The following is a 54,742-nucleotide window of genomic DNA, read 5'->3' as shown; positions in this document are numbered from 1 at the left end:
CGCTCCAGCAGCAGCAGCGCCGCCATCGACACCGAGTCGGCCAGCTCCGCCGAGCGCTCGGGGTCCTGGTAGGGGTCGGCCAGCAGGGGCTCGGGGAACCACGGCCCGGCGTACTCCTCCCGCCGGACCCGGGCCGAGCGCAGCACGTCGATGGAGATCCGGGTCACCACCGCCGACAGGTACGACTTGGCCGATACCGGAGCCGTGGGGGACGCCGCGTACCGCAGCCAGCTCTCCTGGACCGCGTCCTCGGCCTCCCCCACGCTGCCGAGGATGCGGTAGGCGATGGAGAACAGCAGCGGCCGCAGCTCCTGGAACTCCTCGGCGCGGGTCACGCCAGCTCCTCCTTGAACCCCTCCCGCCACGACGGGTACCGCGGCCGCCAGCCGAGCTCCCGCTTGGCCTTGGCGTTGGAGAACCCGCGGCCCTGCGTCATCATCGCCACCGCGGCCTCCCCCGCCAGCGGCCGCGCCAGCCACGCCGGAAGCCGCATCGGCCGCTTGGCGCCCGCGCACTCCGCCAGGTAGGGCAGCCACTGCGCGGCCGGGGCCGGCTCGTCGTCGACGATGTTGAACACCCCGGAGGCCCGCTGCTCCACCGCCAGGACGGTCGCGCTCGCCGCGTCGTCCAGGTGCACCCACGAGCAGTACCCCGCGCCGCCGCCCACGACCGGGAACTGCCGCTTGCGCACCGGTTCGACCAGGTCGTCGGTGGCGCCGGGCCCGTAGAACCAGCCGTAGCGCAGGACCGCGCCGCCGGCCCCGCCGACCGCGTCCTCCACGTGGGCGAGCGCCGCCATCCCCGGCTCGGCCGGGGTCCCCGCCATGGGGTCCACCCCGTCCTGCTCGGTCTTCACCCAGCCGCCCGAGCGGATCCCGTTCCAGGCGCCGTAGCTCTGCGCGACGAAGCCGCCCACGCCGGTCGCCTCGGCCGCGGCCAGCAGGTGGTCGGTGCCCTCGGTGCGCAGCCGGTTGGTGCCGGCGAACCACCGGTCCATGTGCTTCATGTCGGGCTTGCCGGCGTGCCCGACCGAGATCGCGGTCATCTGGTGCACGATCACGTCCGGCCGCGCCTTGGCCACCGCCTCGCCGACCGACTGCGCGTCCAGCCCGTCCATCACGACGCCCTCGGCGCCCAGCCGGGCCAGCGCCTCCAGCTTCGCCGCGCTCGTCGTCGTCGCCGTCACCTCGTGCCCCCGCGCCACCAGCTGCGGCACCAGCCGCCGCCCGAGGACACCGCTGCCGCCCGCAACGAACACCCGCATGACGTCACCTCCCGTCCGGAAACCTTCCCTTCACCACCCGAGACGAGACGGCGGGCCCGCCTGTGACATGAGCGCGCAAAGATCGGAAGGACGACGGGCCCCCCGGGGGGCCGGGGGCGGGTCACTCCAGGGACGTGTCGCCCAAGGACTCCAGCAGGGTGCGCAGGGCGCCGGCGACGTGCTCGCGGGCGGCCGGGTCCAGCGCGGCCAGCAGCCGGTCCTCGTTGGCGGAGTGCTCGCCGACCAGCTCGTCCACCAGGGCGAGCCCCCGGCCGGTCAGCCGGATCCGGACCGACCGCCGGTCCCCGGTGTCGCGGACCCGCTCCACCAGCCCCTTGGCCTCCAGCCGGTCGATCCGGTTGGTGATCGCCCCCGAGGTGACCATCGACGCCTTCAGCAGCGCCCCCGCCGTCAGCTCGTAGGGGGCGCCGTGCCGCCGCAGCGTCGCCAGGACGTCGAACTCCCACGTCTCCAGGCCCCGCTCGGCGAAGAACGACTTCAACTCCCGGCCCAGGAGCTGCTGCGCCCGGGAGATCCGCCCGACGACGCCCATCGGGGAGGCGTCCATGTCGGGACGCTCGCGCGCCCACTGCGCCAGGATCGCGTCCACCGCGTCGGCCATCGCCCGCCCCTCCCGGATAATCTCAACGTTGAGATTATCAATCGGGGAACGGTCGCGGCGCGAAACGCCCGAACGGCAGCGCGACCGACCGAGGGCGGGAACCGCGGTCAGCGGGTCACCGTGTCCAGGAACGCGTCCAGGTTGACCCGGATGCGGGCGGCCTTGTCCTCCACCGAGAGGGTCTCCTCCAACTCCCCGCCCGCGACCGACTGCTTCCTGCCCCGCACGTACAGCGAGCAGTCCAGGTCGCCGCAGAGGTACCGCCCGACCGAGTCGCCCTGGCGGCCGGCCCCACCCGTCCGGCGGGCCGTCATCAGCGACACCGCGCCGCCGGTGCGGGTGGTCAGGCACAGCGAGCACATGCTGCGCGCGGTGAAGCCGCGGGACGCGCCCGACGCCGCCCGCAGCGCGATCCCGGTGGGGCGCCCGCCGCGGTCGGCGACCAGGTAGGCGCGTTCGGGCGCGCGGGGGTCCCGCCAGCCCAGGAAGTCCAGGTCGTCCCAGGGCAGGTCGGCGAAGTCCCTGGGCAGGGCCAGCCGCCGCGCCTCACCCCGGGAGCAGTTGACGAAGGACGCGCGCAGGTCACGTTCGGTGACGGGTTCCATGTGCGGCGAGGCTAGCTTTCCTAATAGGATTAGGCAAATACATAATCTTTCTAGGTGGATCCGGAGGGACCCATGGCGCGCGCGGGCGTGACCGCCGAACGCCTCACCCTGGCGGCGGCGGAACTGGCCGACGAGGTCGGCTTCGGCGAGGTGACCGTCGCGGCGCTGGCGCGGCGCTTCGGCGTCCGGGAGGCCAGCCTGTACTCCCACATCAGGAACGCCCGCGACCTGCGGACGCGGGTCGCGCTGCTGGCCCTGGCCGAACTCGCCGACACCGTCGCCGACGCGATCGCCGGCCGCGCCGGAAAGGACGCGCTGGTCGCCTTCGCCGGCGCCTACCGCGACTACGCCAAGCGCCACCCCGGCCGGTACACCGCCGCGCGGCTGGAACTCGACCCCGAGACGGCCGCCCGCAGCGCGGGCAGGCGGCACTCCGACATGACCCGGGCGATCCTGCGCGGCTACGCGCTGGAGGAACCCGACCAGACCGACGCGGTGCGGATGCTCGGCAGCGTGTTCCACGGCTTCGTGAGCCTGGAGACCTCCGGGGCGTTCGCCCACCACCCCAGAGAGGCCGACGCCTCCTGGTCCAGGACCCTGGACGCCCTCGACAGCGCGCTGCGGAACTGGCCGGCGCCCTGACGCCCGCTCCCCCGGCCCCCGGGCCCGGTCTTCCTGCCCGGCGCCCTCCGGACCGATCAGAATCCGAGAAGCGGCGGCCCGGGCGCCGCCGATAACGTGATCATCATGTACCGCCCCTTCCCGCCGGGCCGCCGTCCCGGTCCCGTCCCCGCGCCCGTCCCCACGCCCGGCCGCGGCGCGCCGGTCCGGGCCCGATGAGCGCCGGACCCCGCTCCCGCGCCCGGCGCCGCCGCGACACCGAGCACCGCCTCGCCCACGACGTCGACCTCTGGACGGCCACCGCCTCGCCGGACGGGACGCCGCACCTGGTGCCGCTGTCGTTCGACTGGGACGGCGAGGCGCTGCTGCTGGCCACCCTCGCGGCGAGCCCCACCGGCCGGAACCTGGCCGCCGCCCGCACCGTCCGCCTCGGCCTGGGCCCCACCCGCGACGTCACCGTGATCGACGGCGCGGTCGAAATCCTGGAGATCGGCGACCTGCCGCGGCCCGCCGCCGACCGGTTCGCCGCCCGCACCGGCTTCGACCCCCGCGCCGAGGACGCCCCGTACCTGTGGTTCCGCGTCCGCCCGCGCCGCGTCCAGGCCTGGCGCGAGGCCGACGAACTGCCCGGCCGCGACCTCATGCGCGACGGCCGCTGGCTGCCCTGACACCCGGCCCGCGGGCCGCGGCGAGCGCGGCGGACGCACCCGCCGGAGCTGGTTGAATCGAACCCGGCGACGCCGACGAGACGGGGAGGCGGCGCCGCAACAGATGGAGACGAATGAGCATGGCCCTCAAGACCGACGACACACCCCCGGCCGCGGCGCACGCCGCCGACAGCCATGACCTGATCCGCGTCCACGGGGCACGCGAGAACAACCTCAAGGACGTCAGCATCGCGATCCCCAAGCGGCGGCTGACGGTGTTCACCGGCGTGTCCGGCTCGGGCAAGAGCTCACTGGTGTTCAACACGATCGCCGCCGAGTCGCAGCGGCTGATCAACGAGACCTACAGCACCTTCGTCCAGGGGTTCATGCCGACGCTGGCGCGGCCCGACGTCGACGTCCTCGACGGCCTCACCACCGCGATCATCGTCGACCAGCAGCGGATGGGCAGCGACCCCCGCTCCACGGTCGGCACCGCCACCGACGCCAACGCCATGCTGCGCATCCTGTTCAGCCGGCTCGGACGGCCGCACATCGGCACCGCCAAGGCGTTCTCCTTCAACGTCGCCTCGATCAGCGGCGCCGGCGCCGTCACCTACGAGCGCGGCGGCAAGACCGTCAAGGAGCGGCGCGACTTCAACATCACCGGCGGCATGTGCTCCCGCTGCGAGGGCCGCGGCTCGGTCACCGACTTCGACCTGACCGCCCTCTACGACGACTCCAAGTCGCTGCGCGAGGGCGCCCTCACCATCCCCGGCTACACCATGGACGGCTGGTACGGCCGCATCTTCATGGGCTCGGGCTTCTTCGACCCCGACAAGCCGATCCGCGACTACACCGGCACCGAGCTGCACGACCTCCTCCACAAGGAGGTCACCAAGATCAAGGTCGACGGCATCAACGTCACCTACGAGGGCCTGATCCCGCGGATCCAGAAGTCGTTCCTGTCCAAGGACCGCGAGGCGATGCAGCCGCACATCCGCGCGTTCGTGGACCGGGCGATCACCTTCACCGCCTGCCCCGAATGCGACGGCACCCGCCTCAACGAGGCCGCCCGCTCCTCCAAGATCAAGGGCATCAGCATCGCCGACGCCTGCGCGATGCAGATCAGCGACCTCGCCGACTGGGTCCGCGGCCTCGACGAGCCGTCGGTCGCGCCGCTGCTGGAGTCCCTGCGGCAGACCCTGGACTCCTTCGTGGAGATCGGCCTGGGCTACCTGTCCCTGGACCGCTCGTCCGGCTCCCTGTCGGGCGGCGAGGCCCAGCGGACCAAGATGATCCGCCACCTGGGGTCCTCCCTCACCGACGTCACCTACGTCTTCGACGAACCCACCATCGGGCTGCACCCCCACGACATCCAGCGGATGAACAACCTGCTGCTGCGGCTGCGCGACAAGGGCAACACCGTCCTGGTCGTGGAGCACAAGCCCGAGGCCATCGCCGTCGCCGACCACGTCGTGGACCTCGGCCCCGGCGCCGGCACCGCGGGCGGAACCGTCTGCTTCGAGGGCACCGTCGAGGGCCTGCGGACCAGCGGCACCGTCACCGGCCGCCACCTCGACGACCGCGCCGCCGTCAAGAAGACGGTCCGCGAACCCACCGGCGCCCTGGAGATCCGCGGCGCGAACAAGCACAACCTGCGCGACGTCGACGTCGACATCCCCCTCGGCGTCCTCACCGTCGTCACCGGCGTCGCCGGCTCCGGCAAGAGCTCCCTCATCCACGGCTCGATCCCCGCCGGCGCCGGGGTCGTGTCGGTCGACCAGGCCGCCATCCGCGGCTCGCGGCGCAGCAACCCCGCCACCTACACCGGCCTGCTGGACCCCATCCGCAAGGCGTTCGCCAAGGCCAGCGGCGTCAAGCCCGGGCTGTTCAGCGCCAACTCCGAGGGCGCCTGCCCCAACTGCAACGGCGCCGGCGTCATCTACACCGACCTGGCCATGATGGCCGGCGTCGCCACCACCTGCGAGGAGTGCGAGGGCAAGCGGTTCCAGTCCTCGGTGCTGGAGTACACCTTCGGCGGACGCGACATCGCCCAGGTCCTCGCGATGCCGGTCGCCGAGGCCGAGGAGTTCTTCGGCTCCGGCGACGCCCGCACGCCCGCCGCGCACAAGATCCTCGCGCGGCTCTCCGACGTCGGCCTCGGCTACCTCACCCTCGGCCAGCCGCTCACCACCCTGTCCGGCGGCGAGCGCCAGCGCCTCAAGCTGGCCACCCACATGGCCGACAAGGGTGGCGTCTACATCCTGGACGAGCCGACCACCGGCCTGCACCTCGCCGACGTCGAGCAGCTGCTCGCCCTGCTGGACCGCCTCGTCGACTCCGGCAAGTCGGTCATCGTCATCGAGCACCACCAGGCCGTCATGGCCCACGCCGACTGGATCATCGACCTCGGCCCCGGCGCCGGCCACGACGGCGGCCAGATCGTCTTCGAGGGCACGCCGGCCGAGCTCATCTCCGCCCGCTCCACCCTCACCGGCGAGCACCTCGCGTCCTACACCGGCGCCTGACCCCACCCCACCGACGCGGCGCCGGTGCCGCGCCCCCGCCGAAGGGGGATTGCGGCACCGGCCCGCTCAAGCTCCGCGGGTCTCCCCCACTGCCCGCGGGGCCGCCGGCGTCCCCGGCTCCGGGCGTGACGGCGCCCCGGTCCCGGTGGGACGAGGCCGGGCGCCTAGCGCCGGTCGGCGATCGTCTGCTCGATGCCGATCAGGACGTCGAGCTGCTCCGGGGTCAGCAGGCCGGTGAGGTGCCGCTCCACGGACGCCGCGTGCGCGGGAGCGGCCCTCTCGTAGGCGTCGCGGCCCGCATCGGTGAGGAGCACGTCGTCGCCGCGGCCGTCGAGCTCGCAGGGCTCGCGGGCGATGAGGCCGCGGCGCTCCATCCGGCCGAGCTGGCGGGACAGGCGGGCATGGGCCCAGCCCATCCGGGCGGTCAGCCGGCCGACGCGGATGCAGTGCTCCCCGCCGGCCATCTCCACCACGGCGGCCAGCACCTCGTGGTCGGGCAGCGACAGGCCGGACGCGCGCTCCAGGTCGCGCGCGACCTCGGCGTCCACGAGCAGCTGCAGCCGGCGGTAGGCCCGCCAGGCCTCCTGCGCGGCGATCTCCGGGCGGCGCGTCGGCGACATGCGCAGAAGTCTACCGGGATTCTCTTTACATGTAACGAGTCGCCGGTCTAGGTTCTTCGTTACATGTAACGAACTGGAGGAGGCGCGATGCCGACCGGTGAGCGGATCATCAAGGCCAACGGCGTGGAACTGTGCGCGGAGTCGTTCGGCGACCCCGCCGATCCGGCACTGCTCCTGATCCACGGCGCGGGCCATTCGATGCTGGCCTGGGACGCGGAGTTCGCGGGCCGGCTCGCGGCGGGCGGCCTGCGGGTGATCCGGTACGACGGCAGGGACGCGGGCCGCTCGACCGCCTCCCCGCCGGGCGCACCCGCCTACGGGCTCGCCGACCTGGTCGCTGACGCCGCCGCACTGCTCGACGCGCTCGGCATCCCCGCCGCCCACGTGCTCGGCATGTCGCAGGGCGCGGCGGTCGCCCAGCTCCTCGCCCTGGACCACCCCGACCGGGTGGCCTCGCTGACGCTCGCCTCCGCCACGCCCGGCGGCCCCGGCCACCACCACCCCGACCTGCCGGAGACGACGCCGGAGCTCGCGGACCTGCTCGCCGGCGGGCCCGCCGAGCCCGACTGGTCCGACCGGGACGCGGCCGCCGACTACCTGGTCGAGGCCGAGCGGCCCTTCGCCGCCCGCTCCCGCCCGTTCGACCGGGCCGGGATGCGCGCCGCCGCAGGGCGCGTCGTGGACCGGGCCGCCGACATCGCCGCGCAGCTGACCAACCCCTTCATGATCGACGCGGGCGAGCCCTGGCGCGGGCGGCTCGGCCGGATCACCGCCCCGACACTGGTCCTCCACGGCACCGAGGACCCGCTGTTCCCGCCCGGCCACGGCCGCGCGCTCGCCGCGGAGATCCCCGGCGCCCGCTTCGTCCCCCTGGACGGGACGGGCCACGAGGTCTTCCCCCGGCACTGCTGGGACGCCGTCGTCCCGGCGATCCTGCGGCACACCCGGCCGTGATCGCCATCGCGCTGGCGCTGGGCGCGAGCCTCGGCTGGGGGGCCTCCGACTTCCTCGGCGGGCTGAAGAGCCGCACCGCGCCGCTGCTCACGGTCCTGCTGGTCTCGCAGTCGGCCGCCCTGCTCCTGGTCACGGCCCTGGTGGCCGTCCGCGGCGCGGGCCCGCCGGGCGCCGGGCCGCTCGGCCAGGCCGCCGCCGCGGGCGCCTTCGAGGCGGTGGCCGTCGCCGCGCTCTACCGCGGCCTCGCGGCCGGCCGGATGAGCATCGTCGCCCCCGTCGCCGCGACCGCGCCGGCCGTCCCGCTCCTGGCGGGCCTGGCGGCCGGCGAGGTCCCCGGGACGCTCCAGTGCGGCGGCCTGGGCCTGGCGCTGCTGGGCCTCGTCGTCACCTCATGGCGGTCCCGAGCCGACGACGGCGCGGCCTCGCGCGCCCTGCCGAGCGTTCTGTACGGGCTGCTGGCGGCCCTCGGCTTCGGCGCGTTCTTCATCGCCATGGGCGGCGCGAGCGAGGGCGACGTCGGCTGGGCCCTGCTGACCGCCCGGCTCACCGCGTGCACGGCCGTCGCGGCGGCCGTCGCGGCAGCCGTCGTGCTCAGGCGCCACCGCGTCGCCCTCTCCCGCACCGATCTGCCCGCGATCGCGGCGATCGGCGCCCTCATCGTCACCGCCGACGCCCTCTACGCGACCGCCTCGACCCACGGCCTGGTGAGCATCGCCGCCGTCCTCGGCTCCCTGCACACCGTCGTCACGATGATCCTGGCCAGGGTCTTCCTGCGCGAGCGGCTGGCACGTCCGCAGCGCGCCGGGATCGCCACCTCCCTTCTCGGCGTCCTGGCCATCTCCGCGGGATGACCGCTCGTGCTCATTCCCCGGGCATCACGGTGAAGGCGAACCCGGCGCTCCTCGCGCGGCGCAGCGGAACGTCGCACTTGATCCTGCGCAGCGTCTCCCTCCTGCTGAGGCCGAGCCCCTGCGCGATGAGGCGGTCCGGGCGCACCGGCACCGGATCCTCGAAGACGACCTCCACCGTGACCGGCCACGGCTCGTCGAGCGGCACGGTCGAGGAGGCGAGCCGCCAGGCCCCCGTCCAGTCGAGGGTGAAGCGGTTGCGCCGGGCGAGCAGCGGATCCAGCAGCCTGGACGCCACCAGCTCCGGGTCGTTGGCGTGGTAGCCGCCGAGCTCGGCCGGATCGAGGGAGCCGACCGGGACCCGCTCGTGCACGGTGAGCTTGCTCGTCCGCTCGCAGGACGCGCAGCGGACCAGCAGCCACACGTCCAGCAGGCGGCGGTTGGCGTTGACGCGGAACCTGCCGTCGCCGGTGGTGGCCGTCTCCGACGGGCAGTCCGCGCACCGCAGCGACAGCAGGGGCAGCCGGGTCCGGTGAACGACCCAGGGCAGCACGATATGAGGTTGTGAAGACATGAGCCCTCTGACCTGACACGAGGCCGATTGCGCGCGGCCTCAGACGCCGTAGGGCCGGGCGCGCACGGGCAGCCCGGCGGAGCCGGCCGGGAGGGGCCGGCTTACAGGAAGCGGGAAGGTGTCAGGTCTGGCGAGCAGGCGGGGTCACGCGGTCTGTCCTCTGTCCTCACTACGGCGATCCGCGCGCAACCTACGGGAAGGCGGAAGCCGGGCTCAAACGGTTTTCCGGCGCGGTCACCTCCGCGCCGGACGGCGCCTTCACCGGCCCCTGCGCCTGTAGGTGCGGACGGACAGGGGGACGAACACCGCCGGCAGCGCCGCAGACCAGAGCAGGACGGCGGCCACCGGATGCGCGAGCGGCCAGGCCACCTCGCCGGACGGGACGCCCGGGTTGCCGAACAGCTCGCGGGTCGCGGCGGTGAGCGCGCTCACCGGGTTCCAGTCGGCCAGGAACCGCAGCCACGCGGGCATGCCGCCGGTCGGGACGAACGCGTTCGACAGCATCGTGAGCGGCAGGAACAGCGGCACCAGCTGGTCGGCGGCCTGGTCGTTCCGCACCACGAGGCCCACGTAGACGCCGACCCAGCTCAGCGCGTACCGCAGCACCACGATGAGCAGGAACGCCCCGGCCGCCGGGAGCGCCCCGCGATGCGGCTGCCAGCCCGCCAGCAGGCCCGCCCCCGCCATGATGCCCAGGGCCGGCAGCCCCGTCAGCAGGTCGGCGCCGGCGTGCCCGAACGGCACCGCCGCCCGCGACATCGGCAGGGAGCGGAACCGGTCCATCACACCGCGGGACGCGTCGGCGGCCACCCGCACCATCACGCCCGTCACCGCCGCGAACGTCACCATCGAGAACAGCCCCGGCATGAGGAACTCGCGGTAGTCGCCGCCGCCCGGCACCCCGATCGCGCTGCCGAACACGTACCCGAACAGCACCACCATGACGGCCGGGAAGACCAGCGCGGCGACGAGCTCCCCCGGCTCCCGGCGCACCCGCCCGAGCTCGCGGCCGACGAGGGTCAGCCCGTCGGCGACCGTCCAGCGAAGGCGGTGGCAGGCGCGCGCGGTGGGGGCGGTCAACGGACGGGCTCCTCACGGCCGGTGAGGCGCAGGAACACCTCGTCGAGGGTGGGACGGCGCAGGCTCACGTCGGCGGCGGCGACCCCCGCGCGGTCGAGTTCGCGGACGACCCCGGCGAGCCGCGGCCCGCCGGCGGGCAGGGCGACGCTGAGCCGCCCGGCGCCCGTCGCCGCGGGGGCGTTCCCGGCCAGGGCGTGCAGGACGGCCGCGGCCGGACGCAGCGCGGCGGGGTCTTCGAGGACGACGTCGAGGCGGTCCCCGATCGCGGCCTTCAGCCCGTCGGGAGTGCCCGTGGCGATCACCTTCCCGCGGTCGACGACGGCGATGTCGTCGGCCAGCCGGTCGGCCTCCTCCAGGTACTGCGTGGTCAGCAGCACCGTGGTGCCGTCCGCCACCAGTTCGCGGACGGCGTCCCAGATCTCGCCGCGCCCGCGCGGATCGAGGCCGGTGGTCGGCTCGTCCAGGAACAGCACCTCGGGACGCAGGATGAGGCTGGTGACCAGGTCGAGGCGGCGCCGCATGCCGCCGGAGTACCCGGCGACCCGGCGGTCGGCGGCGTCCCGCAGCCCGAAGCGCTCGAGCAGCTCGTCCGCCCGCCGGTGCGCCGCGCGCCGGGACAGGTGCGACAGCCGCCCGAACATCCGCAGGTTGCCGCGGCCGGTGAGCTTCTCGTCGACGGCGGCGTACTGCCCCGCGAGCCCGATCCTGGCCCGCACCTCGTCGGCCTCGCGGACGACGTCGTACCCGGCGACGCGAGCGAGCCCCGCATCCGGGTCGGCCAGGGTCGCCAGGATGCGCACCGCGGTCGTCTTGCCCGCGCCGTTCGGCCCGAGCACGCCGCAGACCGTCCCCCTCGGGACGCTCAGGTCCAGACCGCGCAGCGCGCGGACGCCGCCGAAGGACTTGTGCAGCCCCTCGGCGACCACGACCGGATCCGCCATGACCCCTCCACTGGGTACTTTGTACGCGGTCATCCGTCGAGAGTAGAACACTGGGTACCATGTACGCAACCGAGGAGGCGGGATGGCCGGCACCGACCACGTGAACATCTGGATGCGGCCCGAGCGCCCGGCCCGCGGGCCGCGGCCGGCCTACAGCCGCGCCCAGATCACCGAGGCCGCGATCCGCGTCGCCGACGCCGAGGGGCTGGAGGCCGCCACCATGCGGCGGATCGCCGCCGAGATCGGCGCGGGCGCGATGTCGCTCTACCGGTACGTCCCCGGGCGCGGCGACCTCGTGGAGCTCATGGCCGACCGCGTGATGGGCGAGATCGACCTGGAGGGCGTGCCGTCCGGCGACTGGCGCGCCGACCTGACGCGCTACGCCGAGGGGCTGCGCGCGATGTGGCTGCGGCACCCGTGGATCGCCGCCGTGCACCGGTCGCTGCCCGGCCTGGGCCCCAACCAGCTGCGGCTGATCGAGCGGGTCGCGGCGGTCCTGGACCTGTACGTCTCGGTCGACGAGGGCCTCAGCCTCATGTCCATCCTGACCGGGTACGTGGAGAGCGCCGCGCGCGATGAGGTCGGCCAGGCCGAGGAGGCCCGCCGCAGCGGGCTCACCGCCGCGGAGTGGATGACGCGCAACTCCCCCTACGTCCGGCGGCTGGTGGACAGCGGGGAGTACCCGATGTTCACCAAGATCGTGCTGGAGGCGCGCCAGCCGCACCTGGACCCCGGCGACCGTTTCCGCTACGGGCTGGAACGCGTCCTGGACTGCCTGGCCACCCCCCTTTCGTCACCGCATGAGCCTCGCCCACGTGACGAAACTTTCGTCACAGGATCCACCCATAGCGGAACCACGAACGACGCCGCCCCGGCCACCCCCTGCCCCGTGTGCGGCGGCGACGTCCCCGAGACCCCGACCGGACGCCCCCGCAGATACTGCTCCCCCGGATGCCGCCAGCGCGCCTACCGCACCCGCAAAACCCCCGGCCCGTAATGCCGCCCCCGGCCGGCGACGCCACGGCCGACCGGGAGGCGCCGGCTCAGCTCCTGGCGCGCAGCACCGCCCAGGTGCCCCAGCCGGCCTCGGCCTCGGTGGCGTCCCAGCGTCCGGGCAGGGCGGCCGCGACGGCATCGGCGGGCAGGTGGAGAGGGCCGTCGGCGCCGAGCTGGTTGATCCACAGAAGGACGCCACCGGGAGCCAGGACGCGGGCGATCTGCTCGGGGAACAGCAGCATGTCGACCGCGACCACGGCGGCCACCCCGGCGTGGGTGACGGGGAGCGCGGCGGCGTCGGCGCGGACCCTGGCCGGAGAGCGTCCGGCCGCCCTGCGCAGCATCTGCTCGGAGATGTCGAGGCTGATCACGGCGGGGAAGGCGGCGGTCAGCAGGGGCGTGTGGGCGCCGGTGCCGGACCCGATCTCCAGGCAGGGCCCGGCGGGCATCGGGCCGCCGCGGGTCAGGGCGTCGCGCAGGGGCTCGTCGCGGCCGGTGGCCAGGCCGGTGTCCCAGGTGGCGGCGAGCTCATCGAACAGGTCGGTGAAGAACCGCGCCGCCTCACCCGTCCAGGGCCGTCCGGCCGCGCGGTCGCGGGCGAAGGCGCGCAGCATGGCGGTCGTCTCGGGCGGTGGAAGCGGTTTGCCGGGCGGGCCGGGCAGCACCCGCCGCAGCGTGCGCGTACGCATCACCGGCCGGCGTGATGGAGGCGGCCGAGGCCGGGCAGGAACCGGCCGACCCGAACGGCATAGTCGGCATAGGCCGCGCCGTGGGTGCGCAGCAGGTAGGGCTCTTCGACGGCGCGGACCTGCATCTCGATCGCCGCCACGGTCACCACCAGGCCCACCAGCGCGACCACGTTGGGGACCATGGCGGCCAGGCCGGCGGCGGAAGCGATCATCGCGGTGAAGATCGGGTTGCGGGCCAGCGCGAACGGCCCGCCGGTGACCAGGTCGGTGCGCTCGTCCTCGGCCACGCCGATCCGCCAGGAGTCGCCCATCGAGGCCTGCGCGGCCAGCGTGGCCGCCGCCCCGGCCAGGGCCACCACCACCCCGATCGTGTGGACGGCGAGGTGGTCGAGCACGCCGGTGGCGGGCAGGCCGGCCAGCGCGGCGACCGGACCGGCGGCGCCGACGAGCAGCGCGGCGCTGAACAAGGCTCGCACCCACCGCTGAGCACTTCCCTTGGCCAGGCCGCCGCCGCGGAATCCGGTGTCACCCGTGCGGCGCCACTGCAGGAAGGTGCGCAGCCCGAACGCCAGCGCGGCCCAGATCAGATAGATGACCAGTGCGGCGACCGCCACGATGTCCTCCCAGTTCGGCGCCCCAACGAGATCGCGGTCATGCCCGAACCTGCGCTTCGGGCGCGCAGGCGCCCACCGGCTGATCGGCGGCGCTGCCGTAGGTCGGGCACAGCGCCACGGCGCGGTCGGTCGCGGAAAGGAGGTGCTCGGCCGAGCGCAGCAGGTCCAGCAGCTCGGGCGCGGCGATGAAGTAGAACGACTGGCGGCCCTCGGCGCGGTAGTCCACCAGCCTGCAGCCGCGCAGGCACGCCAGGTGCTTGGACACCGTGGACTGCGCCAGCTCCAGCTCCCGGGTCAGGTCCACCACCCGCGCCTCCTGACGAGCCAGCCGCTGCACGATCGACAACCGCACCGGATCGGCCAGCGAGTGGAACAACGCCGCCGCCGGCACCAGCCCGTCCAACGAAGTAATCCCACAATCACGATCAATCGCCATATCGTGATGATATGCCCACCACGGGATCCGTCAACGGTGCGGTGGCGTCCTGGGCTCCAGCAGCCGCAGCGCCGGGAGGAGAGCGACCGCGTGTATGAGTGACAGCGTGATCTTCGTCCCGGCGAGGGCTCTCAAGCGTCGCCGCCGTAGTCACTCGTGAGCGGGCCATTCCTCGGCCAGGAGCGCGTATGAGAGACCGTCGAGCCATCCTCTGGTGCGGTGGAGTGAGTCTCTGACCGTGTGCTGTTCGCGGCGCATCCCGACCCGCTCCATCAGCCGCCACGAGGATTCGTTGTCGTAGAAGCAGTCCGCGTGCAGGCGGCGCAGGCCAAGTCCCTCGAAGGAGATGTCGATGAGGGCGCGTACCGCTTCGGTGGCGTAGCCCTTGCCGCCGTAGGAGGGATCGAGCGTCCACCCGAGCTCTCCTTGGACGCCTTTCGCCTGGTCAGCGACCTCTTCCTGGGCCCAACCGTCCTGGACCCTCAGTGTCAGGTCGCCGATCACCCGGCCGTCCAGTTCGACGATGAGCAGGTCTGCGAGCCGCTCCTCGCGGAGGAAGCGCTCACGGTAGTCGTCGTAGGTGTCTGTGGCGGCCGCGACCCATTCGTGGGTCTCCGGCAGCTTCCGGTAGGCCCAGGTCGCGTCCACGTCGTGGGGGGAGGCCCGGCGCAACAGCAGCCGCTCAGTGGAAATCGGCCAGTCCAGCGTGTCAAGAGGGTGACGCATGGCCTCAGCCTGACAGCGGGCTGTGGTTGTACACAAAACGGACTACTGCGGGCGACGTCTCCGCCAACGACGCGGCGATCGCCCGACAAGAACCGACAGGCCACCGAAGCGACCAGGGCTCCCGGGAACCCGCGTCCGAGAACTCGAGTGGGCCCGGGGCCGGGGCGGGATTGGTCGGGTGTCACAGGACGGGCGCGGTCGTCGGCTCCGTCTGGTGGGCGTCGCGGAGGGGCGCCGCGCTGCGTCACACGGCCGAGTCGCTGCCGGCCGTTCGATCCTCCTCGCGGGCCGGTCCATTGTTCAGCGGTCAACCTGGCTCTCGTTTGCGGCTGGTGGCACGCTCGTTGACGACGCCTGGTCGGGGGACGCGGTGGTGTGTTCGGCGCGCAGGGCCCGTTCCAGGTTCGCGTCTGCTTCGGCTCGGGCGGCGTCGCGTTCGGCGACGGCGGTCTCCAGTCGGACCTGCAGGCGGGTGGTCTGGGTGAGCTCGGCCTCGCGGGCGGCGTCGCGTTCCCGGTGCGCGGCGGTGACCGCATCTGCGGCGGCGGTGCGTTCGTGCTCGGCGCGACGCTCGGCGTCCTCGGCGCGGGCAGTGGCGGCCTGAGCGGCCTGCTCGGCCGTCGTCAGCGCGGTGCGCGCGGCGGCCAGCTCCGCCCGGACCGTGGTCAGTTCCTCCTCGGTGGACGACAGCCGGGCACGGGTCTCGGTGAGCCGGCCGGTGCACTGGTCCAGCTCGGTGCGGGTCCGTTCGTGGGCGTGGCGGGCCTCGTCCAGGGCCCGTTGCATGTCCTCGCGGGTCTGGGCCAGGGCCTGCTCCGCGGAGGTGAGGCGTTCGTGAGCAGCGTCCAGTTGCTGCCGGGCGCGTTCGGCTTCGGCCTGCGCGGCGGCCTCGGCGGCCTGCCTGGCCTCGGCCTGGACTTGTGCGGTGTCGCGGGCGGCGCGGGCGATCTCCTCGGCGGCCAGGGTGCGTTCCTCGGCCCGGCGCTGCGCGTCGGCGGCCGCGTCGGCGGCGACCCGGGCGGCGTCATGGCCCTGCTCGGCGCGGCGGCGGGCCGCCTCGGCCTCGCGGGCTTCGGCGTGCGCCTGCGCGGCCTGCTGCTCCAGGGCGGTGTTGCGGTCCACCACGGTGGTGATGATCTCTTCGAGCCGGTCGGCGGCGGCGGTCTCGCGGGCGGCGCGGGATCGGGCGTCGGCGGCCAGTCCGGCCAGGACCGTCCGCAGCGCGGCCAGGGGTTCCTTGACCGCAGCGGCGGCCGGGCTGCGCCCCGCGGCATGCGCCTCGGCCTGGCAGTCCCTGACGACCTGCCCGCCGGGGTCTCGCTCGGGCGGGCAGTACTCGGGCCGCCGCCCGCGGGCCTTGGGCGGCCTCGGCAGCGGAGTGTCGCAGTACTTGCAGCGCCCCCACGGCGCCGCCGGATCGGCCCCCGCAGGCGGCCGCCGCCCACCGGACTCCCCCGTCTCCCCTCCGTCCTCGCCGCGGCCCTCCTCGGCGGAGAGGACAGCGGCCTCCTCGTCCAGCGCGTTCGCGGTCGACGTACTGGCGGCCCCGGCCGCCCGGTCCTTCTGATCACGCATGCGCACACCATCTCACATTCCTTCCCCGAGAAAACGAAGACCTGATTCCTATTTTTAGACCAAGGAATGCAGGCAGCGCATAATCGCGGTTATGCGCTACCCTGGCTCAGCGCCGCTCGTGCGGTCGAGGGTGGCGCGGTCTTGGAGGGGAAGGGCCTGGCGCGGAGACGTCCGCGGGGGGCGGCGGCGGCTCCGGTTCCGTGCGGGACGCGGGCCATCTGACCGGGTGGGGCATGGGACGGATGTTTCGGAGAGGTCGAGCCTTGGGGACTGAGACGTGACCGTGGACGACGCCGCGCCCCGCACTAATGACGGCGGCAGCGGGCATGTCGATCCCGAGCGGGAGCTGGGGTCTGTACCGGCCGCTGGGTCCGGGTCGCGGATGCCGCGGTCGTTGGGTGCGGCGCCGATCATCGAAGGGGTCGTGCTGCCCGCCGCTCCGATGGAAGACGCCGGTTCCGGCACCGTCGATGCATCGCAGAGCGACGACGGGCGCAGCGCCCTGGGCGGCTCTGGTGCGGAGGGGACCGGGCGGCCGCCGGACGGTCCTGCCTCGTCTGACCCGGGGCATGAGCCGGGGGCCGACCTTGCCGCGCGGCTCGGCGGGGCGCCGGCGCGGCCGGGGGCGGGGCTGGCGGCTGACGCGCTGCGCCGGCTGGACGGCGAGCTGGGGCAGGTGCAGGTCGCGCGGGTCGGCGGGCGGTGGATCCACCGGCGCCGGATCGAGCTGCTGGCCGAGGCGTGCACGCCGCAGACCTTCGCGCTGGTGCTGGACTGGCTGAGCAGCACCCGGCGCGCCTCCCCCGCCACCAAGCGCAACTACGCCGACGACCTGCGGCGCGTCTGGGCGCCGCTGGCGCGGGAGGTGGGCCACGACGCGTTCTCCGTCGGGTGCCTGACCCGCGACCAGGTCCGGATGTGGCGGCTGCGGCAGGAGGGCGCCGGGGTCGCCAAGCGCAGCATCGGCCGCTACGTGGCGTGCCTGTCGTCGCTGCACACCTACGCCGCCGAGCGGCTGGACCCGCCGCCGCGCAACCCGGTCACCCAGGACGACCGGCCGCGGATCGAGGCGGGCCGCGGCGCCGGATCCACCCCGGTGCTGGAGGCCGAGCAGGTCCGGGCGGTCGCGGCCGCGGCGTCCGCCGAGCTGGACCTGCTCGTGGTGATGCTCCTGTACAGCCTGGCGGGGCGGGTCACCGAGCTGTGCGCCGCCGACGTCGGCGACCTCGTGGACGACGGCGACCGCGTCCACCTGGTCGTGACCCGCAAGGGCGGCAAGCGGCGCCGGCTGCCGCTGCCGCCGCGCTGCGCCGACCTGCTGCGCCGCCACGTCGGGGACCGGACCGCCGGGCCGCTGCTGCTGGACGCCAAGGGCGACCGGCTCGACCGCCACGACGTCGACCGGATCAGCACCCGGCTCGGCCGGGCCGCCGGGGTGCCGCCCGGCCGGGACCTCACCCCGCACGTGTGGCGCGCCTCCCGCATCACCCACATGCTGGACGACGGCGTCCCGCTCGCCGAGGTGCAGGAGTTCGCCGACCACGTCAACCCCGCCACCACCATCGGCTACTGGGAACGCCGCAACCAGGGGAAGCGGGCCGCGGCGCACGCCGACCGGGCCGCAGCCGTCTTCGAGTAGCCCGCCAGACCTCCACGACCGTCTGCGGCCGGTGCACTCGGGCGCATCCCGGCCTCACCTTCGGCAGGAGCCGGGACCCGCCGAGCACTGCGGCCCAGGGCTCGGGCTTCGTCGGTTTCGGATGCTGGGCGGGAGTGGCGTCCTCGGCTTGGTGGGTCGAGTCGCGGACGGCCTCGTCCGCCGCCTGGTCTTGGCGACCGACGACTGCGACGCCGTCTTCGACCGCCTGGAAGCCGCCGGCGCCGAGGTGATGCAGGAGCCGATCGACCGCCCGGGGATCCCGCGACTGCGCCTTGGACCCGTCCGGGAACCTGCTCCTGTTCGCCCAGGCCACATGTGGGCGTGCTGGTCAGTCGTCGATGGCCTGGTAGGCGCAGGTCCAGAAGTCGTCGAACCAGGGCGCCGGGGCCGGGGACGTGAGGGCGCGCTGCGTCAGCAGGATCCCGATGAGCTCCTCGGCCGGGTCGGTGTAGACCGAGGTGCCGGTGCCGCCGACCCAGCCGAAGCGGCCGGGGACGGCGGCCAGGCCGTCGCGGCGGGTGATGACGCCGACGCCGAAGCCCCAGCCGCTGTTGCCGCCGAAGAACAGGTGGTTGTCGGCCTTCTGCTCCGCGGTGAGCTGGTCGGTGGTCATCAGTTCCACCGACGGCCGCGACAGGACGCGCTCCGAGCCGTTGCGGCCCCCGTTCAGCATCATGGTGCAGAAGGCGAGCAGGTCGTCGGCGGTGGAGAGCAGTCCCGGGCCGCCGGCGCCGGACGGGAACACGGGCGGGCTCGTCCACGCGGCGCGGTCGTCGGCGGGGACGAGCGTCCCGGTCTCGGGGTCGGGCCGGTAGGCGGCGGCCAGCCGGTCCAGCTTCCCGGCGGGGACGTGGAAGCCGGTGTCGGTCATCCCGAGCGGCTCGAACAGCCGCTCGGCGAGCAGGTCGGCCAGCGGCCGCCCGGCGGCGCGGGCCATGAGGATCCCGAGGACGTCGGCGCTCGTGTCGTACATCCACCGCTCCCCCGGCTGGTGGACGAGCGGCAGCCCGCCGAGGCGCGCCAGCCATTCGCCGGGCTCGAGCGAGTGGCCGCCGGGCCCGGGGGCGACGCCGGCCTCGTCCATCGCCCGCTGGACGGGGGTCGTGCCGGGCGGCGCCATGATCGCGCCGGTGCCGAGCCGGAACGTCAGCAGGTCCCGCACGGTGATCGGGCGGTTCGCGGGGACGGTGTCGTCCAGCGGCGCGGCGGGGTGGGACAGGACCCGCGGCTCGGCCAGCTCGGGCAGCAGGTCGCCGACGGGGTCGTCCAGCCGCAGCCGGCACTCCTCCACCAGCGTCATCGCCGCCGCGGCGGTGAGCTGCTTGGTGACCGACGCGATCCGGAAGATCGTGTCGCGGCGCATCGGCGGGCCGCCGCCCGCCTCGGCGGTGCCGAGGACCTCGGTGTGGACGTCGCCGCGCCGGGCCACCAGGGCGACCAGTCCCGGGACGCCGCCGCTGCCGACGTGCCCGCCGAGCACCTCGCGCATCCGGCCGAGCCGCTTGCCTGACAGGTTCATCATCTCCTCCTCGTCCCCCTATTGACCGGAGCGAGGCGCGGAACTCATCGGGCCGCGCGCGGGCCGCCCCGCCGGCCGCGCGCCGACGTGCCGAGGCCGGCGATGAGCACCGCGCCGACCAGCAGGTGCATCCCGGTCAGGGCCGCCATGCTCGCGGTGTCGGCGGCGCCGCCGAGCGGACCGGCCAGCGACAGGGCCAGCACGGCGGCGGCGGTGGTCGTCCAGGCGCGGGCGGGGCGGCCGACCGTCCGCTCCAGCACCGCCAGCAGCGCCCAGGCCGCCAGCCCGGCGACCAGGGCGCCGGCGGCGACCGCCACCGCCCCGACCTGCTGGATCTCCCCGCCGGTCTCGGCGGACGGGGTGTGCCCCGCCACCGGGCCGGTCAGCGTCCACAGGACGAGCGCGGCCACGGCGCCGCCCGCGACGGTCACCGCCCTGCGGGCGGCGCCGCCGGCGTGGTCGGTGCGAGCCATGTCAGTCTGAGCCATGTCGGTCTCCTTCGTTCCGGGGGTTCATCGGGCTCCGCCAGCGTCGCCGCCGCGGCGCCTCCCCCGCATCGGGCGCGCGGCCATAGGGGTTCCGACCGCGGAGGGGGCGGAGACCGACTTTGGTCGGTGTCGGCGCCGTGACGTGCGCGGCTAGCCTTTGCCCGATGGACGAGGAGACCCTTCCCGAGGCGGACGCCGACCCCTGGCGGCGGCGCCGCCGCGCCGGTGCGGCGCTGGTGTTCGCCATCGTGGGGGTCCTGGTCGCGGCGACGCTCTGGGCCCGGCACGGGACCGGCGCGGCGGACGGCCGGTTCGCCCTGGACGCCGCGGCCGGTGTCGCGGCGTGGCTGCTGTCGCCGCTGCTGCTGTGGCGCCCGGTCGCGGTCGCGGTGGCGCTCACCGCGCTGGCGGCGGTGTCACCGGCCGCGACCCCGGCGGCGACCCTCGCGGTGCTGCAGGTGGCGCAGCGGCGCCCGGCGGGCGTCGCCGCCGCGATCGGCGCGGCGGGGATCGCCGCGCACGCGGCGCAGGGGCTGTGGCGGCCGCCCGGCGGGATCTCCTTCGGCTGGTGGCTGCTGCTGATCACCGCCGGCTACGGCGCGCTGATCGGCTGGGGCGCGCTCGCCCGGGCCCGCCGCGCGCTGCTGGTGTCGCTGGAGGAACGCGCCCGCCGCGCCGAGGCCGAGCAGGGCCGCCGGGTCGCCGAGGCCCGCATGATGGAGCGGACGCGGATCGCCCGGGAGATGCACGACGTCCTGGCGCACCGGCTGTCGCTGCTGGCCACCTACGCGGGCGCGCTGGAGTACCGGCCGGACGCCCCGCCGGAGAAGCTGTCGCGGGCCGCCGGGGTCGTCCGCGCCGGGGTGCACCAGGCGCTGGAGGAGCTGCGGGAGGTGATCCTGCTGCTGCGCACCGACGACACCGGCGACGGGGACGGGGACGAGGGGCGCCCGCAGCCCGTCCTGGCCGACGTGCCGCGGCTGGTGGCCGAGTCCCGCGACGCCGGCGCGGCGGTGGAGCTGCGCGACGACGTCGCCGACGCCGCCCTGCCCGCCTCGGTCGGCCGCACCGCCTACCGGGTCGTCCAGGAGGGGCTGACCAACGCCCGCAAGCACGCGGCGGACCGCCGGGTCCGGGTCGCGCTGGCGGGCCGGCCGGGCACCGGGCTGGTGATCGACATCCGCAACGCGCTGCCCGCCGCGCCCGCCGCCGGGCCCGCGGCACCGGGCAGCGGGACGGGCCTGGTCGGGCTCACCGAGCGGGTCCGGCTGGCCGGCGGCCGGCTGGACCACGAGGCCGCCGCCGGGGAGTTCCGGCTGCGCGCGTGGCTACCATGGCCGGCGTGACCCGCCCCCTGCGCGTGCTGATCGTGGACGACGACGCCCTCGTCCGCGCCGGGCTGTCGATGATGCTGGACGGGACGGGCGGCATCACCGTGGCCGCGGAGGCCGCCGACGGCGACGAGGTGCCCGCGGCCGCCGACGCGCACGCCCCCGACGTGGTCCTCATGGACCTGCGGATGCCGCGGGTGGACGGCATCACCGCGACCCGCAGGCTGCGGTCCCGGCCGGACCCGCCCGAGGTGATCGTGCTGACGACGTTCGACACCGACGAGAACATCCTGCACGCCCTGCGCGCCGGCGCCAGCGGCTTCCTGCTCAAGGACACCCCGCCCGGCGAGATCGTCCAGGCGGTCCGGCGGGTCGCGGCCGGGGACCCGATCCTGTCCCCGCGGATCACCCGCCGCCTCATGGACCGCGCGGCGGTGGAGGCGGGCGCCGGGCTGCGGGCGCGCGCCGCGCTGGACGGCCTCAGCCCCCGCGAGAACGAGGTGGTCGCGGCGATCGCGCGTGGGCGTTCCAACGCCGACATCGCCGCGGAGCTGTTCATGAGCGTGGCCACGGTCAAGGCGCACGTCTCCAGCGTCCTGACCAAGCTGGACCTGGACAACCGCACCCAGATCGCCCTGCTGGCCCACGACGCCGGCCTCATCTAGCCGGCCGCGCGGAGGGACTCTGAGGGGCGGGGAACGGCAGCGGGCAGGCCGGTTCGGCGGAGCAGGCGACCAGGTCGTCGCATCCGGCGGCCAGCGCGGACCGCAGGGTGGCGGCGACGGCGGCCAGCTCCTCGATGCGGGCCTCCACCTCGGCGAGCTTGGCGCGGGCGCTGCCGGCGAGATCGGCGCGCGTCCCGTCCCGCCCACCCGGGCCGGGCCGCCGAGCGGGCCGCCGGTGCCGGGTGCCCGGTTCCAGCAGCGCGGCGACCTCGTCGAGGGAGAACCCGAGCCGCTGCGCGGTCTTGATCACGCGCAGCAGCGTGACGGTCTCCGGCGGGTACACGCGGTGCCCGCCCGGGGTCCGGACGGGGCGGTCCAGCAGCCCGCGCCGCTCGTAGTACCGCAGGGTCTGCGGGTTGACGCCGGCGGCCGCGGCGACCTGCCCGCTGCGCAGCCCCGCGGCCCCGCCGTCACCCATCGCCGCCCCCGCCGGGCCGGGCCGCCGCCGCGACCGCCTCGGCGGCCCGGCCGGTGAACGCGTCCAGGACGTCGGTGTGCCGGGCGGGCACGGCGACGTCCAGCGTCAGGTCGCCGCCGGTGGCGGTCAGGGTGAAGGTGAAGAAGGAGCAGCAGGCGGTCTCGCGGGCGGCCAGCCCGGCGGCGCGCTCGGCCGTGGCCGGCTCCGCCCGCAGCCGGACCCGCGTCCGGCCCGCGCCGATGCGTTCCACGCCGGTCGCCGCCTCGGCGAACAGCGCGTCGAACTCGGCCACCCGCAGCGGCCGCTGCGCCGTCGGCAGCGTGCACGCCTGCGGCGACCAGACCTCGTTGACGTCCATGCCTCGACGGTAACCCCGTACCCGGGTACCGGATGCAAGGCCGCGGCGGGACATTCCGCCGCGGCCCGGCCCCGGTGACCCGCGTGCCCGGCGCTCAGTCCGCGGAGGCGCCGAACCAGCGGGCCAGCGCGTCCTCCAGTCCGGCCTGGTCCTCGCCGGTCCACGCCACGTGCCCGTCGGGCCGCAGGAGCAGGGCGGGCACGTCCAGGCCCGCACCTCCGTCGGCGATGTCTACGGTGTCGATGACGTGGTCGACGCGGTCCGCCCAGCCCGCCGCCGAGAGCCGGCCGGTCTGGTCGAGCAGCAGCCCGCGGCCCCCGCGGGTCAGCTCGTACAGGCGGCCCCGCTTCAGCCGGACGTCCGGCATCCGCCGGCCGAGCAGCTCGTGGCCCTCGCCGAAGTCGTAGCGGATCGCGGTCGCGATGATCCGCTCGGTGAGGTACCGGTTGACCTCGTTGAAGTCCATCAGCCGCGACACCAGCCGCCGCACCGCCCGGGGCCCCGGCGCGTTGGACATCAGCTCCATCTGCGCGCGGGTGTTGTCCAGCACGGCGGCGGCGACGGGGTGCCGCTCGGTCTGGTAGGTGTCCAGCAGGCCCTCCGGTGCCCGGCCGCCGACCTCGGCGGCGAGTTTCCAGCCGAGGTTGAACGCGTCCTGGACGCCGAGGTTGAGGCCCTGCCCCCCGGCCGGCGGGTGGATGTGGGCGGCGTCGCCGGCCAGCAGCACCCGCCCCTCCCGGTACCGTTCGGCCTGCCGGGTGGCGTCGCCGAACCGCGACAGCCAGCGCGGGGAGTGCACGCCGAAGTCGGTGCCGGCGACCGCCCGCAGCCGCCGCCTGAAGTCCTCCAGGGTCGGCGGGGCCGCGCGGTCCTCGGCGACCTCCTCGGCGGGGACGGCGACGCGGTAGATCCCGTCCCCGATGGGTCCGAGACCGAACCGCTTCTCGGTCTCGCGGACCTCCTCGACGATCTTGATGATCTGCTCCGGGTCCTCGGCCGCCTCCATCTCGCCCAGCAGCGTCTCGGCGGTGGCGGGCTCGCCGGGGAACGGGATGCCGAGGAGCCGGCGGACCGTGCTGCGGCCGCCGTCGCAGCCGACGAGGTACCGGGCGCGCAGCCGGGTGCCGTCGGCGAGCCCGGCGGTCACCCCGTCCTCGTCCTGGTCGAGCCCGGTCAGCGCGCGGCCGCGGCGGATCTCGGCGCCGAGTTCGGCGGCGCGCTCCTCCAGCAGGCGGTCGGTGATGGACTGCGGGATGCCGAGGACGTAGGGGTGCGCGGTGTCCAGCCCTTCGGGCGCCGGCTTGCTGATGGCGGCGAAGAAGCCGCCGAGCGGGTACTCGGTGCCGCGCTCCAGGAACCGGTCCAGGATCCCGCGCTGGTCCATGATCTCGATGCTGCGCACGTGCAGGCCGAGCGAGCGGACGATCTTGCCCGGCTCGGCGTCGCGTTCCACCACCAGGACCCGGACGCCGTGCAGCCGCAGCTCCGCGGCCAGCATCATTCCGGTCGGCCCGCCACCGGCGATGATCACGTCGAACATGAAGCCCCCATTTTCCCGGGCCGCATTCCGGCCCTAGGCCCCGCGCATTCCGCAAGGCGCTGACCTGCCGACACGCCCATTTCCCGAACCCCCGATATTGCGGGGAATCCGGCCTCGGACGGAAATTGTGCAGCACGACCGGGGTCTTGCCGCAAGGGCCCCCGTGTGCTATATATTGAGAGTGGCAGGGAGAAGCGATCTCCCCGCCTTTTCTTTTTGCGCCGCCCGGCAATCCGGGAGCGGCCGCACGGGGTCAGGTGACGAGTGCCCCGGCCCGTGCGGCGGCGGCCGCGGCCCCGGCGGCGCGGTCGGCGGCGGCCTCGTCGACCGGCTCGCCGGTGACGAACAGCCGGTAGTACAGCGGCGCGACCGCGAGCCGGACGACCTCGGCGGCGTCGGTCCCGGCGGGCACCTCGCCGCGCACGGCCGCGCGCTCGACCACCACCGCGGACTGCTCGTGCCGCCGCGCGAAGAAGGCGTTCAGGGCGCGGGCCGCGACGGCGCTCTGCGCGGCGGCCAGCACGAACGCGCGCGCGACGGGTCCCTGCTCGGGATCGGCGTAGCCGGTCAGGACGAGCCGGGCGATGACCCGCAGGTCGCCCTCCAGGGTGCCGGTGTCGGGCACCGGCCACGGCTCCCCGGCGGCGAGGTCGAGGGCGTCGGCGACGAGCCCGTCGGCGTTGCGCCAGCGCCGGTAGACGGTGGTCCGGTGCACGCCGGACCGGGCGGCGACCGCCTCCACGGTGAGGCCCGCGTAGCCGCGCTCGGCCAGTTCGGCGAGGGTGGCGCGCCGGACGGCGTCGCGCACCCGCGCGGTCCGGCCGCCGGGACGGGCCGTCCCCGGGCCGGTCACCGGCGGCCCCCGCGGCGCCGGGTGATCGGTCGGGGGTTCCGCACCCGGCCAGGGTAACGCCGCGGGTGTCGCGTTATCCGGGCGCCGGTGCGGATAGAGCAGTCAGGGACGAGGGGGACGTTCATGACGCAGGGTTCGTACGCCACCATCAGGGAGTTCGCCGTCTGCGACCGGGACGCGGGCCTGCACGGGATCACCGCCGGGCCGGACGGGGCGGCGTGGTTCACGCTGGCCGGCGACGGCCGCGTGGGCGCGCTGGCACCGGACGGCCGGGTCGTCCTGCACCATCCCGGCCCGCTGCTGCGCGGTCCGTCGGCCATCACGGCCGGTCCCGACGGCGCGCTGTGGTTCACCGCCTTCGACGGCGACGCGATCGGCCGGATCACGCCCCGCGGCGACGCGGAACGGTTCCCGGCGCCGGGCGGCTCCGGCCCGTGCGGGATCGCGGCCGGACCGGACGGCGCGCTGTGGTTCACCGAGCAGCGCACCGGCCGCATCGGCCGCGTCACCCCCGACGGGCAGGTCACCGAGCACCCGCTCCCCGCCCCGGCCGCGATGCCCTCGATGATCACCGCGGGCCCGGACGGGGCGATGTGGTTCACCCTCCACCGGGGCGACGCCGTCGGCAGGATCACCACCGGCGGGGGCGTCACCGTCCACTCCCTGCCGACCGAGGGGTCCGCGCCCGCCGGCATCACCGCCGGGCCCGACGGCGCCCTCTGGTTCACCGCGACCGGCACGGGGCACATCGGCAGGATCACCACCCGCGGCAAGGTCACCGAGTTCCCCCTGCCCGATCCGGACGCCCGCCCGCACGCCATCGTCACCGGCCCGGGCGGCGACCTGTGGTTCACCGAGCGCGGCACCGCGCACGTCGGCCGCATCACCCCCGAGGGCCGCATCGACGAGCACCCGCTCCCCACCCCGGGATGCGGGCCGCTCGGCATCGCGCCCGGCCCCGGCGGGACGCTGTGGGTCACCCTGCGGACCGGAGCGATCGCCCGCGTCACCCCCGGCTGACCTGCCGCAGGGCCGCCGGCGAACCGCCGCCGAACCGCCGCGGGGGCGCCCGCCGGCGCGAAAACCGGTTGGGCGGCAACGGCAGGGTCGGATACAACGGGCCGCATGCTCCGCAAGTACCCCCGGACCCGGCACATCGTCGGCTCCCGGCTCCAGCCGGGGGACCACGACCTCGCCTCGGTGCCGTTCTCCGAGATCGCCGGGCGGTACCTGGTGGTGGAGGAGAAGCTCGACGGCGCCAACTCCGGCATCAGCTTCACCGCCGGCGGGGAACTGCGGCTGCAGAGCCGCGGCCACTACCTGACCGGCGGCCCCCGCGAACGCCAGTTCGCGCCGCTGAAGGCGTGGGCCGCCTCCGTCCAGCACGTGCTGCGGGAACGGCTCCGGGACCGGTACGTCATGTACGGGGAGTGGCTCTACGCCAAGCACACCGTCTTCTACGACGCGCTCCCCCACTACTTCTGCGAGTTCGACGTGGTGGACCGCTCCGACGGGACGTTCCTGTCCACCGCGCGGCGCCGGGAGCTGCTCGCCGGGACGCCGGTGGTGGCGGTGCCGGTCCTGCACGAGGGCCCGCTGCCGGACGCGGCGGCGCTGACGGCGCTGGCCGGGCCGTCCACCTGCCGCACCGCCGCGTGGCGGGGCGCGCTGCGCGCCGCGGCGGAGGCGGCCGGCGCCGACCCCGCCCGCGTCGCCGGGGAGACCGACGACTCCGACGACATGGAGGGCCTCTACATCAAGGTGGAGGAGGGCGGCGAGACGGTCGGGCGCTACAAGTGGGTCCGGCCGAGTTTCCTGACCGCGATCCTGGACTCGGGCACCCACTGGCAGGACCGGCCCGTGATCGCCAACGCCCTCGCCGATCCGGAGGTGCTGTATGCGGGTGTTCGATGACCTGTGCCCCGCGCCGCCGCACTGGGACCTGCCCTGGGCGCGGATCCGCGACGCGTTCGGATGGGTCCGCGACATGGCCGGCGTCCCGCAGGACGCGGTCTACCACGGCGAGGGCGACGTCGAGGTCCACACGCGGATGGCGTGCGAGGCGCTGGCGTCGCTGCCGCAGTGGCGGGCCCGCCCGCGCGCCGAGCGGGTGCGGCTGTTCGCGGCGGTGCTGATGCACGACATCGCCAAGCCGCACTGCACGAGCGTCGACGACGACGGCCGCATCACCGCCCGCGGCCATTCGCGGCGCGGCGACCTGATGGCGCGGCGGATCCTGTGGGAGCTGGGCGCGCCGGTCGCCTGGCGCGAGCACGTCGCGGCGCTGATCCGCCACCACCAGGTGCCGTTCTGGGCGCTGGAGCGACCCGACCTGCAGCAGATCGCGTTCCGGGTCAGCCTGCTGGCCCGCAACGACGACCTGGTGCTGCTGGCGTCCGCCGACATCCTCGGGCGGGTGTGCCCGGACACGGCCGAGCTGCTGGACAACGTCGCCCTGTACGGGGAGTACTGCGACGAGCAGCGGTGCCTGGACGGTGCGCGCGCGTTCCCGTCCGACCACGCCCGGTTCTGGTTCTTCCGCAAGCCCGGCCGCGACGCCGATTACGCCGCCTACGACGACACCCGCCTCACCGCGACCGTCCTGTCGGGCCTGCCCGGCGCCGGCAAGGACCACTGGATCGCCGCGCACCGCCCGGACCGGCCGGTCGTCAGCCTCGACCGGCTCCGCGCCGAGATGGGCGTCTCCCCCGCCGGGGACCAGCGCGCCGTGGCCGCCGCCGCGTACGAGCTGGCCCGCGGGCACCTGCGCGCGGGGAGGTCGTTCGTGTGGAACGCCACCAACGTGTCGCGGGCGCAGCGCGAACTGTGCACCGGGCTCGTCGCCCGCTACCGCGGCCGGGTGGAGATCGTCGCGCTGGAGGCGCCGCCGCCCGTGCTCCGCGACCGCAACCGGCGCCGCGAGTCGCCCGTCCCCGACGCGGTCGTCGACCGGCTCGTCCGCCGCTGGGAGACCCCCGATCCGACCGAGGCGCACCGCGTCGACTGGCTGACCGGCGGCTGACCTGCGGCCCGGGGCCGCGCGGGCGGGCCGATCACCGCGGGTCGGCGCGCCGCCACGTTTAGCCCACGAGCAGGGGGAACGGGCTCTAGGCCAGGCTTCGACGACGACGCGAGGAGGCCGGAGCTATGAGCATCGCGCGGCCGGCACAGGACGGCAGGACCGGCACCGCCCCCGGCGCCGCACCCGGCGCCGCACCCGGCGCCGCACCCGGCGCCGCGGTGGACGCCGCGACCGCGGACGAGGCCGCGGGCGTGCACCGCCAGGACTACGGGCGCGCCCCCGAGTTCCGCGGCACCGACCACGAGGCGGGCACCGGAGAGCTGATCAGGCAGGCGACACGGCAGGTGTCGGACCTGCTGCGCGCCGAGGTGCGCCTGGCGGTGGCCGAGTTGAAGGACAAGGGCCGCCACGCCGGGACCGGCGCGGGCATGTTCGGCGGCGCCGCCCTGGTGGCGCTGTACGGGGGCGGCGCGCTGATCGCCGCGGCGATCGCCGCGATCGCGGTGGCGCTGCCGGTGTGGGCGTCCGCGCTCATCGTCGGCGCGGTGCTGATGCTCGTCGCGGGCATCCTGGCGATGCTCGGCCGGTCGCAGACCAGGCGCGCCGGCCCCGCCAAGCCCGAGCAGGCCATGGACGAGGCGAAGCAGGCGGTGGCCGAGTTGAAGGAGAGGGCGACGCACCGATGACCACGCAGGGCAAGCACGGCGCCGAGGCCGGGACCGAGGAGCTGCGCCAGGAGGTCGACCGGGCGCGCCACGATCTCGGCGAGACGGTGGAGCAGCTGGCCGCCAAGGCCGACGTCAAGGCCATGGCCAGGCAGAAGGCCACCGAGGCCAAGGCGAGGATGCGCGAGACCGCGGCGACGGCGCGGGCCCGGCGCAGGGAGGCCACCGCGCGGGCGAAGGACGCGGGCGGTGGCGAGTCGGCCAAGCGGGGCGGCGTCGTGATCGCCTCGGCGGGCGCGGTCGCGCTGGCCGCGGTGCTGGTGCACCGGCGCCGCGCCGCCAGGTCGCGGCTGAGCTACAAGGTGAAACACGGCGCCGCGTCGAAGCTGCGGACCGGCTCGAAGCTGGGCGGCGGGTCCAAGCCGGTTCTGAAGAGGCTCGGCTCGGGCAGGTCCGGCATGTTCGGATCCGGCATGTTCGGGTCGGTGTCGATGCCGGGCCGCGGGCGCAGGGCCCCGGTGCGGGTCGTCTTCCGCTCCGCTCAGAAGGAGCCCGTCAAGGTGAAGCGCAGCCGCATGCCCTTGTGAGAGCGGCCCTGTAGAGCACCGCCCCCGTGACGCCAGTGTGAGAGAAGGCCCGGTCATGCCCGACCCCGGCGGCCCCACCGCCCTTTCGGCCACCTCGTGGAAGGACGCGCTGAAACGGGCGGTGACCGAGTTCAAGAACGACGAGCTGGCGGCCTGGGCCGCCGCCCTCACCTACTACGCCATCCTGTCGATCTTCCCGGCGCTGCTGGTGGTGGTGTCGCTGGTCGGCCTGACGGGCCGGTCGGCCACCGACGACCTGATCAAGAGCGTCGAGGACCTGGCGCCGGGCGAGGTCGGCGACCTGCTGATCAGCGCCATCGAGGGGCTGCAGGGCACCGGGGGCGCCGGGGTGGTCGCGGTGCTGAGCCTGGCGGGCGCGGTGTGGTCGGCGTCGGGGTACGTCGGCGGGTTCATGAAGGCGTCCAACATCATCTACGACATCCCCGAGGGCCGCCCGTTCTGGAAGACGATCCCGCTGCGGATCGCGGTGACGCTGGTGTCGCTGATCGGGCTGGCGGCGTCGGCGGTCGCGGTGGTGGTGTCGGGGTCGCTGGCCCGCGAGGTCGGCGACGCGCTCGGGCTGGGGTCGCAGGCCGTGACCGTCTGGAACATCGCCAAGTGGCCGGTGATGCTGCTGATCGTCAGCCTGCTGTTCTCGCTGCTGTACTGGGTAGCGCCGAACGCCAAGCGCCGCTTCCGGTGGGTGACGCCGGGCGGGATCCTGGCGGTGGTGCTGTGGCTGGCGGCCTCGGGCCTGTTCGCGCTCTACGTGGCCAACTTCGGCTCCTACAACAAGACCTACGGCAGCATCGCCGGAGTGATCATCTTCCTGGTGTGGCTTTGGATCACGAACCTGGCGATCCTGCTGGGCGCCGAGCTGAACGCGGAGCTGGAGCGGGGCCGCGCCATCGCCGGCGGGCAGTCCCCCGAGGAGAAGCCGTACGTGGAGTTCCGCGACACCCGCGCGTTCGGCGACGCGCAGCGCCGCGAGATGGGCCTCGACGACCCCTCCGGCGCGAACGGCGGAGCGGACGGCGGCGCGCACCGGTCCGGGGCGGAGCCGGCGCCGGGCCCGCGCGAGCAGCGCCCCGGCGCGGGACGCTCGTGAGCGCACGCTGACATCGCCCGCCGGGGCCGATCCCGGGGAATCACGGGTCGCACAAGGCCGAACACGGTGAATAGGATCCTTCGCATGCTCCGTCCGGCCTACCCGATCGAGACCGAGCGGCTGGCGCTCCGGCCGTTCTGCGCGGACGACCTCGAGGGCCTGTACGCCTACCAGTCCCTGCCCGAGGTGGCGCGCTTCCTGTACTGGGAACCCCGGAACATGGAGGAGTCGCGTGCGTTCCTGAAGCAGAAGATGATGGCGTCCACCGTGGAGAAGGAGGGCGACTGGCTCGTCCTGGCCGTGGTGCGGCGGCAGACCGGCGACCTGATCGGCGAGGTGAACCTGCAGTGGCGCAGCCGGGAGCACCGGCAGGGCGAGATCGGGTACATCTTCAATCCCGCCTACCACGGCAAGGGCTTCGCGACCGAGGCCGCCGAGGTGGTGCTGCGGCTGGGCTTCGAGGGCCTGGGCCTGCACCGCGTGGTGGGGCGGCTGGACGGCCGCAACACCGCGTCCGCGCGGGTGCTGGAGCGGCTCGGGTTCCGCCGTGAGGCGCACCTGGTGCAGAACGAGCTGGTCAAGGGCGAGTGGACCGACGAGATCATCTACGCGATGCTGCGCCACGAGTGGGAGGCCCGCTCCGCGTCCTGACCGGTCAGCGCCCGGCCTGCTCGTGCAGGGTGCGGGCGAGGTCGCGGACGTGGTCGCGCAGTTCGCCGGGGCGGCGGATGGCGAACGGGAAGCCGAGCCCGGCGAGCATCTGCGCCATGCCGTCCAGGCGTTCTGCGCGCGTCTCCATCAGCACTCCGCCGTCCTGCTCGGTGAGCGTCGCGGCGGTGGCGGGGATGCGGCGCCGCGCCTCGGCGAGGGTGGTCTCCAGCAGCACCTCGACCTCGTGGGCCCACGGGACGCTCGCCAGCGACCGGGCGACCTGCCGCACGGGGTCGACGCCGGCGGGGATCTCGTAGCGGGCGGTGCCCGGCTCGGCGGAGGCGACGCGGTCGACCCGGAAGGTGCGGGTCTCGCCGCTGCGGTGGTCGTGGCCGGTGACGTACCAGCGGCCGGAGTGGAACACCAGCCCGTAGGGGTCCAGGTCGCGTTCGGTGGGCTCGCCCTGCCGGGAGCGGTACCGCAGCCGGACGCGGCGCCGCTCGCGGGTCGCGGCGGCCAGCGTGAGGACGGTCCCGATGCCGGGCACTCCCCCGGCCGCTGACGCCGCGGTGTCCGGGGCGGGCTCGCGGGCGGGGAGGGTGAACCCGAGCGTCTCGCGCAGTGCCTGGACCCGGTCGCGCAGCGCGGCGGGCAGGACGCGCTGCACCTTGGCGAGGGCGCTCTCGGTGGCCTGGCCGGGCAGCCCGACGCGGCGTCCGGCGAGCAGGCCGAGGACCACGGCGGCGGCCTCGTCGTCGGTCAGCATGAGCGGCGGCAGCTTGTAGCCGGGCATGAGGCGGTAGCCGCCGTGGCGGCCGCGTTCGGCGACGACGGGGACGCCGAGGTCTCCCAGCCGCGCGGCGTAGCGGCGCACGGTCCGCTCGTCCACGCCGAGCCGCCGGGCCAGCTCCGCTCCGCCGATCCGGTGGTTGGCCTGCAGCAGTTCCAGCATCGCGAGGACCCGGGTCGTCGGATGCGAGGGCGAGGGATACGACACGAGATGACCCACCAAATCCGGGCGGTTCCTGTCCGGTATCGACCGTAGCGTGAAGCCGTACCCATCGAGGAAGGGACGGCTGACATGGCGGCAGGCAATACGGCGACAGGCAATACGGCGACAGGTGACAGGGCGGCGTTCGTGCTGGTCCCGGGTTTCTGGCTCGGCGCGTGGGCGTGGGACGAAGTGGCGGCCGAGCTGCGCGCGGCGGGGCACGACGTCCACGCGGTGACACCGGCGGGGCAGGGTGAGCGGGCGGCCGAGGCCGCTCCGGGTGTCTGCGTCGACACCCACATCGCCGACATCGTGCAGGTCGTGGAGGGCGGCGGGCTGGAGCGGGTCGTGCTCGTCGCGCACAGCGGCGCGAACATGGCCGCGACGGGCGCGGCCGACCGGATCCCCGGGCGGATCGCGCGGATCGTCTACGTCGACACCGGGCCGATGCCGTCGGGCATGGCCGGCATCGACTTCCACGAGCCCGAGGCCCGCGCCGAGCTGGAGAGGCAGGTCGCCGAGGAGGGCGAGGGGTGGAAGATCCCGGTGCCGCCCTTCACCACGGACGCCGGCTCGGACGCCGGTTCAGGCGAGCTGGCCGGCCTGACCGAGGAGCAGCTCGCCGTCCTGCAAGAGCGCGGTACCCCGCAGCCGTTCGGCACGGCGACGCAGCCGCTCAAGCGCCCCGACCCGCTGCCGGCGACGCCGCGGACGCTGATCGCGACCACGATCCCCCTCGCCGCGGTCAGGGCGATGGCCGAGCAGGGCCATCCGGTGTTCGCGGAGATGACCGGGCCGGGCTGGACCTACCGGGAGCTGCCCACGGGGCACTGGCCGATGCTGTCGCGGCCGCGCGACCTGGCGGCGCTGCTCGTCGAAGCCGCCGCGCGGTGACGCGAACCCGCCGGGCGGGGCGCCCCGGGGGGCGTGTGGCGCCGTTGCGCGCGTCCGACCCCTTCCGGAGCTGGGCGGATGACTCACATGTTCACAGGGTGCGATGTATTTCTTGTTAATCGTGCCTGTAGATCGTTCCGGCGGAGGCGAGGACACTCTGCGGGAGTCGCGCGGCCACGGGGGTCGGGCCAGTTCCGCGAGGTGAGCAGATGACACCCTCCGTCGGCCGTCGGCCGCTCCGCTCTCCGCTGCGCCGCTCGCTGGCGGCGGGCGCGTCCGCCGCGATCCTGGCCGCCGGGGTCGGCGGGGTGGGCGTGAGCGCCGCGCACGCGGCGGCACCGGCAGCGGCGGGGGCACTGGCCGGGGCACTGGCGGCGGCTCCGGTCCCGGCGGACACCGGGGCGCGGATCACCGCCGAGCAGGAGGTCGGCACCAGGGCCGTCGACATCACGATCAACTCGCCCTCGCTCGGCCGGTCGGTGAAGACCCGCATCCTGCTGCCGAAGAACTGGAAGCGCGGCTCGCAGGCGACGTGGCCCGTCCTGTACGCCTTCCACGGCGGCCAGGACGACTACACGTCCTGGACGCGGAGCACCGACATCGAGGCGTGGGCGGCCAAGTACAACGTCATCGTCGTCATGCCCGAGGGCGCCGACGGCTCGTACGCCAACTGGCACAACTACGGCCGGGGCGGGACGCCCAAGTGGGAGACGTTCCACACCGCCGAGGTCCGGCAGCTGATGGAGCGCAACTACGGCGCGGGCGCGCTGCGCGCGGCCATCGGCAACTCCTCGGGCGGCGCGGGCGCGATGAGCTACGCGGCGCGGCATCCGGGGCTGTTCAAGTACGCGGCGTCGCTGAGCGGCGTGCTGTCGATGCGGTCGATCGGGATGCCGGCGCTGCTGATGTTCACCAACGCCGGCAACGGGCAGGACCCGTTCGCGATCTGGGGCATCCCGTGGGCCGACGACGCGAACTGGGCGGCGCACGACCCGCACGCGCTGGCGCCGAGACTGCGCGGCACCGGCCTGTTCTTCTCCGCCGGCACGACGGGCCGGCCCGGCCCCGGCGACCCGAACGTGGCGCCGTGGGACATCGGGCTGCTGAGCGAGATCGCGGTCGGCGCCAACAACAAGGAGTTCAAGAAGCGGCTGGACGAGCTGAAGATCCCCTACACCGCGCACATCTACGGCGACGGCCGGCACAACTGGCCGGCGTGGATCCGCGAGGCGCAGTTCGTGTGGCCGGCGCTGATGAAGTCGATCGGCGCGCAGAAGGTTTGACCGTCGCCCCCCGGTGAATGACCCGGTCCGGTTCCGGGACGGCAGCGGCTGCCGTCCCGGAACCGGACCGCCGGTGTCTCCCGGCCGCGCGGGCGGGGGTCAGCGGCGGTAGCCCAGCCCGTGCCCGAAGGGGTAGAGGGCGGTGCCGGGCTCGTCGCGGACGGGGATCGTGACGGGCAGCCGCCCGCGCGGGTTCAGCTCGCCGAACAGCGACGCGGCCGCCGACCGCAGCGCCTCGGCGGTGTAGGAGTAGGTGGCCAGGTAGGTGCCGGCCTCGGGGAACCAGGCGATGTCGTAGGGGTCGCGGACGGCGACGACCACGACGGGCGTGCCGGTGGCCAGCAGCGCCTTGACGAGGTTCATCTGGCCGGGGCCGTTGTGGCCGGGCTCCTCCTTGACGTCCCAGGCGCGGTTGGTGACGGCGACGACGAGGTCCTGGCCGCGGGCGGCGGCGACGGCCTCGTCGATCTGCGGCCGGGTGGGGGCGGCGCCGGTCTGCCTGATGGTGGTGGTGGCGCCGCGGCGGGCGATCTCGGTGCCGAGCGCGGCGGTGGTGGACACGCCCCATCCGGTGACGAGGACGTCGCGGGCGCCGGGCCGCAGCGGCAGGACGCCGGCGTCGTTCTTGACCAGGGTGGTGGTGCGGTCGGCGGCGCGCTGGGCGGCGGCCAGGTGCGCGGGCGACCCGACGATCTCGCCGACCTCGGCGGGGTCGGCGTAGGGGTCGCGGAACAGGCCGCGCTCGTGCTTGAGCGCCAGGATCCGGTACACCGACTCGTCGATGCGCCGCTCGGTCAGCTCGCCGGAGCGGACGGCGTCGACGACGGCGGCGAACTGGCGGGGGAACACGCCGTCGCCGTCCTCGCCGACCGGCGGCTTGAGCAGCACGTCGACGCCCGCCTTGAGCGCGAGGACGGGGATGCGCTCGTCGCCGTACTTGGCGCGGACGCCGTCCATGTCGAGCGCGTCGGTGACGACGACGCCGCGGTAGCCGAGCCGGTCGCGCAGGATCCCGCTGAGGATGGGCCGCGACAGGGTGGCGGGGTCGCGGGAGGGGTCCAGGGACGGCACGACGATGTGCGCCGTCATGATCGAGTCGACGCCGGCGGCGATGGCGGCGCGGAACGGCGGCAGGTCGAGCCGCTCCCACTCCTCGCGGGTGTGGTCGATCTCCGGGACGCCGACGTGGCTGTCGGTGGTGGTGTCGCCGTGGCCGGGGAAGTGCTTGGCGGTGGCGGTGACCCCGGCGGAGCGGTAGCCGCGGATCTGCGCGGTGACCATGGACGCCACCAGGCCGGGGTCGGAGCCGAAGGACCGGACGCCGATGACGGGGTTGGCGGGGTTGACGTTCACGTCGGCGTCGGGCGCGTAGTTCTGGTTGACGCCGACGGCGCGCAGTTCCCGGCCGGTGATGCGGGCCAGGGCGCGGGCGTCGGCGGTGCGGCGCCCGGCGGCCAGGGCCATCGCGCCGGGCGACTGGGTCGCGGGCGGCTGGAGGCGGGCGACGATGCCGCCCTCCTGGTCGGTGGCGATCGTGGCGGGGATCCGGTGGGGCTGGGCCGCGGCGGCGCGCTGGATGCCGTTGGAGAACGCGGCGACCTGCTGGGGGTCGCGGACGTTCTCGCCGTAGTAGATGAACCCGCCGGGCCGGTAGCGGGCCATGACCTGCTCGGCGTTGTCGGCCCCGTACAGCCTGCGGTTGGCGGCGACGGCGGCGGGGTCGGTCGTGTCGGCGCTGAGGCCGTGGATCTGCAGGACGAACAGCTGGGCGGCCTTCTCCTCCAGCGTCATCGACCGCAGGATCCGCATGATCGCGGGGTTCTTCCCGTGCCCGGCGCCCTGCCCGGCGCCGGGGCCGCCGGGCGGCGCGGCCTGCGCGGCGGGCGTGGTCACGGCGGTCAGCCCGGTGACGGCGAGGGCGCCCGCGGTGAGTCCGGCGAGCCACCGGCGGCGGCGCGTGCGGGGACGGTACATGTCGGCTCCCTCCGGCCCCCGAGCCTGCGGATGATCAAGCTTCCTCCCGGCACGCTAACCCCCGGCGGCGGCGCCGTCCACGGCAAGGATCGACGACACGGCGCCCGCGTCCCCCGCACCCGTGGCCGAAACAGGGCAAATGATCATAGTCGCCGCCGGCGCTGCTTATCGTTGTGCACGATCCGCTCGCGCGTGTGCCTCCCAGCCGGAGCGTGGACCTTGGAGCTTCCCGTCGGCCCGGTCGGCGACACCGCGCGGCCGTCCGCCACCGCCCCGGGCGATGAGACCCCCGCTGAGACGCGTCCCGCCGACACAGACTCCGCCGCCATGCCGGACCGTGAAATACCGGGCGGTGAGATGCCGGACGGCGGGGTGCCGGGCGGTGGCCGGTACCGGCTGCTGCGCGAGATCGGGCGCGGCGGGATGGGGCGGGTGTGGGAGGCCGACGACCGCGCGCTGCGGCGGCGGGTCGCGGTCAAGGAGGTGCTGCTGCCGGAGGGCCTGGCGTCCGAGGAGCGGCGGCGGCTGGTGGAGCGCGCCGCGCGGGAGGCGCGGACGGCCGCCCGGCTGGAGCACGAGTCGATCGTGGTGGTGCACGACGTGTTCGTCCACGACGACCGGCCGTGGATCGTGACGGAGCTGGTCGACGGCGTGACGCTGCGCGCGGCGGCGCCGGTGCCGCCCGCGGAGGCCGCGCGGGTGGGCGCCGCGGTGCTGGCCGCGCTGCGCGCCGCGCACGCCGCCGGGGTGCTGCACCGGGACGTGTCGATGGGCAACGTGCTGCTGGCCGAGGACGGGCGGGTGGTCCTGACCGACTTCGGCATCGCCGTGACGGACGGGGATACGGCGCTGACCCGGACCGGGACGGTGGTCGGCAACCCCGGGCACATCGCCCCGGAGCGGCTGGGCGGCGGGCCCGTCGACGGCCGCAGCGACCTGTTCTCCCTCGGGGTGACCCTGTACGCGGCGGTGGAGGGCCGCGGCCCGTTCGCCCGGTCCAGCGACGCGGCGACGCTGGCGGCCACGCTGACCGAGGCGCCGCCGCGTCCCCGGCGGGCGGGGCCGCTGCGGCCGGTGCTGGCGGCGCTGCTGCGCAAGGACCCCGCCGAGCGTCCCGATCCGGCCGCGCTGGACCGGACGCTGCGGCGGATCGCGGCGGGCCGGCCGCGCCGCCCGCGGCTGAAACTGCGGGGGCGGCTGCTGCCGGAGACGGCGTGGCTGGCGGCCATGGCCGTCGCGGCCGGGGTGTTCCTGCTGCCCGACGCGGTCACCGGCCCCCGGGGCCCGAGCGCCTACGGCGCGGGCGTCCGGCCGTGCCCGATGGCGCTGGCGGGGTTCGGGTTCGGTGCCGCCGACACGGCCGCGTCCGGGGTGCACAGCTGCTCCGGCGACCGGTACGGCCTGCGCTGGTACGAGGGGTACCGCGGTGAGCACGGCGCGCCCGGCGCGCTGCGGTTCTCCTCGGTCCGCGCCGCGCACCGCTGGCTGCGGTTCCTGCACGGGTTCGACGTGGAGCACGAGCAGCGGTATCCGTTCACGTACCAGGAGGAGTCGGCGACGCTGTCGGGTTTCGTGTCCCGGCTGGCCGCGCGGCGTCCCCGCCCGCTGGACGGTGTGGGCGACGACGCGTTCGTCCGCGAGGTCCGCACCGAGACTTCCGGGGCGGACTCGGGTGGCGAGCTCCGCCTCCTGGAGGTGACCTTCCGCGACTCGAACGTGGTGCTGAGCGTCCGGACCGAGGTGTCCGGGAGCGACGACCCCGCCGCGGTCCGCGCCGGGCTGACCGCGACCGCCGAGCAGGTCGTCGCCGTCCTGCGCGCCACCCGGAGGTGACTGGATGAACGACAGGCATGGGGGCGACGGGGTGACCGTGCTGCGGGAGCGGTACCGGCTGGAGGGCCTGCTGGGCCGCGGCGGGATGGGCGCGGTGTGGCGCGCGACCGACACCGTCCTGGAGCGGGAGGTGGCGGTGAAGGAGCTGCTGCTGCCCGCCGGGACGTCCGCGGGGCAGCGCGCGATGCTGGTGGAGCGGGCGCTACGGGAGGGGCGCGCCGCCGCCCGGGTCCGCCACCCGAACGCGATCCGCGTCCACGACGTGTTCGCCGAGGGCGGCCGGCCCTGGATCGTGATGGAGCTGCTGTCGGGGCACGGGCTGGACACCGAGATCCGCCGGCAGGGCGCGCTGCCGCCCGTGCGGGTCGCCGAGATCGGCCGCGGGGTCCTGGAGGCGCTGTGCGCGGCGCACTCGCACGGAGTCGTGCACCGCGACGTCAAGCCGGGCAACGTGTTCTGCTGCGACGACGGGCGGATCGTCCTCACCGACTTCGGCATCGCCGCCATGGACGACGAGGAGAAGATCACCCGGACCGGGTATCCGATCGGCACGCCCGGCTACATCGCGCCCGAGCGGCTGCGCGGTGAGCCGGCCGAGCCGCCGTCGGACCTGTTCGCGCTGGGGGTGCTGCTGTACGCGGCGCTGGCGGGGAAGGCTCCGTTCTCCCGCAAGGAGCCGATGGCGGCGCTGGGCGCGGTGCTCACCGACACCCCGCCGCCGCCCCCGGGCCCGCCCCGCCTCGCGGACCTGGTGATGGGGCTGCTGGCCGCCGACCCGGCGCGCCGCACGACCGCCGAGCGGGCGCGCGAGGCGCTGCGCGATCCCGAGCTGACCGCGCCGTCCGCGCCGCCGCCGGCGGACGATCCGCGCTGGTGGCGGCCGGCGCGCGCGGCGCTGGTGGCGGTGGGCGTGCTTGCGGTGGTGTCGGTGCCGCTGCGCGGGTGCACGGGCCCGGACGCCGAGGTGGTGCCGGCGGTGGCCCCCCGCACCGGGACGCCCGAGCCGCCCGCGGAGCCGACGTTCCTGCAGCCGGGGGCGCCGACGTTCCTGCCGACCCTGCCGCCGACGCTGGTGCCGCGGGTCCCGCTGCCGTCGATCTCCCCGTGCATGCTGGAGGACGACTGCTGATGCCGGCTCCGGCGGTGCACGGCGAGGCGGCGCCGTGGGCGCCCGGCAGGGTGGGCCCGGCGCGGGCGCTGCTGCGGCTGGCGGGCGCGCTGGCGGTGATGGCGGGGGTGGCGGCGCTCGCGTCGACCGGCGGCGACCCCGCCCCGTACTGGCCGCGGCTGGCGTGGGCGCTGGGCCTGGGCGCGGTGACGGCGGTCGCGCTGATCCGCCCGGCGCGCCGGGACCGGCGCGGCTGGCAGGCGACGGTGCTCGCGGCGCCGGCGGTGCTGGCGGCGGTGCTGGTGAAGTTCGCGGTGACGGGCGCGCCGGTCGCGTGGGTACCGGCGGCCGCGGTCGTGTGGACGGCGGTGACGCTGGCGCCGCGCGCGGTCCGGGCGTGGCGGCGGACGCCGGACTGGGCGCGCTCTCAGCGGGCGGGGCCCTCGACGTAGGGGGCCAGCACCGCCCGGTACTGCGACGGCAGGATCCCCGTCTGCAGCGTGAACGTCCGCTGGGGCGGGTTGGCGGGGCACACCTCGTCGGCGCCGGTGATCTCGAAGCGGCGCACCTCCCGCCCGGTGCGGGCCTCCAGCAGCCGGACCAGGTACCGCGTCCGGTACATCGGCGCGGTGCCGGCGGGTGCGTAGCTGAAGACGGTGCGCCTGGCGTACTTCGGGCAGCTCGCGACCTCCTCCAGCCCGCCGCGCTCCCCGATCGGCTCCGCGCACGACACCAGCCGCACCTGCGCGGGGGTGCCGGGCCGCCACGTGGACGGCGGCTTGTCGGGGTCCACGGAGGCGCCGGCGCCCGCGCCGATCCCGCCGTAGATCACGATCGGGTGGGGTCCGCCGCCCCGGTAGGCGGCGGCGCGGGTGAACGCCGTCCCCTCGCACACCGGGTACCAGTCCTGCCCGGTGGTCCGCGGCGGCAGCCAGTCGACGCGTTCGGGGCCGGTGCTCAGGTGCCAGGCCGCCGATCCGGCGACCGCGACGGCGACCGCCAGCAGCAGCCACAGGTTCCGCCGCGCGAACTCCGCCATCCCCCGAAAATAAGCGCTCACCGCCGGCGGCCCGGCGCCGCTGACCGGACCAGGTCACCGCCCCGGCCGTTTCGGAGCCCGGCGGTTCGGCGCCCGCCGGTTCAGTTGCGGCGCAGCCAGCGCCACCAGTGCCCGCCGGGCGGGTCGGGTTCGGTCAGCGGGTGCTCCTCGATGCCGTAGCGGGGGACGAAGGCGCTGCCGAACGCCTGGAGGGTCGCGCCGAACGGCACGGCCAGCAGCACCCCGATGGGCCCGGCGACGGCGGCGCCGGCCAGGACGAGCCCGAACGCGACGGCGGGGTGGACGTCGACGGTGCGGGCGGTGATGCGGGGCTGCAGCAGGTAGTTCTCGAGTTGCTGGTAGCCGAGGATGAACAGCAGCACCCACAGCGCGGTCGAGGCCCCCACGGTCAGCGCGATCAGCACGGGCACCGCGCCGGCGAGGTAGGTGCCGATGGCGGGGATGAACTGCGACACCACCCCGGCCCACACCGCCAGGACGGCCGCGTACGGGACGCCGAGCACGGCCATGACGGCGTAGTGCGCGATGCCCGAGATCAGGGCCAGCAGCCCGCGCGAGTAGATGTACCCGCCGGTCTTGTTGACGGCGATCTCCCAGGCCCGCAGCACCTGAAGCTGGTGGCGGGGCGGCAGCAGCGAGCACACCGTCCGGCGGAACCGCGGGCCCTCGGCCGACAGGTAGAAGGTGAACAGCAGCACGCCGAGGGCCTTGAACACCACGCCGAACGCGGTGGCGCCGATCCCCAGCACGTTGGTCGCGAGCGACGACAGGTACCGCGACATGCCGCCGGTGACGGTGGGCAGCCGCTCCAGCAGGTTGTCCTGCCGCAGGTCGGTGCCGAAGGTGGAGTTGACCCATCCGGTGACCTGGCGGACGTATCCGGGGAACCCCTCGATGAGGTTGGCGGCCTGCAGGGCCAGCAGCGACCCGATGCCGCCGAGGAACCCCGCGCCCAGCACCCCGATGACCAGGAACATCACCGCGGTGGCGGGGCCGCGCCGCCACCGGTGCCGGGCCAGCCAGTTGACGGCCGGTTCGATCGCGAACGACAGGAACAGCGAGATCAGCAGGAGCAGCAGCAGCTCCCGCAGCCGCTGCAGCAGCCACAGCAGCGCCATGAAGCCCAGCACGACGGCCCCGGCGAGCACGAACGCCTTCGGCAGCCAGGGCGGCATCCTGTGCGCGCCGCCGCCGTCCGGTGCGGCGCGGATCCCGGGCGGGACGTCGGCGGGCGTGTCGCCGGACGGCTGCGCCATGCCCGCACGCTAACCGTGCCCCGCCGCGCATTCCGGACGTCCCGCCCCGCCCCGTGCCCGATCTTTACGGGGAAATGGAGAAGCCGCCCGCGCCCTCCCCGGCACGCGCCCGTGCCGGCAACGGCCGTGCGGGGTCAGTGGCCGCTCGGCTGGAAGAAGCCGCGCACGTACGGGTCCTCCAGGGCGGCCTGGGCGGCGAGGTCGCCGGTGGCGACGTCGGCGTGGCGCTGGGCGGTGTAGGCGGCGTCCCACCTGCCGTCGGCCTTCGCGGCGGCGACCTCGGCGAGGCCGGGCGGACGCATCCGCCCGGCCGCGGTCAGCGCCTCGACCCGCTCGACGTTGACCCGCGACCACGGGCTGCCCTTGCGGCGGCGCGAGTACCGCTGCAGGTAGAAGTGCTCGTCGCAGGACTTCCGCTGGCTGTCGATCCACCCGTAGCACAACGCGACGTCCAGCGCCTCGCCGATCGTCACGGAGGTGGCCGCCGACCCCTTTTTGGCGATCTTCAGCCAGGCGCCGCCGTCGCTCTCGTGGTCGGCGGCCAGCCACGCCTCCCACTCGGCGGCGTCCGCGAAGTGCATCATCGTCCCAGGATGGCACTCCGCACCGACAACCGGCGCCTGCGGGGACCGGGCACGACCACCCCGGCCAGCGCGGCGCCGAGCCGGCCCAGCCGCCCGACGGCGTTCACCACCGCGCCCCCGAGGGCGGCCAGACCCGGGCGTGCTCTAACCCGGCCGGTTCTGCTGCTCGATGTACTGCCGCAGCACGGTGAGGGGTGCGCCGCCCACGCTCCAGATGTGTCCCCGTGAACACCGGATGTCGGAACTTGGTCACGAAGACCAAGTTTGCGTGCAGGACGAAGACGCAGTCCCTGCCGGCCCTGATGTCGCTATGTCCAGCCATACACCGTTGGTAGGGTCACGGCGTGCAGCTCAGGTACCAGTTCCGGCTCTACCCGACCCCCGGCCAGCAGCAGTCGCTGGCGCGGGCGTTGGGGTGCGCGCGGACGGTGTACAACGACGCGCTCCGCGCACGGCGGGAGGCGCACGCGGCCGGGATGCCGTACCTGTCGGACGGCGACCTGTCCAAGCTGGTCATCACCGAGGCGAAGAAGACCACCGAGCGGGCATGGCTGGGCGAGGTCTCGGCCGTCGTCCTTCAACAGGCGCTGGCGGACCTGAACACCGCCTACCGGAACTTGTTCGCATCGGTGTCGGGCAAGCGGAAAGAGGGGAAGGTCGCGCCGCCCCGGTTCCGGTCGCGCAAGGACCAGCGGCAGGCGATCCGGTTCACCCGCAACGCCCGCTTCAAGGTCACCGCGTGCGGGAAGCTGCGCCTGCCGAAGATCGGGGACGTGCGGGTGCGCTGGTCCCGTCCGCTGCCGTCGGAGCCGTCGAGCGTGACGGTGATCAAGGACGCGGCCGGACGGTACTTCGCCTCGTTCGTGGTCGAGACGACCGACCAACCCCTGCCGGAGACGACCGCCGAGGTCGGCATCGATCTCGGGTTGACGCATTTCGCGGTGCTGTCGGACGGCCGGAAGATCACCAGCCCGAGGTTCCTGCGCCGCGCCGAACGCCGTCTCCGCAAAGCGCAGCAGGCGCTGTCGCGCAAGCAGAAAGGGTCGGCGAATCGGAAGAAGGCGGCCGCCCGGGTCGCGCGGCTGCATGCCCGCGTGGCCGATGCGCGGCGGGACCATCACCACAAGCTGTCCACCCGGCTGGTCCGCGACAACCAAGCGGTCTACGTGGAGGACCTCGCGGTGAACGGCCTCGCCCGCACCCGGTTGGCCAAGAGCGTGCACGACGCGGGCTGGTCCCAGTTCGTCGGAATGCTGGAGTACAAGGCGGCCCGGTACGGTCGTACCTTCGCGCAGGTGGACCGCTGGTTCCCCTCCTCCAAGCTCTGCGGGGCGTGTGGGACGGTCGCCCAGGCCATGCCGCCGAACGTCCGCAAGTGGGCGTGTCCGTGCGGCGCGGTCCACGACCGCGACTTAAACGCCGCAAAGAACATTCCGGCCGCCGGACGGGCGGACAGGCTAGACGCCTGCGGAGGGACCGTAAGACCTTCCGCGTAGCGGAGGGCGGGACCCGGTGAAACAGGAAGCCGCAGAAGTGCCGCACACGCGACACAGGCTGAATCCCCGGCCTTCAGACCGGGGAGCGCGTCAAGGCGGCACGGGAATGCACAGGGCAAGTGACGGGCGGATCGACGCGGTCGGCCCGCGGCGCGGAGGCCCCGGGGAGGGAGTGACATGGTCAACGACAACGCCGACCGGCTGGCGGTGCTCATCGACGCCGACAACGCCCAGGCGGCGATGATCGAGGGGCTGCTGGCGGAGGTCGCCAAGTACGGCACCGCCCACGTCAAGCGCGCCTACGGCGACTGGACGGGGACGAGCCTGCGGAGCTGGAAGGAGCATCTGCTCGACCAGTCGATCCAGCCGGTGCAGCAGTTCGCCTACACCACCGGGAAGAACGCCACGGACGCGGCGATGGTCATCGACGCGATGGACCTGCTGTACTCCGACCGGTTCGACGGGTTCTGCCTGGTCTCCAGCGACAGCGACTTCACCCGGCTGGCCGCGCGGATCCGCGAGTCGGGCCTGACCGTGTACGGGTTCGGGGAGCGCAAGACGCCCAAGCCGTTCGTGGCGGCGTGCGACAAGTTCATCTACATCGAGAACCTGATCTACGACCAGGTCTCGGCCGAGCCCGAGGCGGCGGCGCTCAAGGCCGCGCCGCCGTCGTCCGCGGCCGCGCTGAAGCAGGACTCGTCGCTGGTGAACCTGCTGCGCAACGCCGTGGAGGGGGCGTCCGACGAGGACGGGTGGGCGGCGCTGGCGTCGGTGGGGCACATCATCACCAAGCAGCGTCCCGACTTCGACTCCCGCAACTACGGCTACGCCAAGCTCAGCGACCTGATCCGGGCGACGACGCTGTTCGAGCTGGACCACCGCAGCCCCGGCGACGGGAAGTCGAAGATCCTCTACGTGCGGGACAAGCGGCGCCAGGCCCGGCGGCCCGGCTCCTGAACCCATAAGCCTTTCTTCTGGTCCATAGAAGTTTCATCTCTTTGACTTCTGCCGACGGCGGCGCCGACGATGGAGATGACGGAGACCGGAGACAAGGGGGGACCATGACGGAGCAGGAGAAGGCCATGCCGGAAAAGGCGATGCGGCCCGAGGACATCACCCGGCTTTTCGTGGAGCGATCCAACGCCGGGGACGCGGCGGGGGTCGCGGCGCTCTACGAGGCGGACGCGGTGCTGGCCTATCCGCCGGGCGCGCGGACGGTGGGGCGCGAGGCGATCCGGGAGCTGTGGGAGCGGGTGCTGGAGCGCCGGCCGCGTTTCGAGCCGGAGGAGCCGCTGCCGACGCTGGTCAGCGGGGACCTCGCGCTCACCTCGACGCCGCCGCGGGACGGGGCCGGTGCCCGCGCGCAGGTCGCGCGGCGCCAGCCCGACGGCAGTTGGCTGCGCGTCCTGGACCAGCCCGAGTTCGTCGCACCGCGGTAGCGGAAAAAGTTCGGCCGGGGATGTCGAGGGGAGCGCGGCCAGGTCCGTCCTCTGGGTGAGGCGCCCGAGATGGGGCGCGACCGGAGAAAGGACACGGCCATGGGAGCACCTGTGGTGCACTTCGAGATCCTCGGCGCGGACCCGGCGGGGCTGCGCGCCTTCTACGGCGGGCTGTTCGGCTGGGAGTTCCAGGTCGGCGACGCCGCCACCGCGGAGGTGTCGCGGCCGGGCGGCTACGGGTTCGTCCGGCAGGGGGCGGCGGAGATCGCCGGCGGTGTCGGCGGCGGCGACGGTTTCGGGCCGCGCGTGCTGTTCTACGTCGGCGTGGACGACGTCGAAGCGGCGCTGGCCCGCGCCGAGAGCCTCGGCGGGACGCGGCGGATGGGCCCGGAGCCGCGGACGGGCGGCGACTTCTGCGTCGGGTGGTTCGCCGACCCCGAGGGCAACGTCGTCGGCGTCGCCGGCCCGCCGGTCGTAGGGTGAGCGGGAGGGGGACGCGATGAAGTACCTGCTGCTGATCTACAGCAACGCCGAGAACTGGGAGCATCCGCTGTTCCTGCGCGACCCGGCGTTCCTGGCGCTGCCGCCCGAGGAGCGCGACGCGCTGGCGGCGCGGGCCGAGGAGCTGTTCACCGAGATCTCCGAGTCGGGCGAGCTGGTGGCCGGGACGGCGCTGGGCGATCCGGTGACCGCGCGGACGATGCGGGTGCGCGACGGGGTGCCGGTGGCGACCGACGGCCCGTTCGTGGAGACCAAGGAGCAGCTGGCCGGATACGTGGTGGTGGACTGCGACTCCCCGGAGCGGGCGGCGGAGATCGCGGCGCGGATTCCCGACGCGCGGTTCGCGGCGGTGGAGGTGCGCCCGGTGATGACGGCGTCCGGCCTGGAGATGTGAGCGGGCCCGGGGATGTGAGCGGGCCGGGGGACGCGGCCGTCCCGGCGGGGCGGGTCGAGGAGCTGCTGCGCCGGTCGGCGCCGCGGGCGGTGGCGGCGCTGGCGCGGCGCTCGGGCCGGTTCGAGACCGCCGAGGACGCGGTGCAGGAGGCGCTGCTGGCGGCGGCGGAGCACTGGCCGCGCGAGGGGGTGCCCGACCGGCCGGAGGCGTGGCTGATCCGGGTCGCGTCGCGGCGGATGACCGATCTGCTGCGCGGTGAGGCGGCGGCGCGGCGGCGGGAGGAGCGGGCGGCGGCGCGGGTCCCGCCGGACGAGCGGGTCGCGCCCGCCGCGGACGCCGCCGCAGACGCCGCCGCGGGCGGCGACGGCACGCTGACCCTGCTGCTGCTGTGCTGCCATCCGGCGCTGACGCCGCCGTCGCAGGTCGCGCTGACGCTGCGGGCGGCCGGGGGGCTGACCACGGCGGAGGTCGCGCGGGCGTTCCTGGTGCCGGAGGCGACGATGGCGCAGCGGATCGCCCGCGCCAAGCAGCGGATCCGCGCCGCGGGCGGCCGGTTCGCGATGCCGCCCGCGGGTGAGCGGGACGCGCGGGTCCGCGCCGTCCTGCGGGTGCTGTACCTGGTCTTCAACGAGGGGTACACGGCCAGTTCGGGGCCGGAGCTGCACCGCGCGGAGCTGACCGGGGAGGCGATCCGGCTGGCGCGGGAGCTGCACGGGCTGCTGCCGCGGGACGGGGAGGCCGCGGGGCTGCTGGCGCTGATGCTGCTGACCGACGCGCGCCGCCCGGCCCGCACCGCCGCGGACGGGAGCCTGGTCCCGCTGGCCGAGCAGGACCGCGGCCTGTGGGACCGGGCGTCGATCGCCGAGGGCACCGCGCTGGTCACCCGGGCGCTGGCGCGGGCGCGGCTCGGGCCGTACCAGGCGCAGGCGGCGATCGCGGCGGTGCACGCGGAGGCGGCCCGCGCGCAGGACACCGACTGGCCGCAGATCGTCGCGCTGTACGAGCTGCTGGAGCGGCTGGACCCGGGGCCGGTGGTGCGGCTCAACCACGCGGTCGCGGTGGCGATGGCGCGGGGGCCGCGGGCGGGGCTGGAGCTGCTGGGGCCGCTGGCGGGCGACGGGCGGATGGCGCGGCACCACCGGCTGCACGCCGTCCGGGCGCACCTGCTGGAGATGGCGGGGGACGGCGCGGGGGCGCTGGCGGAGTTCCGGGCGGCGGCGCGGCTGACGACGAGCGTGCCGGAGCGGCGGTACCTGCGCGGCCGCGCCGCGCGCCTCACCGGATGAGGCAGGATGCCCGGTATGAGGGATGTGTTCACGCATCGGCTGCGGGTGCGGTACAGCGAGTGCGACCAGCAGGGCGTGGTGTTCAACGGCCACTACCTGTTCTTCTACGACGTGGCGCTGACGGAGATGTGGCGCGAGGTCGTCGGCGACTACGGGCAGATGGTGGGCAACGGCTACGACCTGGTGGTGGCCGAGGCGCGGATCCGGTTCCGGGAGGGCGCCCGGTTCGACGAGCTGCTGGAGGTGTCGATGCCGGTGGCGCATCTGGGGGTGACGAGCATGGTGGTGCGGCCGGTGTTCCGGGTGGAGGGGCGGCTCATCGCCGACGGGGAGGTGCGGCACGTGTTCATCGACCCGGCCTCGAAGTCCAAGCGGGAGATGCCGCCGCGGGTGAGGTCGGCGCTGGAGCCCTTCATGGCCGCCCCGCACGGCACCGCCCCGGAGAGGACGGGCGCGGGCGGGTCCGGCGCGGAGGGGGCGGGACAGGCGGCCGGCGCGCCGTCAGGCTCGTAGTCGCCTGACGATGTCCGTGGCATCGCGCGAATCCCGGATCTGGAATCGGGGTTCCGCCTGACGTGCCCGGCACAGTTCCCGCGCATCCGATTCAAGTGGGTGCCGCTCCCCCGGGGCAACCCTTTTTCAGGGGCGGCCCCGGGGGGTCAGCGGGCGAACAGGGACGCGTAGAGGGTGCGGCCGCCGCCGGTGACGATCTGCCCGGCCAGGTGCGGGGCGGTGACGGTGGACAGCCGCAGGTCGAGGAAGCGGTCCTCCTCGTGGAGTTCGGCGGGTCCGGCGGGCACGTCGGCGAGCCGGCCGGCGATCCGGGCGAGGCGGGCGGCGCGGTCGCGTTCCAGGGCGCCGCGCAGGCCGTCCAGCCCGCCGCCGTCCCCGTCGGTCTCCAACGGGGCGGTCTCCAGGGGCGCGGGGTCGGCGGGCGGGGCCTCGGCGTGCCAGGCGGCGGCGCCGTAGGCGAAGCACACCAGCGCGGGCCACATCTCGGCGAAGTAGCCGGGGTCGGGCGCGATCTCCAGGCCGGCGAAGGTCCCGGCGACGAAGAACAGCGCGCCGACCTGCCCGGGCGCGAGTTCCAGCCGCGACCGGAACTGGGTGAGCACGGGCCGCTTGCGCGACAGGATCTGCTCCAGGTGCCCGCGGCGCGGGAGCCCGTAGCGGGCGTTGAGGGCGGCGATGTCGTCCCACAGCTTGCCGTAGCCGTGGACGCCGCGCAGTTCCAGGGCGCGGGCGCGCAGTTCCACCGGCAGGATGAAGAACCACTGGTCGGCGCCGGCGAGGTAGCCGCCCTGGGACTCCTGGACGCAGCAGGCGTCCTCGAACATCAGGCTCTGCCCGGGCGCGAGGAACGCCGACCGGCACAGGGCGTGGTTCTGGGCGCGGTCCTGGATGTAGCCGATGTGCAGCGGGACGATCGCGACGCCGGACTCGGCGGTGTTGGCCAGCTCGACCCGCCCGTACCCGGCGACCCTGGACAGTTTCAGTCCGGTTCGGGGCGGGGTGAAGCCGGGGGCGGCGGGCCCGGTGACGGGCACCATGGTCAGCGCCCCGGCCTGCTGGGGGGTGCCGAGGCGGTGCCCGGTCAGGCCGGGCGCGCCGGGGACGAGGGTGTCGAGCGCCGTCATCGGTGCCATGCGGTGCTCCTTTCCGTTCTTCGTGCGGCGCGGCCCCGCCCGCCGGTGGGGGCGGGCGGGGCGCGGGCGCCGGTGTGGGACGCGTCGATATGGGGGCCGGTCAGGCGGCCAGGCGGGCGGTGAGGCCGTCGGCCCGCCGGTCGAGATCGTCCAGGCGGGCGCGCAGCGCGGTGCGCAGCCAGGGCGCGCCGGCGGCGCAGTGCCCGAACATCCACGGCAGCAGTTCGGCGAAGTCGTCCTGGTGCCAGAACCCGCGGTGCGGCAGGGACGGCGCGGGGGTCCGCAGGGCGAGGTCGTCGCTGCCGGTGAACAGGGCGTGGCAGAACACCACGGGGGTGGTGACGCCGGCGCGGGGCAGGGCCGCCGCGACGCGGGCCAGGTCCCCGGGGAACTGGTTCTCGTACCCGTCGGACACGACCGCGACCAGGTCGGGGGCGGTGCCGAGGGCGTCCAGGACGCCGGTGGCCAGGTCGGTCGCGCCGCGGGGGTCGCTTTCGTCGCCGCCGGCCTCGACGACCTCCAGCCGCGCGCACACCTGCGCCAGGACCATCCGCAGCGCGGCGGCCTGCGACAGCACGGCCCATTCGCGGTCGCCGTAGCCGCGCATGGACGCCGAGGCGTCCAGCACGAGCGCGACGGTCCCCTCGAAGCGGGGGAACGCGGCCGCGGCGGCGGCGACGTAGCGGCCGAGCGCGGCGTACAGGTCCTCGGAGGGGCCGCCCCGGTACAGGTGGACCAGGGTCGCGGCGATGTCGCCGCGGTTGGTGGCGGTGATGGTCCGCGGCCGCTCGCGCGGGGCGTCGACGGGCAGCGGCGCCTCGTGCGGCACCGCCCGCGGCGCGCCCTGCGGCCCGTCGTGGCGGTCGGGGTGGCGGCCGGGGTGGCGGTCGGGGTGGGGCGCGCCGTAGAGGGCGCGGACGCGGGCGGGCGCCGCGGCGGGCGCGGTGAGGAACCGCAGCAGCCGGCGCCGCAGGTACTCCGAGCCGGTGTCGCCCTCGCCGATGCGGCGGGCGCAGCCGCGGGCGGCGGCCTTGCCGAGGGCGTGCTCGAAGCAGTCGAGCAGGGCGGGGCGGCGCGCGGCGATGAGCGCGTCGGCGTCGGGGTGCTCCAGGACGAACCGGAGCGCGGTGCGGGTGGTGTGCTTGTGGTTGGCGCGCAGCCGCCGCAGCGCGAGCAGGACGGTGATGACGTGCGCGGGCGGCAGGCCGAGGGTCAGCACGCGGGCGACGCGGGCCGGCACGGCGCGGGCCCGCTCGTCCAGCCCGGCCTGGGAGGCGGCGAGGATCTGCAGCAGCACGCGTGCGCGCTGCCAGGGCCGCACGCCCGGGGCGAGGCCGGCCAGGGCGTAGCCCTCGGGGTCGAGGGTGTGCGCGGCGCGGTGCAGGTCCGCGTCGTCCCAGTGCAGGGTCCCTCCCCTGGGCAGGGTGAGGGGGGTGTCGTGGTTCTGCAGGTGGGCAAGGAGCGTGGGGGTGTCCATGATTGTTCGCCTCCGCAACCATGGAGTGTAGGAATGATCGTGAGCGCCCCGACACTCATTTTCCGCGGGGCGGCCCGCCGCCGGTGCTTTCCGCCGGTGCTTTCCGCCGGGCAGGGCGGGTTCGGCGGCGGGGTCAGTGTCCCAGGGCGGGCGCGGCCGCCGTCCCCGGGCCCGTCCCGGAGCCCGCGGCGGCGGCCGGGACGGGCCCGGGGGCGGTGGAGCGGGCCGCGGCGCGCTGGGCGATGTAGGCGCCGGTGAGGACGATCACGCCGCCGGTCATCTGCGCGGGGGTGAGCCGCTCGCCCAGCACCGCCCAGGCGATGAGCCCGGCGGCGACGGCCTCGGTGTAGCACAGGGCGCCGCCGACCTGCGCGGGCAGCCGCTGCAGCCCGGCGACGCCGGCGAGGTAGGCCAGGACGGTGCTGACGACGCCGATCCAGGCGACGAGGGTCCAGCCGGGCGCGGTGAACCCGGCGACGGGGACCGGCCCGGGCAGCACGCCCCACGGCAGCGCCCAGGGCGCGGCGAGGACGGTGAGCGCGGCGGCGGCGACGGCGGTGCCGGAGGCGGTGATGACCAGCGGGTCGACCTGCCCGGCGAGGCGGTCGACGATGAGGAAGTAGGCGGCCTGGCAGGCGGCGGCGCCGAGCCCGGCGGCCAGGCCGAGCGGGTCCAGCGACAGGCCCGCCCACACCTGCACGACCATCGACAGCCCGGCCATGGCGACCGCGACGCCCGCGGCGGCGGCGCGGTGCACCGGGACGCGGCGCACCAGCCGCAGCCACGCCAGCACGATCACCGGGCCGCTGAACTCCAGCAGGATCGCCACGCCGACCGGCAGGCGGGACGCGGCGACGAAGTAGAACGCCTGGCAGCCCGCCACGCCCGTCAGCCCGTAGACGGCCAGGAGCCGCAGGTGGGGGCGCAGGCCGCGGGCGGCGGCGCGGCCCCGCAGGAGCACCGCGACCGGGACCAGCACCAGCGCCGCCGTCGCGATCCGCAGCCACACCGCCTGCAGCGGGCCGAGCCCGGCCTCGATGAGCGCCTTGCCGAACGGGCCGGACGCGCCGAAGCACACCGAGGCCGCCAGGACCAGGCCCACGCCCCAGGCGCGCGTGCGCGCCGCGTCACCCGCCGCACCGCCCGCCGACCCCACGCCTCACCCCCGTCGCGCCACCCGTTCCCGCAAGGAGCATCCTGCCATAACGCTCCTTACACGTCGACGCGGCCCGGGCGCGCCGGGACGCGGGCGCGGGCGGCGATACAGGGACGTGACTGCGGCGATGCCGGACCGGCGACCCGGTGGGACTACTATTCGCCGGATGAGCTGGCAGGCGGCCGGGGCGGCGCCCGGCGGAACCGGAGGCGGGCCGAGCGGGGACCTGTTCGCATCGGTCGAGGGCAACGTGCGCGAGCTGGTCGCCTCCCCCTGGTGGCAGACCGCACCGCCCGCCGACCGCGCCGGCCAGATCGCCGCGCGGATGCTGTGGGGCGCGGGCGAATGGTGGCTGTTCGGGGCGTGGGGCCGCTGGTACCGGTGCGGCCTGGACGGCACCTGGCACCCCTGCCCCCCGCCGCCCGCGTTCGAGGACCGCCGCGTCGCGGTGCCCGCGCCGCCCGGGGCGGGCACGCCGCCCGTCCCGCCGCAGCTGTTCCCCACCGGCCCGGACCTGGCCGCCGGGCGGGTCGCGCCGCTGGGGTTCCTCGGCCCGGTGCCCGACACCGCGGTCGTGGCGCGCATCTCCCAGGCCCTCACCACCGCGCTCGCGGTCGACCCGAACCAGTTCACCCAGCGCGACCCCATGTTCCAGCCCGGGACGCCCAGCACCGTCGCCGCCGCGTGGGGCGCGCTGCTGTGGTGCGCCGGGTCCCCGGTGGTGCTGACCGAGAACCCGCTGATCGAGTCGTTCGTCCCGTTCCTGACGACCTCGGCGGAGCAGCTGCACTGGATGATGCCGCCCGACTTCGCCACCCTGACCGGCTACTACATCCACCGCCTCGGCGCCGGTGACGGCGGCGGCGCCGCGCACGTCGCCCGCGTCATGTACGAGGTCGCCGCGGGCCTGCAGGCCGACGCCCGGTTCCGGCCCGGCGCGGACGCGCTGGCGGCGGTGACGGCGGCGTCGCTGCGGATGGTCAACCAGGACATGGCCACCGTCCGGTACGGGCCGCAGGCGATCCTGCAGGAGTGGCGCCGCCGCTGCCCCGCCGAGTTCGCCGCGCCGATGCTCCGCGACACCGCGCCCGGCGAGTTCCTGCGCCTGGCCCTGTACGACCTGCAGCAGATCGTCGCGGGGCTGACCGGCCCGCGGGCCGCCCCTCCCGGCCGCGGCCACGACGAGGTCCGCCGCGCGGGGGTCGCGGTGCTGGCCGCCGACCTGCAGGCCGCGCCGGCCGCGCTGCCGGCGCTGCAGCGGTGGCTCGACCCCGACAGCGCCCGCACCCTGCAGGCGGTGCTGAACGACCCGGCCAGCCCGCTGCGGTCGCTGTGGCCGCGCGACGGGCGGCTGCCGGAGGCGCTGCGCAGCGGCGACGCCGACGCGCTGGCCGCGCTGCTGGCCACCACCTACACGCTGGGGCTGACGTGGTGCCGGCTGGCGCAGGTCGCGCCGCCGGCGGCGGGGTTCGCGGTGCCGCAGGCGGTCGCGGCGGAGCTGACGTCCCCGGCGATGCACACCCCGCCGTCGACCGACGAGCTGTCGGCGTGGGACATCATCAAGGCCGCCCGCGCCCACATGGCCGCCGAGCGCGCCGCGGGCGGCGACCGCCCGGTGGCGCCGGTGCCCGAGCCGACGCAGGACGCGCCGGGCCCGCCGCCCGCGGTCGCGCCCGCCCCTCCCCCGGCCGCCCCCGAACCGCCCGGCCCCGCGGCGTCCCCTGCGCCGCCCCCGCCCGTATCTCCGCCCGTATCTCCGCCCGTGTCGCCGCCGGTTTCTCCGCCGCCCTTCCAGCCGCGGCCGCCGGCGCCGCCCGCCGGGACGGAGCAGCCCGCGCCCCCGGCGCCGGCGCGGCCGGGGCCGCCGGTCCCGCCGCCGGCTCCGGAGCCGCCCGCGGCGGGCTGGCCGCCGCCGGACGCGACGACCGCGGACGCGACGACGGCGGACTCCCCGCCGCCGTTCGCGCCGCCCGCCCCGGCTCCCGCCCCGCCCCCTGCGCCGCCGCCCGCGGCGGAGCAGGCGACGCAGCTGGACACCGACGCGTTCAAGACCCAGCTCGACCCGGGCCCGGCGTGGCCCGGCGCGGACTCGCATGCGGCACCGCCCGAGCCCCCTCCCCCGCCCCCGTCGCCGTCGCCGGTTCCGGCGGCCGAGCCGCAGGCGGATCTGCCGCCGCCTCCGGTGCCGGTGCCCGAGCCTCCGCCGCCGATGCCGCCGGCGCGAGTCCCCGAGCACGGCCCGCAGATCGCCGAGGCGTACGGGACGCGGTTCCTGTGCGGCGCCGACGACATCGAGCGGGTGGTGACCGAGGTGCGGCGGCGCGGCAAGTGGGCGCGGCGGCTGCGGGGTCAGGAGGTGTCCAGCGCGTCGGCGCCGGCGCTGCTGCTGATCGGGGCGCCGTCCAGCGGGCAGCGGCGGCTGGCGCGGATGGTCGCGGCGGCGCTGGCGGAGGTGGAGGCCTCCAGCGGCGAGGTCCGCGCCGCGCACGCCGAGGACCTGCGCGAGCACGGCCCCGACGGGCTGCGCGCGGTGCTGGACGAGCACGCGGGCCACGTCCTGCTCCTGGACGGCCTGGACTCGCTGATCCTGGACGAGTCGCAGGGCCCGGCGTACGCGTCGGTGCTCTACCGGACGCGGCTGGAGGGCGTCAACGACACCGCGCTGCTGGCGACGTGCGAGCCGGACCGGGTCGGTGAGCTGTCGGCGGCGTCGCCGGAGCTGGTGACGGACCTGCGGGCGGTGCGGCTGCCGGATCTGAACGCCCCGGAGGCGCGCGCGGCGCTGGTGGGGCTGCTGGCCGAGGAGCGGCGGCTGCGGCTGGCGCCGGACGCGCGGGCGGTGGTGGACCGCGATGTGGCGGAGCTGCGCCCGCGGGGGCGGCTGACCGGCGCGCGGCTGGTGGAGGCCTACCTGGACCGGGCGGCGACACGGCACCTGGGCAGCGCGGAGGAGACACGGGCGATCGGCGGTGCGCTGTCGCTGACGGCGGCCGACTTCGAGGGGCTGGCCGCGGAGCTGTCGGGCCGCTGACCCGTCCCGCCCCGAGGGTGCGGGGGTGCCGCGGTGGCCCGATTCGCCTTGCCCTGAGGGGATCTGGG

The 54,742-nt window shown here is 75.3% G+C and carries 56 protein-coding genes (1 of these 56 cut by a window edge); 29 read left to right on the top strand and 27 right to left on the bottom strand.

Translation table 11 applies throughout. The features are described 5' to 3' along the window. The 4 genes from IEZ03_RS04975 to IEZ03_RS04960 form a co-directional block, all read right to left on the bottom strand. Positions 1-335, bottom strand: partial view of an RNA polymerase sigma-70 factor gene (locus IEZ03_RS04975; protein ID WP_184884486.1) — the 5' portion only. It extends 589 nt beyond the left edge of the window; only the first 335 of its 924 coding nucleotides appear in the window; it begins with the start codon at positions 333-335; the stop codon falls past the left edge of the window. Beyond that, positions 332-1,264 (bottom strand): NAD-dependent epimerase/dehydratase family protein, encoded by a 933-nt coding sequence (locus tag IEZ03_RS04970; RefSeq protein WP_184884484.1) that lies wholly within the window; start codon positions 1,262-1,264, stop codon positions 332-334. Before IEZ03_RS04970 ends, IEZ03_RS04975 begins: the two co-directional genes overlap by 4 nt. A 121-nt stretch (positions 1,265-1,385) precedes the next feature. Continuing rightward, complete coding sequence (locus IEZ03_RS04965) at positions 1,386-1,886, bottom strand: MarR family winged helix-turn-helix transcriptional regulator (RefSeq protein WP_184884482.1); 501 nt, start codon at positions 1,884-1,886, stop codon at positions 1,386-1,388. Between the two features lie 107 nt (positions 1,887-1,993). Next, a complete protein-coding gene (locus tag IEZ03_RS04960) occupies positions 1,994-2,491 on the bottom strand; it encodes an FBP domain-containing protein (protein ID WP_184884480.1) in 498 nt (165 codons plus the stop codon). A gap of 72 nt (positions 2,492-2,563) precedes the next feature. Here IEZ03_RS04960 and IEZ03_RS04955 point away from each other — a divergent pair, with 72 nt between their 5' ends. From IEZ03_RS04955 to IEZ03_RS04945, 3 genes are all read left to right on the top strand, one after another. After that, a complete protein-coding gene (locus tag IEZ03_RS04955) occupies positions 2,564-3,133 on the top strand; it encodes a TetR/AcrR family transcriptional regulator (protein ID WP_184890635.1) in 570 nt (189 codons plus the stop codon). A gap of 194 nt (positions 3,134-3,327) precedes the next feature. After that, a complete protein-coding gene (locus tag IEZ03_RS04950) occupies positions 3,328-3,780 on the top strand; it encodes a pyridoxamine 5'-phosphate oxidase family protein (protein WP_184884478.1) in 453 nt (150 codons plus the stop codon). Between the two features lie 113 nt (positions 3,781-3,893). Further along, positions 3,894-6,287 carry an ATP-binding cassette domain-containing protein gene (locus tag IEZ03_RS04945; RefSeq protein ID WP_184884476.1) on the top strand — a complete coding sequence of 798 codons (2,394 nt, stop codon included), beginning with the start codon at positions 3,894-3,896 and terminating at the stop codon, positions 6,285-6,287. A gap of 164 nt (positions 6,288-6,451) precedes the next feature. On the opposite strand, the gene IEZ03_RS04940 is transcribed toward IEZ03_RS04945, so the two are convergent. Continuing rightward, positions 6,452-6,907, bottom strand: a complete 456-nt coding sequence (locus tag IEZ03_RS04940) for a MarR family winged helix-turn-helix transcriptional regulator (RefSeq protein WP_184884474.1) — start codon at positions 6,905-6,907, stop codon at positions 6,452-6,454. An 87-nt stretch (positions 6,908-6,994) separates the two neighbouring features. Between IEZ03_RS04940 and IEZ03_RS04935 the strand changes: the two genes are divergently transcribed. Together IEZ03_RS04935 and IEZ03_RS04930 are read left to right on the top strand one after the other, a co-directional pair. Beyond that, positions 6,995-7,861, top strand: a complete 867-nt coding sequence (locus IEZ03_RS04935) for an alpha/beta fold hydrolase (RefSeq protein ID WP_184884472.1) — start codon at positions 6,995-6,997, stop codon at positions 7,859-7,861. Beyond that, positions 7,858-8,712 (top strand): DMT family transporter, encoded by an 855-nt coding sequence (locus tag IEZ03_RS04930; RefSeq protein ID WP_184884470.1) that lies wholly within the window; start codon positions 7,858-7,860, stop codon positions 8,710-8,712. Before IEZ03_RS04935 ends, IEZ03_RS04930 begins: the two co-directional genes overlap by 4 nt. Before the next feature lie 10 nt (positions 8,713-8,722). On the opposite strand, the gene IEZ03_RS04925 is transcribed toward IEZ03_RS04930, so the two are convergent. From IEZ03_RS04925 to IEZ03_RS04915, 3 genes are all read right to left on the bottom strand, one after another. Continuing rightward, positions 8,723-9,262 carry a DUF1062 domain-containing protein gene (locus tag IEZ03_RS04925; RefSeq protein WP_229808019.1) on the bottom strand — a complete coding sequence of 180 codons (540 nt, stop codon included), beginning with the start codon at positions 9,260-9,262 and terminating at the stop codon, positions 8,723-8,725. 279 nt (positions 9,263-9,541) lie between these two features. Next, positions 9,542-10,363, bottom strand: a complete 822-nt coding sequence (locus IEZ03_RS04920; RefSeq protein WP_184884466.1) for an ABC transporter permease — start codon at positions 10,361-10,363, stop codon at positions 9,542-9,544. Next, positions 10,360-11,304: an ATP-binding cassette domain-containing protein gene (locus IEZ03_RS04915; RefSeq protein WP_184884464.1), complete on the bottom strand. Its 945-nt coding sequence runs from the start codon at positions 11,302-11,304 to the stop codon at positions 10,360-10,362. The genes IEZ03_RS04920 and IEZ03_RS04915 overlap by 4 nt, the downstream gene beginning before the upstream one ends. An 82-nt stretch (positions 11,305-11,386) precedes the next feature. On the opposite strand from IEZ03_RS04915, the gene IEZ03_RS04910 reads away from it, so the two are divergent. Beyond that, on the top strand, positions 11,387-12,301 hold the full coding sequence (locus IEZ03_RS04910; protein WP_221480728.1) for a TetR/AcrR family transcriptional regulator: 915 nt from the start codon (positions 11,387-11,389) through the stop codon (positions 12,299-12,301). 46 nt (positions 12,302-12,347) lie between these two features. On the opposite strand, the gene IEZ03_RS37570 is transcribed toward IEZ03_RS04910, so the two are convergent. The 5 genes from IEZ03_RS37570 to IEZ03_RS04885 form a co-directional block, all read right to left on the bottom strand. After that, positions 12,348-12,989 (bottom strand): class I SAM-dependent methyltransferase, encoded by a 642-nt coding sequence (locus IEZ03_RS37570; RefSeq protein ID WP_221480727.1) that lies wholly within the window; start codon positions 12,987-12,989, stop codon positions 12,348-12,350. Next, complete coding sequence (locus tag IEZ03_RS04900) at positions 12,989-13,603, bottom strand: methyltransferase family protein (RefSeq protein WP_184884463.1); 615 nt, start codon at positions 13,601-13,603, stop codon at positions 12,989-12,991. Before IEZ03_RS04900 ends, IEZ03_RS37570 begins: the two co-directional genes overlap by 1 nt. A 37-nt stretch (positions 13,604-13,640) precedes the next feature. Beyond that, positions 13,641-14,039 (bottom strand): ArsR/SmtB family transcription factor, encoded by a 399-nt coding sequence (locus IEZ03_RS04895; protein WP_184884460.1) that lies wholly within the window; start codon positions 14,037-14,039, stop codon positions 13,641-13,643. A gap of 150 nt (positions 14,040-14,189) precedes the next feature. Next, on the bottom strand, positions 14,190-14,765 hold the full coding sequence (locus IEZ03_RS04890) for a GNAT family N-acetyltransferase (protein ID WP_184884458.1): 576 nt from the start codon (positions 14,763-14,765) through the stop codon (positions 14,190-14,192). A gap of 300 nt (positions 14,766-15,065) precedes the next feature. Beyond that, a complete protein-coding gene (locus tag IEZ03_RS04885; RefSeq protein WP_184884456.1) occupies positions 15,066-16,340 on the bottom strand; it encodes a hypothetical protein in 1,275 nt (424 codons plus the stop codon). A 277-nt stretch (positions 16,341-16,617) separates the two neighbouring features. Here IEZ03_RS04885 and IEZ03_RS04880 point away from each other — a divergent pair, with 277 nt between their 5' ends. Next, entirely contained in the window at positions 16,618-17,979 is a 1,362-nt protein-coding gene (locus tag IEZ03_RS04880) for a tyrosine-type recombinase/integrase (RefSeq protein WP_184884455.1), read from the top strand. Between the two features lie 349 nt (positions 17,980-18,328). Here the strand turns inward: IEZ03_RS04880 and IEZ03_RS04875 are convergent, their stop codons facing one another. Continuing rightward, on the bottom strand, positions 18,329-19,519 hold the full coding sequence (locus tag IEZ03_RS04875) for a serine hydrolase domain-containing protein (RefSeq protein ID WP_184884453.1): 1,191 nt from the start codon (positions 19,517-19,519) through the stop codon (positions 18,329-18,331). A 44-nt stretch (positions 19,520-19,563) separates the two neighbouring features. Continuing rightward, positions 19,564-20,007 carry a DUF6069 family protein gene (locus IEZ03_RS04870; protein ID WP_184884451.1) on the bottom strand — a complete coding sequence of 148 codons (444 nt, stop codon included), beginning with the start codon at positions 20,005-20,007 and terminating at the stop codon, positions 19,564-19,566. A 164-nt stretch (positions 20,008-20,171) separates the two neighbouring features. On the opposite strand from IEZ03_RS04870, the gene IEZ03_RS04865 reads away from it, so the two are divergent. Together IEZ03_RS04865 and IEZ03_RS04860 are read left to right on the top strand one after the other, a co-directional pair. Beyond that, positions 20,172-21,353 (top strand): sensor histidine kinase, encoded by a 1,182-nt coding sequence (locus IEZ03_RS04865; RefSeq protein ID WP_184884449.1) that lies wholly within the window; start codon positions 20,172-20,174, stop codon positions 21,351-21,353. Then, positions 21,341-22,003: a response regulator gene (locus IEZ03_RS04860; RefSeq protein WP_132046381.1), complete on the top strand. Its 663-nt coding sequence runs from the start codon at positions 21,341-21,343 to the stop codon at positions 22,001-22,003. The genes IEZ03_RS04865 and IEZ03_RS04860 overlap by 13 nt, the downstream gene beginning before the upstream one ends. Here the strand turns inward: IEZ03_RS04860 and IEZ03_RS04855 are convergent. From IEZ03_RS04855 to IEZ03_RS04840, 4 genes are all read right to left on the bottom strand, one after another. Beyond that, positions 21,996-22,481, bottom strand: coding sequence for a MerR family transcriptional regulator (locus IEZ03_RS04855; protein ID WP_184884447.1), 486 nt, complete (start codon positions 22,479-22,481; stop codon positions 21,996-21,998). The two genes, IEZ03_RS04860 and IEZ03_RS04855, sit on opposite strands and share 8 nt — an antisense overlap. After that, the gene (locus tag IEZ03_RS04850; RefSeq protein WP_184884444.1) at positions 22,474-22,839 is read right to left on the bottom strand and encodes a hypothetical protein; all 366 of its coding nucleotides are present in this window, start codon (positions 22,837-22,839) and stop codon (positions 22,474-22,476) included. The genes IEZ03_RS04855 and IEZ03_RS04850 overlap by 8 nt, the downstream gene beginning before the upstream one ends. A gap of 94 nt (positions 22,840-22,933) precedes the next feature. After that, positions 22,934-24,379: a rifampin monooxygenase gene (gene rox, locus IEZ03_RS04845; RefSeq protein WP_184884442.1), complete on the bottom strand. Its 1,446-nt coding sequence runs from the start codon at positions 24,377-24,379 to the stop codon at positions 22,934-22,936. 253 nt (positions 24,380-24,632) lie between these two features. Then, positions 24,633-25,232, bottom strand: coding sequence for a TetR/AcrR family transcriptional regulator (locus tag IEZ03_RS04840; protein ID WP_229808018.1), 600 nt, complete (start codon positions 25,230-25,232; stop codon positions 24,633-24,635). Between the two features lie 123 nt (positions 25,233-25,355). Here IEZ03_RS04840 and IEZ03_RS04835 point away from each other — a divergent pair, with 123 nt between their 5' ends. The 7 genes from IEZ03_RS04835 to IEZ03_RS04805 all read left to right on the top strand — a co-directional run bounded on the left by IEZ03_RS04835 (position 25,356) and on the right by IEZ03_RS04805 (position 31,265). Then, positions 25,356-26,252 (top strand): Vgb family protein, encoded by an 897-nt coding sequence (locus IEZ03_RS04835; protein WP_184884440.1) that lies wholly within the window; start codon positions 25,356-25,358, stop codon positions 26,250-26,252. 105 nt (positions 26,253-26,357) lie between these two features. After that, positions 26,358-27,146 (top strand): RNA ligase family protein, encoded by a 789-nt coding sequence (locus IEZ03_RS04830; RefSeq protein WP_184884438.1) that lies wholly within the window; start codon positions 26,358-26,360, stop codon positions 27,144-27,146. Then, a complete protein-coding gene (locus tag IEZ03_RS04825) occupies positions 27,130-28,254 on the top strand; it encodes an AAA family ATPase (protein WP_184884436.1) in 1,125 nt (374 codons plus the stop codon). The genes IEZ03_RS04830 and IEZ03_RS04825 overlap by 17 nt, the downstream gene beginning before the upstream one ends. Before the next feature lie 125 nt (positions 28,255-28,379). Further along, positions 28,380-28,940, top strand: coding sequence for a phage holin family protein (locus IEZ03_RS04820; protein WP_184884434.1), 561 nt, complete (start codon positions 28,380-28,382; stop codon positions 28,938-28,940). Continuing rightward, the gene (locus tag IEZ03_RS04815) at positions 28,937-29,506 is read left to right on the top strand and encodes a DUF3618 domain-containing protein (RefSeq protein ID WP_184884432.1); all 570 of its coding nucleotides are present in this window, start codon (positions 28,937-28,939) and stop codon (positions 29,504-29,506) included. The genes IEZ03_RS04820 and IEZ03_RS04815 overlap by 4 nt, the downstream gene beginning before the upstream one ends. Positions 29,507-29,561: 55 nt before the next feature. Continuing rightward, positions 29,562-30,614 (top strand): YihY/virulence factor BrkB family protein, encoded by a 1,053-nt coding sequence (locus IEZ03_RS04810; protein WP_184884430.1) that lies wholly within the window; start codon positions 29,562-29,564, stop codon positions 30,612-30,614. A gap of 84 nt (positions 30,615-30,698) precedes the next feature. Further along, positions 30,699-31,265, top strand: a complete 567-nt coding sequence (locus IEZ03_RS04805) for a GNAT family N-acetyltransferase (protein ID WP_184884429.1) — start codon at positions 30,699-30,701, stop codon at positions 31,263-31,265. Positions 31,266-31,269: 4 nt separating this feature from the next. Here the strand turns inward: IEZ03_RS04805 and IEZ03_RS04800 are convergent, their stop codons facing one another. After that, positions 31,270-32,262, bottom strand: a complete 993-nt coding sequence (locus tag IEZ03_RS04800) for a helix-turn-helix transcriptional regulator (protein WP_229808017.1) — start codon at positions 32,260-32,262, stop codon at positions 31,270-31,272. A gap of 141 nt (positions 32,263-32,403) precedes the next feature. On the opposite strand from IEZ03_RS04800, the gene IEZ03_RS04795 reads away from it, so the two are divergent. After that, entirely contained in the window at positions 32,404-33,150 is a 747-nt protein-coding gene (locus tag IEZ03_RS04795) for an alpha/beta fold hydrolase (RefSeq protein ID WP_229808016.1), read from the top strand. Between the two features lie 209 nt (positions 33,151-33,359). Next, positions 33,360-34,433 (top strand): alpha/beta hydrolase, encoded by a 1,074-nt coding sequence (locus IEZ03_RS04790; RefSeq protein WP_184884425.1) that lies wholly within the window; start codon positions 33,360-33,362, stop codon positions 34,431-34,433. A gap of 99 nt (positions 34,434-34,532) precedes the next feature. On the opposite strand, the gene IEZ03_RS04785 is transcribed toward IEZ03_RS04790, so the two are convergent. Then, positions 34,533-36,407 (bottom strand): glycoside hydrolase family 3 protein, encoded by a 1,875-nt coding sequence (locus IEZ03_RS04785; protein WP_184884423.1) that lies wholly within the window; start codon positions 36,405-36,407, stop codon positions 34,533-34,535. 327 nt (positions 36,408-36,734) lie between these two features. Between IEZ03_RS04785 and IEZ03_RS04780 the strand changes: the two genes are divergently transcribed. The 3 genes from IEZ03_RS04780 to IEZ03_RS04770 are packed head-to-tail and all read left to right on the top strand — an operon-like array spanning position 36,735 to position 39,800. Continuing rightward, positions 36,735-38,240, top strand: coding sequence for a serine/threonine-protein kinase (locus IEZ03_RS04780; protein WP_184884421.1), 1,506 nt, complete (start codon positions 36,735-36,737; stop codon positions 38,238-38,240). Between the two features lie 4 nt (positions 38,241-38,244). Continuing rightward, positions 38,245-39,369 (top strand): serine/threonine-protein kinase, encoded by a 1,125-nt coding sequence (locus IEZ03_RS04775; protein WP_184884419.1) that lies wholly within the window; start codon positions 38,245-38,247, stop codon positions 39,367-39,369. Further along, entirely contained in the window at positions 39,369-39,800 is a 432-nt protein-coding gene (locus tag IEZ03_RS04770) for a hypothetical protein (protein ID WP_184884417.1), read from the top strand. The genes IEZ03_RS04775 and IEZ03_RS04770 overlap by 1 nt, the downstream gene beginning before the upstream one ends. On the opposite strand, the gene IEZ03_RS04765 is transcribed toward IEZ03_RS04770, so the two are convergent. The 3 genes from IEZ03_RS04765 to IEZ03_RS04755 form a co-directional block, all read right to left on the bottom strand. Continuing rightward, positions 39,776-40,387: a hypothetical protein gene (locus tag IEZ03_RS04765; RefSeq protein WP_184884416.1), complete on the bottom strand. Its 612-nt coding sequence runs from the start codon at positions 40,385-40,387 to the stop codon at positions 39,776-39,778. The genes IEZ03_RS04770 and IEZ03_RS04765 overlap by 25 nt on opposite strands. A 101-nt stretch (positions 40,388-40,488) precedes the next feature. Then, entirely contained in the window at positions 40,489-41,664 is a 1,176-nt protein-coding gene (locus IEZ03_RS04760) for an AI-2E family transporter (RefSeq protein ID WP_184884414.1), read from the bottom strand. Positions 41,665-41,798: 134 nt separating this feature from the next. Further along, complete coding sequence (locus IEZ03_RS04755) at positions 41,799-42,248, bottom strand: YdeI/OmpD-associated family protein (RefSeq protein ID WP_184884412.1); 450 nt, start codon at positions 42,246-42,248, stop codon at positions 41,799-41,801. Between the two features lie 344 nt (positions 42,249-42,592). Here IEZ03_RS04755 and IEZ03_RS04750 point away from each other — a divergent pair, with 344 nt between their 5' ends. From IEZ03_RS04750 to IEZ03_RS04720, 7 genes are all read left to right on the top strand, one after another. Beyond that, a complete protein-coding gene (locus IEZ03_RS04750) occupies positions 42,593-43,744 on the top strand; it encodes an RNA-guided endonuclease InsQ/TnpB family protein (protein ID WP_184884410.1) in 1,152 nt (383 codons plus the stop codon). A 177-nt stretch (positions 43,745-43,921) separates the two neighbouring features. Continuing rightward, on the top strand, positions 43,922-44,701 hold the full coding sequence (locus IEZ03_RS04745; protein ID WP_184884408.1) for an NYN domain-containing protein: 780 nt from the start codon (positions 43,922-43,924) through the stop codon (positions 44,699-44,701). 104 nt (positions 44,702-44,805) lie between these two features. Further along, positions 44,806-45,183 (top strand): YybH family protein, encoded by a 378-nt coding sequence (locus IEZ03_RS04740; RefSeq protein ID WP_229808015.1) that lies wholly within the window; start codon positions 44,806-44,808, stop codon positions 45,181-45,183. A 99-nt stretch (positions 45,184-45,282) separates the two neighbouring features. After that, positions 45,283-45,666: a VOC family protein gene (locus IEZ03_RS04735; protein WP_184884406.1), complete on the top strand. Its 384-nt coding sequence runs from the start codon at positions 45,283-45,285 to the stop codon at positions 45,664-45,666. A gap of 16 nt (positions 45,667-45,682) precedes the next feature. After that, positions 45,683-46,078, top strand: a complete 396-nt coding sequence (locus IEZ03_RS04730) for a YciI family protein (protein WP_184884404.1) — start codon at positions 45,683-45,685, stop codon at positions 46,076-46,078. Then, positions 46,075-47,364: an RNA polymerase sigma factor gene (locus IEZ03_RS04725; RefSeq protein ID WP_229808014.1), complete on the top strand. Its 1,290-nt coding sequence runs from the start codon at positions 46,075-46,077 to the stop codon at positions 47,362-47,364. Before IEZ03_RS04730 ends, IEZ03_RS04725 begins: the two co-directional genes overlap by 4 nt. Before the next feature lie 15 nt (positions 47,365-47,379). Continuing rightward, complete coding sequence (locus IEZ03_RS04720) at positions 47,380-47,877, top strand: acyl-CoA thioesterase (protein WP_184884402.1); 498 nt, start codon at positions 47,380-47,382, stop codon at positions 47,875-47,877. Positions 47,878-48,023: 146 nt separating this feature from the next. Here the strand turns inward: IEZ03_RS04720 and IEZ03_RS04715 are convergent, their stop codons facing one another. From IEZ03_RS04715 to IEZ03_RS04705, 3 genes are all read right to left on the bottom strand, one after another. After that, on the bottom strand, positions 48,024-49,010 hold the full coding sequence (locus tag IEZ03_RS04715) for an ARPP-1 family domain-containing protein (protein ID WP_221480725.1): 987 nt from the start codon (positions 49,008-49,010) through the stop codon (positions 48,024-48,026). 100 nt (positions 49,011-49,110) lie between these two features. After that, a complete protein-coding gene (locus tag IEZ03_RS04710; protein ID WP_184884400.1) occupies positions 49,111-50,487 on the bottom strand; it encodes a VWA domain-containing protein in 1,377 nt (458 codons plus the stop codon). Between the two features lie 133 nt (positions 50,488-50,620). Further along, on the bottom strand, positions 50,621-51,643 hold the full coding sequence (locus tag IEZ03_RS04705; RefSeq protein ID WP_184884398.1) for an EamA family transporter: 1,023 nt from the start codon (positions 51,641-51,643) through the stop codon (positions 50,621-50,623). Positions 51,644-51,809: 166 nt separating this feature from the next. On the opposite strand from IEZ03_RS04705, the gene IEZ03_RS38495 reads away from it, so the two are divergent. Then, positions 51,810-54,674, top strand: a complete 2,865-nt coding sequence (locus IEZ03_RS38495; protein WP_184884396.1) for a hypothetical protein — start codon at positions 51,810-51,812, stop codon at positions 54,672-54,674. Positions 54,675-54,742 lie beyond the last annotated feature (68 nt).

The sequence above is a fragment of the Actinomadura livida genome, from assembly GCF_014648675.1.
GTDB lineage: Bacteria > Actinomycetota > Actinomycetes > Streptosporangiales > Streptosporangiaceae > Spirillospora > Spirillospora livida.
The sequence above is the reverse complement of the archived record's forward strand: the minus strand, read 5'-3'. Positions and strand labels throughout refer to the sequence as shown.

Coding starts and splice junctions, on each gene's coding strand:
- IEZ03_RS04970 (WP_184884484.1), bottom strand. CDS start 1,264: ATGCGGGTGTTCGTTGCGGGCGGCAGCGGTGTCCTCGGGCGGCGGCTG.
- IEZ03_RS04965 (WP_184884482.1), bottom strand. CDS start 1,886: ATGGCCGACGCGGTGGACGCGATCCTGGCGCAGTGGGCGCGCGAGCGT.
- IEZ03_RS04960 (WP_184884480.1), bottom strand. CDS start 2,491: ATGGAACCCGTCACCGAACGTGACCTGCGCGCGTCCTTCGTCAACTGC.
- IEZ03_RS04955 (WP_184890635.1), top strand. CDS start 2,564: ATGGCGCGCGCGGGCGTGACCGCCGAACGCCTCACCCTGGCGGCGGCG.
- IEZ03_RS04950 (WP_184884478.1), top strand. CDS start 3,328: ATGAGCGCCGGACCCCGCTCCCGCGCCCGGCGCCGCCGCGACACCGAG.
- IEZ03_RS04945 (WP_184884476.1), top strand. CDS start 3,894: ATGAGCATGGCCCTCAAGACCGACGACACACCCCCGGCCGCGGCGCAC.
- IEZ03_RS04940 (WP_184884474.1), bottom strand. CDS start 6,907: ATGTCGCCGACGCGCCGCCCGGAGATCGCCGCGCAGGAGGCCTGGCGG.
- IEZ03_RS04935 (WP_184884472.1), top strand. CDS start 6,995: ATGCCGACCGGTGAGCGGATCATCAAGGCCAACGGCGTGGAACTGTGC.
- IEZ03_RS04915 (WP_184884464.1), bottom strand. CDS start 11,304: ATGGCGGATCCGGTCGTGGTCGCCGAGGGGCTGCACAAGTCCTTCGGC.
- IEZ03_RS04910 (WP_221480728.1), top strand. CDS start 11,387: ATGGCCGGCACCGACCACGTGAACATCTGGATGCGGCCCGAGCGCCCG.
- IEZ03_RS37570 (WP_221480727.1), bottom strand. CDS start 12,989: ATGCGTACGCGCACGCTGCGGCGGGTGCTGCCCGGCCCGCCCGGCAAA.
- IEZ03_RS04895 (WP_184884460.1), bottom strand. CDS start 14,039: ATGGCGATTGATCGTGATTGTGGGATTACTTCGTTGGACGGGCTGGTG.
- IEZ03_RS04890 (WP_184884458.1), bottom strand. CDS start 14,765: ATGCGTCACCCTCTTGACACGCTGGACTGGCCGATTTCCACTGAGCGG.
- IEZ03_RS04885 (WP_184884456.1), bottom strand. CDS start 16,340: ATGCGTGATCAGAAGGACCGGGCGGCCGGGGCCGCCAGTACGTCGACC.
- IEZ03_RS04875 (WP_184884453.1), bottom strand. CDS start 19,519: ATGAACCTGTCAGGCAAGCGGCTCGGCCGGATGCGCGAGGTGCTCGGC.
- IEZ03_RS04870 (WP_184884451.1), bottom strand. CDS start 20,007: ATGGCTCAGACTGACATGGCTCGCACCGACCACGCCGGCGGCGCCGCC.
- IEZ03_RS04865 (WP_184884449.1), top strand. CDS start 20,172: ATGGACGAGGAGACCCTTCCCGAGGCGGACGCCGACCCCTGGCGGCGG.
- IEZ03_RS04860 (WP_132046381.1), top strand. CDS start 21,341: ATGGCCGGCGTGACCCGCCCCCTGCGCGTGCTGATCGTGGACGACGAC.
- IEZ03_RS04855 (WP_184884447.1), bottom strand. CDS start 22,481: ATGGGTGACGGCGGGGCCGCGGGGCTGCGCAGCGGGCAGGTCGCCGCG.
- IEZ03_RS04850 (WP_184884444.1), bottom strand. CDS start 22,839: ATGGACGTCAACGAGGTCTGGTCGCCGCAGGCGTGCACGCTGCCGACG.
- rox (WP_184884442.1), bottom strand. CDS start 24,379: ATGTTCGACGTGATCATCGCCGGTGGCGGGCCGACCGGAATGATGCTG.
- IEZ03_RS04835 (WP_184884440.1), top strand. CDS start 25,356: ATGACGCAGGGTTCGTACGCCACCATCAGGGAGTTCGCCGTCTGCGAC.
- IEZ03_RS04830 (WP_184884438.1), top strand. CDS start 26,358: ATGCTCCGCAAGTACCCCCGGACCCGGCACATCGTCGGCTCCCGGCTC.
- IEZ03_RS04825 (WP_184884436.1), top strand. CDS start 27,130: ATGCGGGTGTTCGATGACCTGTGCCCCGCGCCGCCGCACTGGGACCTG.
- IEZ03_RS04820 (WP_184884434.1), top strand. CDS start 28,380: ATGAGCATCGCGCGGCCGGCACAGGACGGCAGGACCGGCACCGCCCCC.
- IEZ03_RS04815 (WP_184884432.1), top strand. CDS start 28,937: ATGACCACGCAGGGCAAGCACGGCGCCGAGGCCGGGACCGAGGAGCTG.
- IEZ03_RS04810 (WP_184884430.1), top strand. CDS start 29,562: ATGCCCGACCCCGGCGGCCCCACCGCCCTTTCGGCCACCTCGTGGAAG.
- IEZ03_RS04805 (WP_184884429.1), top strand. CDS start 30,699: ATGCTCCGTCCGGCCTACCCGATCGAGACCGAGCGGCTGGCGCTCCGG.
- IEZ03_RS04790 (WP_184884425.1), top strand. CDS start 33,360: ATGACACCCTCCGTCGGCCGTCGGCCGCTCCGCTCTCCGCTGCGCCGC.
- IEZ03_RS04785 (WP_184884423.1), bottom strand. CDS start 36,407: ATGTACCGTCCCCGCACGCGCCGCCGCCGGTGGCTCGCCGGACTCACC.
- IEZ03_RS04780 (WP_184884421.1), top strand. CDS start 36,735: ATGCCGGACCGTGAAATACCGGGCGGTGAGATGCCGGACGGCGGGGTG.
- IEZ03_RS04775 (WP_184884419.1), top strand. CDS start 38,245: ATGAACGACAGGCATGGGGGCGACGGGGTGACCGTGCTGCGGGAGCGG.
- IEZ03_RS04770 (WP_184884417.1), top strand. CDS start 39,369: ATGCCGGCTCCGGCGGTGCACGGCGAGGCGGCGCCGTGGGCGCCCGGC.
- IEZ03_RS04765 (WP_184884416.1), bottom strand. CDS start 40,387: ATGGCGGAGTTCGCGCGGCGGAACCTGTGGCTGCTGCTGGCGGTCGCC.
- IEZ03_RS04760 (WP_184884414.1), bottom strand. CDS start 41,664: ATGGCGCAGCCGTCCGGCGACACGCCCGCCGACGTCCCGCCCGGGATC.
- IEZ03_RS04755 (WP_184884412.1), bottom strand. CDS start 42,248: ATGATGCACTTCGCGGACGCCGCCGAGTGGGAGGCGTGGCTGGCCGCC.
- IEZ03_RS04745 (WP_184884408.1), top strand. CDS start 43,922: ATGGTCAACGACAACGCCGACCGGCTGGCGGTGCTCATCGACGCCGAC.
- IEZ03_RS04740 (WP_229808015.1), top strand. CDS start 44,806: ATGACGGAGCAGGAGAAGGCCATGCCGGAAAAGGCGATGCGGCCCGAG.
- IEZ03_RS04735 (WP_184884406.1), top strand. CDS start 45,283: ATGGGAGCACCTGTGGTGCACTTCGAGATCCTCGGCGCGGACCCGGCG.
- IEZ03_RS04730 (WP_184884404.1), top strand. CDS start 45,683: ATGAAGTACCTGCTGCTGATCTACAGCAACGCCGAGAACTGGGAGCAT.
- IEZ03_RS04720 (WP_184884402.1), top strand. CDS start 47,380: ATGAGGGATGTGTTCACGCATCGGCTGCGGGTGCGGTACAGCGAGTGC.
- IEZ03_RS04715 (WP_221480725.1), bottom strand. CDS start 49,010: ATGGCACCGATGACGGCGCTCGACACCCTCGTCCCCGGCGCGCCCGGC.
- IEZ03_RS04710 (WP_184884400.1), bottom strand. CDS start 50,487: ATGGACACCCCCACGCTCCTTGCCCACCTGCAGAACCACGACACCCCC.
- IEZ03_RS38495 (WP_184884396.1), top strand. CDS start 51,810: ATGAGCTGGCAGGCGGCCGGGGCGGCGCCCGGCGGAACCGGAGGCGGG.